The organism is Corynebacterium liangguodongii (assembly GCF_003070865.1).
GTDB lineage: Bacteria > Actinomycetota > Actinomycetes > Mycobacteriales > Mycobacteriaceae > Corynebacterium > Corynebacterium liangguodongii.
This window is the reverse complement of sequence record NZ_CP026948.1, coordinates 1,016,317-1,072,584: the sequence shown is the minus strand read 5'-3', so window position 1 is coordinate 1,072,584 and position 56,268 is coordinate 1,016,317. Positions and strand designations below refer to the sequence as shown.

Annotated in this window: 51 protein-coding genes, 1 tRNA gene and 1 pseudogene (2 of these 53 cut by a window edge); 24 read left to right on the top strand and 29 right to left on the bottom strand. The window is 67.5% G+C overall.

Annotated features, from left to right (window positions below):
• Both C3E79_RS05125 and C3E79_RS05120 read left to right on the top strand, forming a co-directional pair.
• A protein-coding gene (locus C3E79_RS05125) for a DoxX family membrane protein (RefSeq protein ID WP_108403945.1) crosses the window boundary here: on the top strand, nucleotides 1-206 show its end. 802 nt of this gene lie to the left of the window's left edge; the window shows 206 of its 1,008 coding nt (coding positions 803-1,008); the start codon falls outside the window, past its left edge; its stop codon occupies nucleotides 204-206.
• A gap of 135 nt (nucleotides 207-341) precedes the next feature.
• Nucleotides 342-2,564: a HelD family protein gene (locus C3E79_RS05120; protein ID WP_108403944.1), complete on the top strand. Its 2,223-nt coding sequence runs from the start codon at nucleotides 342-344 to the stop codon at nucleotides 2,562-2,564.
• On the opposite strand, the gene C3E79_RS05115 is transcribed toward C3E79_RS05120, so the two are convergent.
• From C3E79_RS05115 to rpsA, 6 genes are all read right to left on the bottom strand, one after another.
• Nucleotides 2,561-3,004 carry a universal stress protein gene (locus C3E79_RS05115; protein WP_108403943.1) on the bottom strand — a complete coding sequence of 148 codons (444 nt, stop codon included), beginning with the start codon at nucleotides 3,002-3,004 and terminating at the stop codon, nucleotides 2,561-2,563. The genes C3E79_RS05120 and C3E79_RS05115 overlap by 4 nt on opposite strands.
• A gap of 4 nt (nucleotides 3,005-3,008) precedes the next feature.
• On the bottom strand, nucleotides 3,009-3,467 hold the full coding sequence (locus tag C3E79_RS05110; protein ID WP_108403942.1) for a universal stress protein: 459 nt from the start codon (nucleotides 3,465-3,467) through the stop codon (nucleotides 3,009-3,011).
• A gap of 34 nt (nucleotides 3,468-3,501) precedes the next feature.
• Nucleotides 3,502-5,601 carry an excinuclease ABC subunit UvrB gene (uvrB, locus tag C3E79_RS05105; protein ID WP_108403941.1) on the bottom strand — a complete coding sequence of 700 codons (2,100 nt, stop codon included), beginning with the start codon at nucleotides 5,599-5,601 and terminating at the stop codon, nucleotides 3,502-3,504.
• 36 nt (nucleotides 5,602-5,637) lie between these two features.
• Entirely contained in the window at nucleotides 5,638-5,985 is a 348-nt protein-coding gene (locus C3E79_RS05100) for a DUF4259 domain-containing protein (protein ID WP_108403940.1), read from the bottom strand.
• 55 nt (nucleotides 5,986-6,040) lie between these two features.
• Complete coding sequence (gene coaE / locus C3E79_RS05095) at nucleotides 6,041-6,640, bottom strand: dephospho-CoA kinase (RefSeq protein ID WP_108403939.1); 600 nt, start codon at nucleotides 6,638-6,640, stop codon at nucleotides 6,041-6,043.
• A gap of 364 nt (nucleotides 6,641-7,004) precedes the next feature.
• A complete protein-coding gene (gene rpsA, locus C3E79_RS05090; RefSeq protein ID WP_108403938.1) occupies nucleotides 7,005-8,471 on the bottom strand; it encodes a 30S ribosomal protein S1 in 1,467 nt (488 codons plus the stop codon).
• A gap of 187 nt (nucleotides 8,472-8,658) precedes the next feature.
• Here rpsA and C3E79_RS05085 point away from each other — a divergent pair, with 187 nt between their 5' ends.
• On the top strand, nucleotides 8,659-9,399 hold the full coding sequence (locus C3E79_RS05085) for a class I SAM-dependent methyltransferase (RefSeq protein ID WP_108403937.1): 741 nt from the start codon (nucleotides 8,659-8,661) through the stop codon (nucleotides 9,397-9,399).
• 4 nt (nucleotides 9,400-9,403) lie between these two features.
• Here the strand turns inward: C3E79_RS05085 and polA are convergent, their stop codons facing one another.
• Entirely contained in the window at nucleotides 9,404-12,007 is a 2,604-nt protein-coding gene (gene polA, locus C3E79_RS05080) for a DNA polymerase I (RefSeq protein WP_108405067.1), read from the bottom strand.
• Nucleotides 12,008-12,220: 213 nt separating this feature from the next.
• Entirely contained in the window at nucleotides 12,221-13,768 is a 1,548-nt protein-coding gene (locus C3E79_RS05075) for a peptide MFS transporter (RefSeq protein WP_108403936.1), read from the bottom strand.
• 207 nt (nucleotides 13,769-13,975) lie between these two features.
• Between C3E79_RS05075 and C3E79_RS05070 the strand changes: the two genes are divergently transcribed.
• Genes C3E79_RS05070 through fdhD form a run of 4 tightly spaced genes read left to right on the top strand, consistent with a single transcriptional unit; the run spans nucleotide 13,976 to nucleotide 18,877 of the window.
• Nucleotides 13,976-15,247: a dicarboxylate/amino acid:cation symporter gene (locus C3E79_RS05070; RefSeq protein ID WP_108405066.1), complete on the top strand. Its 1,272-nt coding sequence runs from the start codon at nucleotides 13,976-13,978 to the stop codon at nucleotides 15,245-15,247.
• 45 nt (nucleotides 15,248-15,292) lie between these two features.
• Nucleotides 15,293-15,640: a DUF6457 domain-containing protein gene (locus C3E79_RS05065; protein ID WP_199219511.1), complete on the top strand. Its 348-nt coding sequence runs from the start codon at nucleotides 15,293-15,295 to the stop codon at nucleotides 15,638-15,640.
• Between the two features lie 42 nt (nucleotides 15,641-15,682).
• Entirely contained in the window at nucleotides 15,683-18,049 is a 2,367-nt protein-coding gene (locus C3E79_RS05060; RefSeq protein WP_108403935.1) for an FdhF/YdeP family oxidoreductase, read from the top strand.
• A gap of 3 nt (nucleotides 18,050-18,052) precedes the next feature.
• The gene (fdhD, locus tag C3E79_RS05055; protein WP_108403934.1) at nucleotides 18,053-18,877 is read left to right on the top strand and encodes a formate dehydrogenase accessory sulfurtransferase FdhD; all 825 of its coding nucleotides are present in this window, start codon (nucleotides 18,053-18,055) and stop codon (nucleotides 18,875-18,877) included.
• Here the strand turns inward: fdhD and C3E79_RS05050 are convergent.
• Genes C3E79_RS05050 through moaC form a run of 3 tightly spaced genes read right to left on the bottom strand, consistent with a single transcriptional unit; the run spans nucleotide 18,856 to nucleotide 21,329 of the window.
• Complete coding sequence (locus C3E79_RS05050) at nucleotides 18,856-19,890, bottom strand: ThiF family adenylyltransferase (protein WP_108403933.1); 1,035 nt, start codon at nucleotides 19,888-19,890, stop codon at nucleotides 18,856-18,858. The two genes, fdhD and C3E79_RS05050, sit on opposite strands and share 22 nt — an antisense overlap.
• Nucleotides 19,891-19,893: 3 nt before the next feature.
• Nucleotides 19,894-20,841 (bottom strand): molybdenum cofactor biosynthesis protein MoaE, encoded by a 948-nt coding sequence (locus tag C3E79_RS11765; RefSeq protein WP_108403932.1) that lies wholly within the window; start codon nucleotides 20,839-20,841, stop codon nucleotides 19,894-19,896.
• 2 nt (nucleotides 20,842-20,843) lie between these two features.
• Nucleotides 20,844-21,329, bottom strand: a complete 486-nt coding sequence (gene moaC / locus C3E79_RS05040; RefSeq protein WP_108403931.1) for a cyclic pyranopterin monophosphate synthase MoaC — start codon at nucleotides 21,327-21,329, stop codon at nucleotides 20,844-20,846.
• A 74-nt stretch (nucleotides 21,330-21,403) separates the two neighbouring features.
• Between moaC and C3E79_RS05035 the strand changes: the two genes are divergently transcribed.
• The gene (locus tag C3E79_RS05035) at nucleotides 21,404-21,661 is read left to right on the top strand and encodes a MoaD/ThiS family protein (protein ID WP_108403930.1); all 258 of its coding nucleotides are present in this window, start codon (nucleotides 21,404-21,406) and stop codon (nucleotides 21,659-21,661) included.
• Between the two features lies 1 nt (nucleotide 21,662).
• Complete coding sequence (locus C3E79_RS05030) at nucleotides 21,663-23,450, top strand: molybdopterin-binding protein (protein ID WP_108403929.1); 1,788 nt, start codon at nucleotides 21,663-21,665, stop codon at nucleotides 23,448-23,450.
• Nucleotides 23,451-23,549: 99 nt separating this feature from the next.
• Here the strand turns inward: C3E79_RS05030 and C3E79_RS05025 are convergent, their stop codons facing one another.
• From C3E79_RS05025 to modA, 4 genes are read right to left on the bottom strand one after another with little or no spacing between them, the layout of a single operon-like run.
• Entirely contained in the window at nucleotides 23,550-24,212 is a 663-nt protein-coding gene (locus C3E79_RS05025; protein WP_108403928.1) for a pyridoxamine 5'-phosphate oxidase family protein, read from the bottom strand.
• A gap of 17 nt (nucleotides 24,213-24,229) precedes the next feature.
• Nucleotides 24,230-25,426 carry a molybdopterin molybdotransferase MoeA gene (locus tag C3E79_RS05020; protein ID WP_108403927.1) on the bottom strand — a complete coding sequence of 399 codons (1,197 nt, stop codon included), beginning with the start codon at nucleotides 25,424-25,426 and terminating at the stop codon, nucleotides 24,230-24,232.
• Between the two features lie 10 nt (nucleotides 25,427-25,436).
• On the bottom strand, nucleotides 25,437-26,270 hold the full coding sequence (locus C3E79_RS05015) for an ABC transporter permease (RefSeq protein ID WP_235840691.1): 834 nt from the start codon (nucleotides 26,268-26,270) through the stop codon (nucleotides 25,437-25,439).
• Nucleotides 26,254-27,015, bottom strand: a complete 762-nt coding sequence (gene modA, locus C3E79_RS05010; RefSeq protein ID WP_108403926.1) for a molybdate ABC transporter substrate-binding protein — start codon at nucleotides 27,013-27,015, stop codon at nucleotides 26,254-26,256. The genes C3E79_RS05015 and modA overlap by 17 nt, the downstream gene beginning before the upstream one ends.
• Nucleotides 27,016-27,188: 173 nt before the next feature.
• Here modA and moaA point away from each other — a divergent pair, with 173 nt between their 5' ends.
• The gene (gene moaA / locus C3E79_RS05005) at nucleotides 27,189-28,220 is read left to right on the top strand and encodes a GTP 3',8-cyclase MoaA (RefSeq protein WP_235840690.1); all 1,032 of its coding nucleotides are present in this window, start codon (nucleotides 27,189-27,191) and stop codon (nucleotides 28,218-28,220) included.
• A 295-nt stretch (nucleotides 28,221-28,515) separates the two neighbouring features.
• Nucleotides 28,516-28,617 (top strand): annotated as a pseudogene (locus C3E79_RS11835) (DedA family protein); the annotation flags it as partial.
• Between the two features lie 80 nt (nucleotides 28,618-28,697).
• On the opposite strand, the gene C3E79_RS04995 reads toward C3E79_RS11835, so the two are convergent.
• Together C3E79_RS04995 and C3E79_RS04990 are read right to left on the bottom strand one after the other, a co-directional pair.
• Nucleotides 28,698-29,312, bottom strand: coding sequence for a YdcF family protein (locus C3E79_RS04995; RefSeq protein WP_108403924.1), 615 nt, complete (start codon nucleotides 29,310-29,312; stop codon nucleotides 28,698-28,700).
• A gap of 1,113 nt (nucleotides 29,313-30,425) precedes the next feature.
• Entirely contained in the window at nucleotides 30,426-30,896 is a 471-nt protein-coding gene (locus C3E79_RS04990; RefSeq protein WP_146183413.1) for a hypothetical protein, read from the bottom strand.
• Between the two features lie 1,156 nt (nucleotides 30,897-32,052).
• Between C3E79_RS04990 and C3E79_RS11320 the strand changes: the two genes are divergently transcribed.
• Nucleotides 32,053-32,193 (top strand): hypothetical protein, encoded by a 141-nt coding sequence (locus C3E79_RS11320; protein WP_158268507.1) that lies wholly within the window; start codon nucleotides 32,053-32,055, stop codon nucleotides 32,191-32,193.
• A gap of 233 nt (nucleotides 32,194-32,426) precedes the next feature.
• Here C3E79_RS11320 and C3E79_RS04980 read toward each other — a convergent pair.
• A tRNA-Leu gene (locus tag C3E79_RS04980) sits at nucleotides 32,427-32,500 on the bottom strand.
• 132 nt (nucleotides 32,501-32,632) lie between these two features.
• On the opposite strand from C3E79_RS04980, the gene trhA reads away from it, so the two are divergent.
• The 5 genes from trhA to C3E79_RS04955 all read left to right on the top strand — a co-directional run bounded on the left by trhA (nucleotide 32,633) and on the right by C3E79_RS04955 (nucleotide 36,396).
• A complete protein-coding gene (gene trhA / locus C3E79_RS04975; RefSeq protein ID WP_108403921.1) occupies nucleotides 32,633-33,292 on the top strand; it encodes a PAQR family membrane homeostasis protein TrhA in 660 nt (219 codons plus the stop codon).
• Between the two features lie 61 nt (nucleotides 33,293-33,353).
• Nucleotides 33,354-33,797, top strand: coding sequence for a hypothetical protein (locus C3E79_RS04970; RefSeq protein WP_108403920.1), 444 nt, complete (start codon nucleotides 33,354-33,356; stop codon nucleotides 33,795-33,797).
• A complete protein-coding gene (locus C3E79_RS04965; protein WP_108403919.1) occupies nucleotides 33,794-34,705 on the top strand; it encodes an ABC transporter substrate-binding protein in 912 nt (303 codons plus the stop codon). Before C3E79_RS04970 ends, C3E79_RS04965 begins: the two co-directional genes overlap by 4 nt.
• Nucleotides 34,702-35,625 carry an amino acid ABC transporter permease gene (locus C3E79_RS04960; protein ID WP_108403918.1) on the top strand — a complete coding sequence of 308 codons (924 nt, stop codon included), beginning with the start codon at nucleotides 34,702-34,704 and terminating at the stop codon, nucleotides 35,623-35,625. Before C3E79_RS04965 ends, C3E79_RS04960 begins: the two co-directional genes overlap by 4 nt.
• 6 nt (nucleotides 35,626-35,631) lie before the next feature.
• Complete coding sequence (locus tag C3E79_RS04955; protein WP_108403917.1) at nucleotides 35,632-36,396, top strand: amino acid ABC transporter ATP-binding protein; 765 nt, start codon at nucleotides 35,632-35,634, stop codon at nucleotides 36,394-36,396.
• Between the two features lie 97 nt (nucleotides 36,397-36,493).
• On the opposite strand, the gene coaD is transcribed toward C3E79_RS04955, so the two are convergent.
• Genes coaD through C3E79_RS04925 form a run of 6 tightly spaced genes read right to left on the bottom strand, consistent with a single transcriptional unit; the run spans nucleotide 36,494 to nucleotide 42,796 of the window.
• Nucleotides 36,494-36,970: a pantetheine-phosphate adenylyltransferase gene (coaD, locus tag C3E79_RS04950; RefSeq protein ID WP_108403916.1), complete on the bottom strand. Its 477-nt coding sequence runs from the start codon at nucleotides 36,968-36,970 to the stop codon at nucleotides 36,494-36,496.
• A complete protein-coding gene (locus C3E79_RS04945) occupies nucleotides 36,967-37,542 on the bottom strand; it encodes an RsmD family RNA methyltransferase (RefSeq protein WP_108403915.1) in 576 nt (191 codons plus the stop codon). Before C3E79_RS04945 ends, coaD begins: the two co-directional genes overlap by 4 nt.
• 20 nt (nucleotides 37,543-37,562) lie before the next feature.
• Nucleotides 37,563-39,665: an ATP-dependent DNA helicase RecG gene (locus tag C3E79_RS04940; protein WP_108403914.1), complete on the bottom strand. Its 2,103-nt coding sequence runs from the start codon at nucleotides 39,663-39,665 to the stop codon at nucleotides 37,563-37,565.
• A 4-nt stretch (nucleotides 39,666-39,669) separates the two neighbouring features.
• Entirely contained in the window at nucleotides 39,670-41,178 is a 1,509-nt protein-coding gene (locus C3E79_RS04935) for a DAK2 domain-containing protein (RefSeq protein WP_108403913.1), read from the bottom strand.
• Between the two features lie 11 nt (nucleotides 41,179-41,189).
• The gene (locus C3E79_RS04930; protein WP_108403912.1) at nucleotides 41,190-41,834 is read right to left on the bottom strand and encodes a uracil-DNA glycosylase; all 645 of its coding nucleotides are present in this window, start codon (nucleotides 41,832-41,834) and stop codon (nucleotides 41,190-41,192) included.
• Nucleotides 41,831-42,796, bottom strand: a complete 966-nt coding sequence (locus C3E79_RS04925) for a thiamine-phosphate kinase (RefSeq protein WP_108403911.1) — start codon at nucleotides 42,794-42,796, stop codon at nucleotides 41,831-41,833. Before C3E79_RS04925 ends, C3E79_RS04930 begins: the two co-directional genes overlap by 4 nt.
• Nucleotides 42,797-42,831: 35 nt before the next feature.
• On the opposite strand from C3E79_RS04925, the gene C3E79_RS04920 reads away from it, so the two are divergent.
• Complete coding sequence (locus C3E79_RS04920; RefSeq protein WP_108403910.1) at nucleotides 42,832-43,770, top strand: DUF3515 domain-containing protein; 939 nt, start codon at nucleotides 42,832-42,834, stop codon at nucleotides 43,768-43,770.
• Here the strand turns inward: C3E79_RS04920 and C3E79_RS04915 are convergent.
• On the bottom strand, nucleotides 43,739-44,794 hold the full coding sequence (locus C3E79_RS04915) for a D-alanine--D-alanine ligase family protein (RefSeq protein ID WP_108403909.1): 1,056 nt from the start codon (nucleotides 44,792-44,794) through the stop codon (nucleotides 43,739-43,741). The two genes, C3E79_RS04920 and C3E79_RS04915, sit on opposite strands and share 32 nt — an antisense overlap.
• A 20-nt stretch (nucleotides 44,795-44,814) precedes the next feature.
• Entirely contained in the window at nucleotides 44,815-45,813 is a 999-nt protein-coding gene (locus C3E79_RS04910) for an NAD(P)H-dependent glycerol-3-phosphate dehydrogenase (RefSeq protein ID WP_108403908.1), read from the bottom strand.
• 139 nt (nucleotides 45,814-45,952) lie between these two features.
• Between C3E79_RS04910 and C3E79_RS04905 the strand changes: the two genes are divergently transcribed.
• On the top strand, nucleotides 45,953-46,951 hold the full coding sequence (locus C3E79_RS04905; RefSeq protein ID WP_108403907.1) for an NUDIX hydrolase: 999 nt from the start codon (nucleotides 45,953-45,955) through the stop codon (nucleotides 46,949-46,951).
• A 22-nt stretch (nucleotides 46,952-46,973) separates the two neighbouring features.
• On the opposite strand, the gene leuD is transcribed toward C3E79_RS04905, so the two are convergent.
• Together leuD and leuC are read right to left on the bottom strand one after the other, a co-directional pair.
• Entirely contained in the window at nucleotides 46,974-47,561 is a 588-nt protein-coding gene (gene leuD, locus C3E79_RS04900; RefSeq protein WP_108403906.1) for a 3-isopropylmalate dehydratase small subunit, read from the bottom strand.
• A gap of 12 nt (nucleotides 47,562-47,573) precedes the next feature.
• Nucleotides 47,574-48,998: a 3-isopropylmalate dehydratase large subunit gene (leuC, locus tag C3E79_RS04895; protein ID WP_108403905.1), complete on the bottom strand. Its 1,425-nt coding sequence runs from the start codon at nucleotides 48,996-48,998 to the stop codon at nucleotides 47,574-47,576.
• Nucleotides 48,999-49,060: 62 nt separating this feature from the next.
• Between leuC and C3E79_RS04890 the strand changes: the two genes are divergently transcribed.
• From C3E79_RS04890 to cydC, 5 genes are all read left to right on the top strand, one after another.
• A complete protein-coding gene (locus C3E79_RS04890) occupies nucleotides 49,061-49,750 on the top strand; it encodes an IclR family transcriptional regulator (protein ID WP_412778873.1) in 690 nt (229 codons plus the stop codon).
• A 148-nt stretch (nucleotides 49,751-49,898) separates the two neighbouring features.
• Nucleotides 49,899-51,458, top strand: coding sequence for a cytochrome ubiquinol oxidase subunit I (locus C3E79_RS04885; RefSeq protein ID WP_108403903.1), 1,560 nt, complete (start codon nucleotides 49,899-49,901; stop codon nucleotides 51,456-51,458).
• A complete protein-coding gene (cydB, locus tag C3E79_RS04880; protein ID WP_108403902.1) occupies nucleotides 51,458-52,462 on the top strand; it encodes a cytochrome d ubiquinol oxidase subunit II in 1,005 nt (334 codons plus the stop codon). Before C3E79_RS04885 ends, cydB begins: the two co-directional genes overlap by 1 nt.
• A 4-nt stretch (nucleotides 52,463-52,466) precedes the next feature.
• A complete protein-coding gene (locus tag C3E79_RS04875) occupies nucleotides 52,467-54,011 on the top strand; it encodes an ABC transporter ATP-binding protein/permease (protein WP_108403901.1) in 1,545 nt (514 codons plus the stop codon).
• The gene (gene cydC / locus C3E79_RS04870) at nucleotides 54,008-55,513 is read left to right on the top strand and encodes a thiol reductant ABC exporter subunit CydC (RefSeq protein WP_108403900.1); all 1,506 of its coding nucleotides are present in this window, start codon (nucleotides 54,008-54,010) and stop codon (nucleotides 55,511-55,513) included. The genes C3E79_RS04875 and cydC overlap by 4 nt, the downstream gene beginning before the upstream one ends.
• Here cydC and C3E79_RS04865 read toward each other — a convergent pair.
• A protein-coding gene (locus tag C3E79_RS04865; RefSeq protein ID WP_108403899.1) for an FAD/NAD(P)-binding protein crosses the window boundary here: on the bottom strand, nucleotides 55,510-56,268 show its final stretch. Its footprint extends 1,950 nt past the window's final position; 759 of the gene's 2,709 nt are visible here — the last part of the coding sequence; the start codon falls outside the window, past its right edge — the gene reads right to left on this strand; it ends in the stop codon at nucleotides 55,510-55,512. The two genes, cydC and C3E79_RS04865, sit on opposite strands and share 4 nt — an antisense overlap.

The window sequence follows — 56,268 nt, the reverse complement described above, 5'->3', positions numbered from 1 at the left end:
CGACCCTGGACAAGGTCAAGGCCAAGCGCAAGGCAAGCAAGCTTCAGGGCCGCGCGCAAGACGCCGTCTCCGGACTGAAGGACGCCTTCGACAACCTCGATGCGGCCCCGTCGCGCCGCCAGAAGCGGAAGGCGGAGAAGACCGTCAAACAGCTGCGCAAGCGCGCCGAGAAGGCCGTCAAGCAGGCCCAGAAGAAGCTCGGCTAACCCCGGCCGTTCCACGCCGCTAGAACCCCGCGTCGCCCCCCGGCGGCCGCGGGGTTTCGCTGTTTTGGCTGGTATAATGAGCCCTTTACGGCCGCAGGTCGCGCGGCGCGGGAATCGCCTGACGGAGGTGCATGGGTGAGCGGTTCGGACGAGATCGAACGCGAGCAAGGGTACGTCGATACGCTTTTTGCGCGCCTCGATGACGCAGTGGCCGCCGCGCGCGCGGAGCTTGAGGCCGTCCAAGCCGACGTCGACCCCGATAACCCGGACCCGGACGCGCTCGTGCGCCGAGAGACGCGCTACCACGCGCTGAACTCCAAGCTCGACACCCTCGCCATCGCCGAGGTCGGCCTCGTTTTCGGTCGCCTCGACATCGCCGATGATGACCCCGACAACCCGATCGAGGGCCGCGAGGGGATGGACCGCCGCTACATCGGGCGCATCGGGATGGAAGACCGGGCGCAGGGCTACCGCAGCCTCTTGCTGGACTGGCGCGCTCCCCTCGCCCGGCCCTACTACCTGGCAACGACAGCGCACCCGGAGGGCGTGGAGCGCAGGAGAACTATCCGGATGAAGGGCCGCGAGGTCCTCGCCGTGGACGACGAGGTCCTCTCCGGCGCGGACGCCGAGCTCGGGCGGGAGTCCGACGTGGGCTCCGAGGCCGCCCTGCGGCGCGCGATGAACTCCGCGCGCACCGGGCGGATGCGCTCGATTGTGGAGACGATCCAGCGCGAGCAGGACGAGATTATCCGCGACCCGACGCGCGGCGCGCTCGTCGTCCAGGGCGGCCCGGGCACGGGGAAGACGGCGGTGGCGCTCCACCGGGTCGCCTACCTTCTCTACACCTGGCGCGAGCAGCTCGCGCGCACCGGTGTGCTCATCGTGGGGCCGAACCGCACCTTCCTCGACTACATCTCCCGGGTGCTGCCCGAACTCGGCGAAACCGGCGTCGTGCTCGGCACCATCGACTCCCTTGTGCCAGGATTTCACCCCCAGACCGAGCGAGAGGAGCTGGCAGCCCGCGAGGTGAAGGGCTCAGAAGAGATGGTCACCATACTCAAGCGGGCCGTCCAAGCACTCGAAACCGTCCCCGCCGCTCCCGTCGAGCTCACCATCGGCTCGATCCCGCTGAGCGCGACGCCGGGGATGGTCAAGGCGGCGCGGACGCGGGCGCGCCGCTCGCGCAAGCCGCACAACGAGGCCCGCGCCGTTTTCGCCGAACACCTCACCCAGTCCCTCGCGGAGGCGCTCGCCGAGCGCATCGGGGCGGACCCGCTCGGCGGGGAGAACCTGCTGGGCACCGCGGATATCGACGAGCTCCACGACGAGCTCGCCGATGAACCGCAGGTCGCGCAGCTCATCGATACCTACTTTCCCGCACTCGAGCCCGCCTCCGTGCTCGAGGGGCTGTTGACCTCGCGGGAGGCGATCGAAGCCGCCGCCGGCGACTACGACGACTACACCCGGCAGGCGCTCTACCGCGCTCCCGGCTCCCCCACCACGCCCTCCGACGCCGCGCTCATCGACGAGCTGTCCATCCTCATCGGCGTCGTTGACCCGGAGCAGCGCCGCAAGGCCGAGGAGGAGCAGTGGCGCCAGCTCGTCGCGGAGGCGGAGGACGCGCTCGAGATTCTCTCCTCCTCGGAGTCCACCGACAACGACGATGACCAGTTCGAGGCGGAGATCCTCTCCGCCCACGACGTCATCGACGCCGAGACGCTGGCGAACCGCCAGCGGGTCTCCGCCCACCGCAGCACGGCGGAGCGCGCGCGGGAGGACCACACGTGGGCCTACGGTCACGTCATCGTCGACGAGGCCCAGGAGCTCACCGCGATGGAGTGGAGGATGATCTTCCGGCGCTGCCCCTCGCGGTGGATGACGCTGGTGGGCGATACCGCGCAGACCTCGGCGCCGGCGGGGACCGACGACTGGCGCGCGGCGCTGGGGCCCTTTGTGGGCACGCGCTACCGCCTCCACGAGCTCACCGTGAACTACCGCACGCCGGTGGAGATCATGGAACTGGCAAACCGGATCCTCGAGCGCATCGATCCTGAGGCCACCCCCGCCTCCGCCATCCGCTCCACCGGAGTGCCGGTGCGCTTCTTTCCGCCCGGGACGGACCCGGATCGCATCGCCGCGGGGCTGAAGGGCGATGACGAGCGCTCGGTGGGCGTGATCAGCCGCGGCAACGTCGCCGCCGTCAAGGGCCTCGAGTTCGACCACGTCGTGGTGGTCTCGCCCGCCGAGATCGTCGGCTCCTCGCCGCAGGGGTGGCAGGACCTCTACGTCGCCGTGACCAGGGCGACCCAAACGCTCAGCGTGATCGGCGACGGGCTGGGGTGGGACCCGGCGAGCTAGCTCACCGTGTGGACGATCATGACGTCGCAGTCCGATTGGCGGGCGACGTCGGCGGGCACGGAACCGAGTAGCCGGCCCGTCAGCGTGTTGATGCCGCGGTTGCCCACGACGAGGAGGTCCGCCTCGACGTCGCTGACGATGCCGACGAGCGCCTCAACCGGGGTGCCCTCCCTCGCCGCGACGGAGACGTCGTGTGCCCCCGCGCCGAGGGCGTGCTCGCGCGCTTGGGCGAGGTTGGCGCGCGCCTGGGCGTCGCCAAGAATGGTCGCGGATCCGCTCCGGTTGGCGCTCGCCGCGTCCTCGGGCGAGAGGTAGTAGGCGGTGGCGATGACGAGCTTGGCGCCCAGCGCAGCCGCGAGGCGCGCCGCCTTAGCTACTGCCAGCAGCGACGACTCAGAGCCGTCGGTGCCGACGACGATGGTTGAGTAGTCGTCGGACATGGTCTCAGTCGTGCCCTTCCGCCCGGGTGTCCACCAAAAGGACGTCGACCGGGGCCTTCTTGGCCACGTTGCCGGGGATGTTGCCGAAGACGCGGCCCGCCAGGGAGCGCATCCCCTTGTTCCCGACGACGATGAGGTCGACGCCGAACTCCTGCGCTGCGTCAATCATCACCTGCGCGGGCTGGCCCGACTTGATCTGCAGGTTCACCCTCGGCGCCTGCTCCTCTTTCGCGATGCGCTCCGCAACCTCGAGCACCCGCTTCGCATCGTCGACCGAGACGATGTCGACCTTGGCCTGCTCGCCGTTCGCCGTGTTGAGCAGAGAGGTGTTGGCGCTATAGTGCGCGCAGATCACGGTGAGGTCGGCGTCGAACGCGCGGGCCAGGCTCGCGGCGGAGCGAACCGCCACCAGCGAGGTCGGTGATCCATCGGTGCCCACCGCGATCGAGGTGTAGCCGTGCATTATCTCTTCACTGTCCTTTCCTTTTGAGGGTGTCCTAGACCCCAACGTCTTTCATACCACGCAGCTCCTTGCGCAAATCCGCGATCTCGTCACGCAGCCGGCCGGCGAGCTCGAACTTGAGCTCGCGCGCCGCGGCTCCCATTTGCCCGGTGAGGTCGTCGATAAGCTTCTGCACGTCGCCCGACGTCATCTCGGACACGTCCGGCTTATCGACGACCGCAGTCTCGCCCCCGGACACAGCGCCCTCGCTCTCGCTGTCGTTGTCGTAGACCTGGTCGAGGATGTCGGCGATCTTCTTGCGCAGAGGCTGCGGGTCAATGCCGTGCTCCTTGTTGTAGGCGAGCTGCTTCTCCCTGCGGCGCTCCGTCTCTTCGATCGCATCCCGCATGGAATCGGTGACCGAATCGGCGTACATGATCACCGCACCCGAGACGTTTCGCGCCGCGCGGCCGATGGTCTGGATCAGCGACTTCGTCGAGCGCAGGAAGCCTTCCTTGTCCGCGTCGAGGATGGCCACGAGAGAGACCTCGGGCAAGTCGAGGCCCTCGCGCAGCAGGTTGATGCCCACGAGGACGTCGTACTCGCCGAGGCGGAGCTGGCGCAAGAGCTCCACGCGCTGCAGCGTGTCGATATCGGAGTGGAGGTAGCGCACCCTGATGCCGTTATCGAGCAGGTAGTCCGTTAAATCCTCCGCCATCCGCTTGGTCAAGGTGGTCACCAGGACGCGCTCATCCTTGGACACCCGCTGGCGGATCTCCTCGATGAGGTCATCGATCTGCCCCTTTGTCGGGCGCACCTCGACGCTCGGATCCACCAGGCCGGTCGGCCTAATGACCTGCTCGACAAACTCGCCCCCGCTCGCCTCGAGCTCGTAGTCGCCCGGGGTAGCCGACATGTAGACGACCTGGCCCATGCGCGAGGCAAACTCGTCGAACGTCAGCGGGCGGTTGTCCACCGCGCTGGGCAGGCGGAAGCCGAACTCCACGAGGTTGCGCTTGCGCGACATGTCGCCTTCAAACATGCCGCCGATCTGCGGAACGGTGACGTGGGACTCGTCGATAATGGTGAGGAAGTCCTCCGGGAAGTAATCAATCAGCGTCGCCGGCGCCGAGCCCGCCGGCCTGCCATCGATGTGGCGGGAGTAATTTTCAATCCCGGAGCAAAAACCCACCTGCTGGATCATCTCCAGGTCGTACTCCGTGCGCATCCGCAGCCGCTGCGCCTCGAGCAACTTGCCCTTGCCCTCGAGCTCCTCGAGGCGATCCGCCAGCTCAAGCTTGATCGCCTCCACGGCCTTTTCCATGCGCTCGTCGGTGGCAACGTAGTGCGTCGCCGGGAAGATGCGCAGCTCGTCTTCCTTGCTCAGCGCCTCGCCGGTGAGCGGATGGATGTAATAGAGGGAGTCAATTTCGTCCCCGAAAAACTCCACGCGCACCGCGACCTCTTCGTAGGCCGGGATGATGTCGACCGTATCGCCCTTCACGCGGAAGGTCCCGCGGGTGAAGGAGACATCGTTGCGCTCGTACTGGATGTCCACGAGCAGGCGCAAAAAGCGATCGCGCTCGACCTCCTCCCCCACGCGCAAGACAACGGAGCGATCGAGGTAGGACTGCGGGGTGCCCAGGCCGTAGATGCACGAGACCGAGGCGACCACCACGACGTCGCGACGAGAAAGCAGAGCCGAGGTTGCGGAGTGGCGCAGGCGCTCGACGTCGTCGTTAATCGACGAGTCCTTCTCAATATAGGTATCCGTCTGCGCGACGTACGCCTCCGGCTGGTAGTAGTCGTAGTAGGAGACGAAGTACTCCACCGCGTTGTTAGGTAAGAGCTGGCGCAGCTCGTTGGCCAGCTGGGCCGCCAACGTCTTATTCGGGGCCATGACCAGGGTGGGCCGCTGCTGCTTCTCGATGAGCCACGCCGCCGTGGCCGACTTACCTGTACCGGTCGCTCCGAGGAGCACCACATCCTTCTCCCCGCGGTTGAGGCGCTCGTCGAGTTCCTTGATCGCGGCGGGCTGATCACCGGAGGGCTCGTACTCGGAGACGACCTCGAAGGGCTTCTCGCGGCGCTCAATTTCGCCGACCGGGCGGAACTCAGAGTGCGCGAGGACCGGGTGCTCTGCAGCAAATGCCATGCGCTCCAGTGTATCGCCAGTGCTGGCAGCGCGCCCTTAGTGGACCGCCTTCGCCGTCGCCTCCAGCCATTGGTGCAGCTCGCCGGCATCGCTCCACATGCCGTAGAGCTCGGAGCCCTCCGGGCTCATCGCCTCGCGCAGCTTGGCTTCGACCCAGCGGCGATCCTCGAAGCTCAAGCGCGGCGCCAGAGGCACGCTGCCGGCCGGGCCATGGCCGTTCATCACCGCGGCCAGCGCGATGAGCGCCTGGACCTGCTCCGTATCCAGGTGCGCATCGGAGCAATCGAACCGAAACTGATCCATGCGGAAGGACCCGTCGGCCAGCCGCCTCACGGTGTCCTCGGCCACGTCATTGTCGAATGGCCCCCAGTTCCACGTTCCCATGAGGGGTGATAATAAACAACCGTTGTTAATGGGACTTGTCCAATAGTTTAACTGTTCATAACATTTTTTCAATCTTATCGACGACCCCCTCAACCCGCGCCCGAAGCTCCTCGAGCGAGCCGTTGTTATCGATCACGATATCGGCCCTCGCCCGCCTCTCCTCGTCCCCGGCTTGCCGAGCGATCCTGTTTCGCGCATCCCCCTCGTCCAACCCGCGGTGCTCCACGAGGCGCCGAACCCGCTCCTCCGCAGCGACATCCACCACGACCGTTAGGTCCATCTCCTCATTGAGGCCGAGCTCGACGAGCAGCGGCATATCGTAGACCGCCGCTTTAACCCCCCGTTGCTCTAGCTGAGCGAAGCGGCGATCCGACTCCCTCCGAATCGCCGGGTGCGTAATCTCGTTGAGCTTGCGCGTCTGCTCCTCGCTCGCGAACGCTCGCCGTGCTAGCTCCGCGCGATCGAGCTCCCCGCCTGCGCCGATGAGATCCTCGCCGAAGACCCTGGCCACCTCCGCCAACACTGGCGAGCCTGGCGCCATGTTGTCGCGGGCCACCTGGTCAGCGTCGACGACCGGGAACCCAGCATCAGCGAACATCTTGGCCACCGTAGACTTTCCGCTGCCGATGCCGCCCGTAAGACCGATTGTGAACATGCCTGCCATGCTAGCGCAGCGGGTTTAAGCGAGACCGGCTCTTAGTGCCTTCTCCCGAGGCGCCGGAACACTTCCTAAAAACCTCGCTCACTGGCACACCTTCGGAAGCAGCCCAGTATGGACATGACTCGACTCTGCAGCTGCAGAGTGAGGCGGGTTCGGTCTGGGTGTGGACACCGCATTGCGGACTTTTCCGGGTGGGCTACTATTCGGCCGTCGCTCGCAGTGCCGGGGCCTTCCCGTCTAGGACACACCAGATACTGCTCCCCACCCCAGCCCTGACGCACGAAAAAAGCCCCACCCGGGTAAGACCGGGTGGGGCTTTCGCGCAGGTGCCCTTCAGGGAGCGCCCTAGTGCACGGACCTAGTTGCCGGCGAGCTTGTCGCGCAGGGCCGCGAGCTGCTCGTCGGAAGCCAGGGAGCCGATGGACTCCTCGGGCGCGGACGCTGCCGGAGCTGCGGCGTCAGCGGACTCGGAGGAGTAGTTCGACTGGCCTGCGCCCTGCTCGGCGGCCTCGGCGGCGGCAGCGCGCTGGCGCTCGATCTGGGCGGTGTGCGCCTGGAAGCGGCGCTCGGCCTCGGCGTAGCGGGCCTCCCACTCCTGGCGTGCCTCGTCGTAGCCTTCCATCCACTCGTTGGTCTCCGGGTCGAAGCCCTCCGGGAAGATGTAGTTGCCCTGCTCGTCGTAGGAGTCGGCCATGCCGTAGCGGGACGGATCAAACTCTTCGGAGTAGTCCTCGTCTGCCTGCTTGAGCGAGAGCGAGATGCGGCGGCGGTCCAGGTCGATGTCGATGACCTTGACCATGACCTCTTCACCGACGGTGACAACCTGGTCCGGGACCTCGACGTGGCGCTGGGCCAGCTCGGAGATGTGGACGAGGCCCTCGATGCCCTCCTGGACGCGGACGAACGCGCCGAACGGCACAAGCTTGGTCACCTTGCCCGGGACGATCTGGCCCACGGCGTGGGTGCGGGCGAAGACGCGCCACGGATCTTCCTGGGTTGCCTTGAGCGAGAGGGAAACGCGCTCGCGGTCTAGATCGACGTCGAGCACCTCGACGGTAACCTCGTCGCCCACGGTGACAACCTCGGACGGGTGGTCGATGTGCTTCCAGGACAGTTCGGAGACGTGGACGAGGCCGTCAACGCCGCCGAGGTCGACGAAGGCACCGAAGTTGACGATGGAGGAGACGACACCCTTGCGAACCTGGCCCTTCTGCAGCTGGTGCAGGAAGTCGGAGCGGACTGCGGACTGGGTCTCTTCAAGGTATGCGCGGCGGGAGAGCACGACGTTGTTGCGGTGCTTGTCCAGCTCGATGATCTTCGCCTCGAGCTCCTGGCCGATGTAGGGGTCGAGGTCGCGCACGCGGCGCATCTCGACGAGGGAGGCCGGCAGGAAGCCGCGAAGGCCGATGTCGAGGATAAGGCCGCCCTTGACAACCTCGATGACCGTGCCGGTGACGGGCTGGTCGTTGTTCTGCAGCTCCTCGATGGTGCCCCAGGCACGCTCGTACTGCGCGCGCTTCTTGGACAGGATGAGGCGGCCTTCCTTGTCCTCCTTGGTCAGGACAAGCGCGTCGACCTCGTCGCCGACCTCGACGACCTCATCGGGGTCGATGTCGTGCTTGATGGAGAGCTCGCGGGTCGGGATGACGCCTTCGGTCTTGTACCCGATGTCGAGGAGAACCTCGTCGTGGTCGACCTTGACGACGGTGCCGGTGACGATGTCGCCATCATTGAAGTACTTGATGGTGGCGTCGACGGCGGCAAGAAAGTCCTCAGCGCTGCCAATGTCGTTGATGGCAACCTGGGGTGCGTTGGAAGTGGGCATGTTTGTAAAGTGCTCCGAAAAGATAGGAGATCGAAAGTGGACAGGAGCGCGTCTCTCACGGTTGTGATCTCATCGCGGGCGCGATTTTGGCCCTCCTATACAGCCAAAATTGCCCCGTAACGCAGACACGCCCTTGACAGGGTAGTCAAAATAACCTAGTAGAGCAAATACGCGAAAGGTGCACCCGATGGACGTCTCCCCCGCCCCCGAAGTAGCGGCCAACCGCCTCTTTTGGGACGCCGATGCGCGGCGCTACCACGCAGAGCACCCGGAGTATCTGGACGGTTTCTACTGGTGCCCCGAGATGCTCTCGGAGAAGGACGCGCGTTTGCTTGGCGACGTCTCACAAGCCCGCGTCCTCGAGATCGGCTGCGGTTCAGCTCCGTGCGCGTCCTGGCTCGCCGACGACGGGGTCGGCTTCGTCACGGGTTTCGACATCTCGGCGGGGATGCTAGCGCGGGCGCGCCACAACGTTTCCCTCGCCCAGGCCGACGTGCTCGCGCTTCCCTACCGGGACGCGTCGTTCGACGTCGCATTCTCCGCCTTCGGCGCGCTGCCGTTCGTGCGCGATGTCGCTGCAGCGCTCGCCGAGATCCGCCGCGTCCTCGTCCCGGGCGGTCGCTTCGTGTTCTCCGTGACACACCCCATGCGCTGGGTGTTCCCCGACGATCCTGGCTCGCTGACCGCGGAGATCAGCTATTTCGCGCGCGCCTACGAAGAGTACGACGATACCGGCACGCTTACCTACGCCGAATACCACCGGACATTCGGCGATTGGGTGCGCGCCCTTCGCGGCTCGGGCCTCGAGCTACTCGACGTCCTCGAGCCCGAATGGCCCGAAGGAGTATCCATTCCCTGGGGCCAGTGGTCCCCGGAGCGAGGGCGCATTTTTCCGGGTACGGCGATCTTTGTTACACGGGGGCAATGAGGCCCTAGTGCGCTGCTTCGTCCCAATTCGCGCCAGTGCCGGCCGAGACCTCCAGCGGCACGTGTAGTTCGATCGCGCTATCCATCTCGCGCTCGACGATCTCGCGCACCTCGTCGAGCTCGCCCGGTGCGACCTCCACGACGAGCTCGTCGTGGACCTGCAGCAGCACGCGGGAGTCAAACGAGGCAAGCGCCCGGTCGACGCGGATCATCGCCACCTTGATGATGTCGGCGGCGGTGCCCTGGATCGGCGCGTTGAGAGCGGCGCGCTCGGCGTTCTCGCGGGCGACGCGGTTGTCGCTGGTCAGCTCCGGCAGGTAGCGGCGCCGGCCGAAGACGGTCGAGGTGTAGCCCACCTCCCGCGCCTTCTCCACGACCTCGTCAAGGTAGCGCTTGACCCCGCCGAAGCGCTCGAAGTAGCTCTCCATGATGGACTTCGCCTCGCCGGCGGAGATGGAGAGCTGGTTGGACAGGCCGTAGGCGGATAACCCGTAGACAAGACCGTAGGACATTGCCTTAACGCGGCGTCGCAGCTCGGGGGTGACCTGGTCGATGGGCACGTCGAAAACGCGGGAGCCGACGAAGTTGTGCAGGTCCTCCCCCGCCCGGTAGGCCTCAATGAGGCCTTCGTCGCCGGAGAGGTGGGCCATAACGCGCATCTCAATCTGCGAGTAGTCCGCGGTGAGCAGGCACTCGTATCCCTTGCCTACGGTAAACGCGGAGCGGATCTTGCGCCCAGCCTCCGTGCGGACGGGAATGTTCTGCAGGTTTGGATCGGTCGAGGAGAGCCTGCCGGTCGAGGCCACGGTTTGTTTGAAGGTGGTGTGGATGCGGCCGTCGTCAAGCACTGCCTTGATGAGGCCTTCGATGGTGGACTTCATCTTCTGGTACTCGCGGTGCGCGAGCAGCGCGTCGAGGAACGGGTGCGGGTTCTTCTCTGCCAGGGCTTCGATCTCGCCGGCCGCGGTGGAGTAGCCGGTCTTGGTCTTCTTCGTCTTCGGCAGACCCAGCTTGTCAAAGAGCACGACCTGGAGCTGCTTCGGGCTCGAGAGGTTGAGCGAGGGCTCATCCACAAGCTGGCGCGCGTGCTGCTCGACTTCGTCGACCTTGGCGCGGAAGTCGTTGAGCTGGTCCTCGAGCACGTCGACGTCGACGGCGATGCCGGCGTTCTCCATCTCGGCGAGGATTGCCACCAGCGGCAGTTCCAGGTCAGCGTAGAGCTCGTAGGAATCGATTCCGCGCAGCTGCCGCGCCAGCTCGGCGGCGAGCTCGAGGATCGCGGCCGCGGAATCGATCAGCGTCGAATCGCCAAGCAGGCTGAGCTGGTCGCCCCCCTGGTCGAGCTGGCGCTGCAGGTGCCGCTGGTAGACGTCAGCGAGCTCGTAGGTGCGCTGGCCGGGGCGCAGCAGGTACGCGGCGATCGCGGTGTCGTGCGCGATGCCTCCGAGAGTGATCCCGCGGCCCTTGAGCATGTGGTAGGCGGCCTTGGCGTCGTGGAAGAACTTCGGGTCAGCCGATTCCGCCCAGCGCGCGAGCGCCTCATCTTCCGCGGGGCTCAGCTCGGCGGCCTCCTTCTGGATCCCGCGGCGCTGCTTATCGACGATCGCCAGCGCCGAGACGTCCCCCATGCCCGGGGCGCCGGATCCCGTGAGGTAGACGGCGAGGCCTTGGCCCTCGCGCGCGGAGAGCCACTGATCAAGCGGCGCCGACTCGACGGTGATCTCCGCGAGCTCCGCCTCCTCGCCCGCGGGTACCTCGCCAAGCGTCGGCACGGCGGCGAGGACGCGCTCGCGCAGGTTCACGCCGAACTCGAGGTCGTCGAACGCCGCGGCCACGGCGGCGACGTCGGCGGGCTTGAGCGCCAGATCCGCGGGGCCGACGGGCAGCTCGACGTCCGTGACCATCTGGGTGAGCTCGCGGTTGAGGCGCACCTGGTCAATGCGTTCGCGGAAGTTCGCACCGGCCACGCCCTTGATATCGTCCGCGTGCGCGATCAGGCTCTCGAGGTCGCCGTGTTCGACGATCCATTTGGTCGCGGTCTTCTCCCCCACCTTCGGCACCGAGGGCAGGTTGTCCGAGGGGTCGCCGCGCAGCGCCGCGAAATCCGGGTACTGCACCGGGGTGAGCCCGTATTTCTCCTCGACCTTCTCCGGGGTAAAGCGCGTCATAGTGGACACGCCGCGGGTTGGGTAAAGGAGGGTCGTTTTGGCGTCAACAAGCTGGATGTAGTCGCGGTCGCCGGAGACGAGCACGATATCGAACCCGCCTTCCGCGCGCGCCTCGGTCACCAGGGTGGCCACGATGTCGTCGGCCTCGAAGTGTTCCTTGGATAAGGTCACCACACCGAGGGTGTCTAAGACCTCCTCGATGATCGGGACCTGGCCCTTGAACTCCGGCGGGGAGGCCTCGCGCTGGGCCTTGTACTCGGGGAACTTCTCGGTCCGAAACGTTGTCCGCCCGACGTCGAAGGCAACAGCCACGTGCGTGGGCTGCTCCTCGGCGAGGATGTTGGAAAACATCGAGAGGAACCCGTAGACCGCGTTCGTGTGCTGCCCACCGGACGTGGAGAAATTCTCCGCCGGGAGCGCGTAGAAGGCACGGAATGCCATGGAGTGGCCGTCGATAAGCAAGAGGCGTTGAGTCACGCGACCAGTCTAGCGAGGCGCTATATCGATCCCCCAGGAGTGAGTGGGAACGCGACCCCAGATTGATTCTTACCTCTCACAGCATTCGCAAGTGAGACTATAGGGACAGCCCGGCGGGCGCGCTCGCCCGCCGCAATCGCCCACCGCGCGGAAGGAGGTAAATAAGCAGCCGCTGGCCTACGCGGACCCGCGGTGTCTGCTGTCGTGGCCTTCCGCTTGAGCCTTGTGGGGCTTCTCAGCCGTCTCCCCTAGCTTGCGCGTGATCCAGCCGCGCGAGGTGAAGACGACGACGGCGAGGATGAAGCAGACCGCCGCGGTGGCCACAAAGTAGGTCCGCTCGCCGGAGGCGCTCGACGGGTCGTAGAACCCGGCAAGCGTGCCGGAGAGCGTGGTGCCCAGCGCGACCGAGAGCAACCACAGCGCAAAGGTGCGCGTGGGGTAGGCCTGGGGCGCCACAAGCGTTGCCATCGAGTTGCCGACGGGACTGAGCATGAGCTCTCCCATCGTGAAGAGGAACAAGATGGCGACGATGGCGAAAAACGGCGTCGAGTTCACGCCGCCTCCGGCGAACGGGAGGAAGAGCAAGATGGCCACGCCGATGATCGCGAGCGCGAGGGAGAACTTCCCGGCATACGACGGCTGACGCTTCCCGAGCCGGGTCCACATCGCCGCGAAGACGCCGGCGAAGATGATGACGAAAAGCGGGTTGAGCGACTGCACGACACCCGGCGGCAGCTCGTGGCCGAGCACAGTGCGGTTGAGCCGCTCATCGGAGTAGAGCGCGATCACAGTGAACTGCTGCTGGAAGACTGACCAGAACACCACCGAGGCGGCGAACATGGGGATAAAACCAACCAGGCGGGCGCGCTCGCCGTCGGTGACGAGCCTGGAGCGGTACATCTGCACCCACAGCGCCACGGCAGCGAGCACGGTAAGTGCAGCCACGACGGTCGAGAGGTGGCCGAGCTGGAGCACGCCGGTGGCGAAGAGCACGACGACGGCGACGATGACCGCGAGGCACCCCAGCGCCACCGGGAGGTAGCGCGAGCGCGGTAGCGGGTTGGCCACCTCGTGCCCGGCAACCTCAACCGTGTGGGAACGCATGACCGTGTACTGAATCAAGCCGATGGCCATGAGCACGGCCGCGGTACCGAAGCCCCAGTGGAAGCCCTTCCACCCCCAAAACGCGTTGGTGAGGATCGGGCCCAAGAATCCGCCGATGTTCACGCCCATGTAGTAGATGGAGAACCCGCCGTCGCGACGCTGGTCCTCACGATCATAGAGGCTGCCCAGCAACACCTGGGACGTGGTCTTGAGCGCGCCCGAGCCGACAGCGACGCACACCAGGCCCACGCCGACCCCGGCGAGACCGGGCAAAAGCGCCAGGGAGATGTGGCCGATCATGATGAGGATCGCCGAGTAGAACAGCGTGCGCTCGGCGGAGAGGATCCTATCTGCCACCCAGGCGCCCGCGACGCTGGTGAGGTAGACCAGTCCGCCGTAGGCGCCGACGATGGATAGGGCGGCTTCCTTGTTCAGGCCGAGCCCTCCTTGGTCGACCGTGTAGTAGAGGTAGTACGCCAAAAGCGCCTGGAGGCCGTAGAAGCTAAATCGCTCCCACATCTCCACGCCCGACAGGTTCGCCAGCGCCCAGGGATGCCCGAAGAACGTGCGCTCTTTCGGGGCGTCCGCCGCGCCGGCTACAAAGTGAGAATCTGTTGCCATAGGTAGAAGTTCATCACACCGCCGCCCGGGTTGTGCGCTCGGGCACGCCATTGCGCGGAAATGACCCGCGCCTCCCCCAGTAACGGTCCCGAATAGACAGAGCGGTGCATTATTGGCAAGGGGAATAAGCCTGGTAAAAATTACGTAACAACTAGGTGGAATCGTTCACCTACTAGACTGACTGGTTCATAGAAAGTGGAGAACATCATGAAAAAGTTTGGCTTCGGCGCCCAGGTCTTCACCGGCCTGGTGGTCGGCCTCATCCTCGGGTTCGTCGCCCGGGCCGGCGGGTTCGAGTGGCTCGCCAACTTCCTCACCTGGGTCGGCTCGACCTACGTACAGCTGCTCAAGCTCCTGATCCCGCCGCTCGTCTTTACGGCAGTGGTGACCTCCGTGGCCAACCTGCGCAAGGTGACCAACGCCGCGCGGCTCGCTGGACAGACGTTGATCTGGTTCGCCATCACCGCCTTCGTCTCCGTCCTCATCGGTATCGCGGTGGCCCTCTCGCTGCGCCCGGGTGAGACCTCAACCGTGGATCCCGCCGCGGCGGGCGACCCATCGACCACCGGGTCCTGGCTCGGGTTTATCGAATCCGTCGTCCCGGCCAACTTCCTGGGGCTTACCGCCAAGGCGTCGGAAGACGGCGCGATCTCGATCGGCTTTAACGTTTTGCAGATCCTCGTGATCTCCCTCGTCGTCGGCGTCGCCGCGGTGAAGGCCGGGCGCAAGGCGCAGCCGTTTATCGAGTTCTCCGCATCGCTGCTCGAGATCATCCAGGTGGCGCTGTGGTGGGTCATCCGGCTCGCACCGATCGGCTCCGCGGCGCTCATCGGCAAGGCCATCGCCACCTATGGGTGGGAAGCGCTCGGCTCGCTGGGCATGTTCGTTCTCGCCATCTACATCGGGCTTGCGCTAGTGATCTTCGCCCTCTACCCCGCCGTGCTCGCGCTCAACCGCATTCCGGTCCGCGAGTTCTACCGTCATGTCTGGCCCGTGACCACCCTCGGGTTTGTCACGCGATCCTCGCTCGGCGTGCTTCCCGTCACGCAGCGCACCGTGGAGAAGTCGATGGGCGTGCCCACGGAGTACGCCTCCTTCGCCATGCCGTTGGCGGCCACGACGAAGATGGACGGCTGCGCCTCGATCTACCCCGCCGTCGCCGCGATCTTCGTCGCACAGTTCTACGGCATCCCGCTCGGCGTGGCGGATTATTTCCTCATCATCGTCGTCTCTGTCCTCGGCTCCGCCGCCACCGCCGGCACCACTGGGGCGACGGTCATGCTCACCCTCACGCTCTCGGCGCTCGGACTGCCGCTGTCTGGCGTGGGCCTGCTCCTAGCCGTCGAGCCGATCGTTGACATGGGCCGCACCGCCGTCAACGTCACCGGCCAGGCCGTGGTTGCCGCCGTCGTGTCCAAGCGGGAGGGCATCATCGATGAGCAAGCCTGGGAGCGCGAGCCGGAGACCGTGCGGGCCTAAATCTGCTTGCAGCGTGGTGTCTGCTCCGGTTGTTACCCTGGCGGTATGAGCATCGATCAGCACAACCACAGCCACGAGCACACCACAGACAAGAAAAGCAAGAAGGACGACCCGGCGGAGATGCGCAGCGCCCACGAGTGGCTCTCCCGCGTCGTCGAGCTCCTCAAGCTGCCCGCGGGCGTGGAGCGCTCCAGCGTGGGGCCCATCCTCGATCTCACGAAGGATGTCGCCCACAATCGCTCGCGCCCCGCTGCCCCGGTCACTGCGTTCCTCGTCGGCCTCGCCGCCGGGCGGGCCGCATCGGGGTCCGACGACGAGCTCAACGCGGCGATCTCACGGGCGGTCGAAGCCGTGCGCGCAGCGGCCTCGACAAGGCAGAACGCATCCTATTAAGCACCGCTTGGTTCGGTCGCGGGAAGGTATAAGGTAGCGAATATGGGACAACAGGGCAACAATCGGCAACACACCCCGCAGTCGGGCACATCTGACAACGTTGGCAACACAGGTAACGCCGTCAACGCCGTGGCCAACCGCTTCGACCACCCGCGCGTTTCCGCAAAGAAGCACGTCGCCGCAGGCATCCCGGCGGTCCTCCACGCCATGGCGCACGCGGTGCCCAACCGTGGCCTTTTGCCGCTGATCACCATCAACAAACACAAAGGCATCGACTGCCCCGGGTGCGCCTGGCCGGAGCCCGAGCAGAACGACCTCAACATCGTCGAGTTCTGCGAAAACGGTGCGAAGGCTGTTGCTGAGGAGACCACGCGCGCCCGCGCCACCCGAGATTTCTGGGCAAAATACTCAGTGACCGAGCTGCGGGAGAAAACCGACCACTGGTTGGGCAAGCGCGGGCGGATTACTGAGCCGATGCTCTACGACCGCTCGAGCGGCGACGACCACTACCGCCCCGTCTCCTGGGACAAGGCGATGAGCATCATCGCGGAGCAGCTGCACCACACAACCCCCGAGGAAGCGGTGTTCTACACCTCGGGCCGCGCGAGCAACGAGGCCGCCTACGTCTTCCAGCTCCTCGCGAGGCGATTCGGTTCCAACAACCTGCCGGACTGCGGCAACATGTGCCACGAGTCGACGGGCGTGGCCTTATCCTCCACCCTCGGGCTGGGCAAGGGCTCAGTGACCATCAACGATTTCCACACCACCGACTTGCTCATCTCTGTGGGCCAAAACCCGGGCACGAACCACCCGCGCTCGCTCACCGCGTTTACCCGGTGCAAGCACAACGGCGGCAAGATCATCGCGATCAACCCCATGCCTGAGGCCGGGTTGCTCAACTTCCGCGAGCCGCAGGACCCCACGATGGTCCTCGGCCACACGAACAAGCTGGCCGACCGCTACCTGCAGGTGCGCCTCGACGGCGACCGCGCGCTGTTCCAGGCCATCAACAAGAGGCTCGTTGAGCGCGACGCGATTGACAAGGAGTTCATCGCGGAATACACCACCGGGTTCGACGCGCTCAAAGAGCACCTCCTCTCGCTTGACGACGCCTCTCTGCAGCACTTCAGCGGCATCTCCGCCGCCGAGATCGATGCGGTGGTCGATGAGATCGTCGCGGCGAAGTCTGTGCTCATCACCTGGACGCTCGGGGTGACCCAGCACGAAAACGCGGTGGCCACCATCCAAGAGATGGTCAACACCCTGCTTCTCACCGGCAATATTGGCAAGCCCGGTGCAGGCACCGGCCCGCTGCGCGGCCACTCCAACGTGCAGGGCAACCGCACCGTCGGCATCTGGGAGAAGATGCCGGATCACTTCCTGCGCGCTCTCGAGTCGCGCTTCGGATTCCCCGTCCCGAGCGAGCACGGCTTCGACACCGTCGCCGCGCTCCAGGCCATGCGCGCGGGCAAGACCAAGTTCTTCATCTCGCTCGGCGGCAACCTCGTGCGCGTCGCCTCCGATACGGGGGTGGTGGAAAACGCGATGGCCTCCAACAAGCTCACCGTGCACCTGTCGACCAAGCCCAACGGGTCCCACGCCTGGCCGGGTGAGAAGTCCCTCATTCTGCCGGTGCGGGCGCGCACGGACGTCGATATGCAGAAATCTGGCCCCCAAAAGATCACCGTGGAAGACTCCGTGGGCAAGGTCCACGCCTCCGAGGGCCACCGCACCGCGAACAAGGACCTCGATCTGCGCAGCGAGGTCGACATCATCTGCTCGATCGGCCGCGAGACCTTCGGCGACGACTTCTGGCAGCCGATGATCGACGATTACGCAGTGATCCGGGACCACATCGAAGCCACCATCGACGGCTTCGACTTCTACAACGAGCGCATCGAGATCCCCGGCGGGTTCTACCTTCCCAACGGCCCCCGCGAGCGGCGGTTTACCACCGACGACGGCAGGGCGCACCTTACCGTCAACGAGACCGCGGGAATCGAACTCGCCCCCGGCGAATTCATGATGAACACCGTGCGTTCCCACGACCAATACAACTCCACGATCTACGGGCTCAACGACCGCTACCGCGGGATCCACGACGGGCGGCGCGTCGTCTTTGTCAACCAGAAAGACCTCGACGACATCGGGCTGGCCGACGGCGACATCGTCGACCTCGTCGCGGAGTACCAGGGAGAGACACGCCGCGCGCCGAGCTTCCGCGTCATCGCCTACGACCACGCACGCGGCTGCGTGAGCACCTACTTCCCCGAAGCCAACCAGCTCATCGCGCTCGACCACACGGCAAAGGGCTCGAACACCCCTGTATCGAAGTCCACAATCATCCGGCTCGAGCCCACCGGCAAGCGGGCCGAGGACATGCCGGCGTTCGCGCGGGCGGAGAAGTAGCACATGGCGCGGCGACTCACGCGCAACCTCCGGGTGACCAAGGTCCGCTACCTCGGACAGGACCACCCGGAGGCAGACACACGCGCCGATACGCTCGCGGTGGAAGAGCCGCTGCAGATCCGCGTCGACGGCGAGGACTTCTCCACGACAATGCGCACCCCCGGCCACGACTTCGAGCTCGTCCACGGCCTGCTCCATGCCGAAGGAGTCATCACGACTCGCGAGGACCTCTCGACCCTGCGCTACTGCGCAGGCGCGACGGGACCTGGGGGAAGCAACACCTACAACACCGTCGATGTCGCGCTGTCCCGCCCCGCCGCCGGGCGCCTGCCGGTGCGCGCGCTGACCACCACGTCGGCGTGCGGGGTGTGCGGCACCACATCCATCGATGACGTCACGCGCACCGCACGCTACCCCCTCGCCCCGGTCGCGCCCACTCCGGACTTCGTCGTCTCACTGCCCGAGAAGCTCAAGGAGGGCCAGCGGGCGTTTCGCCGCACCGGGGGCATCCACGCAGCAGCCGCGGTCACCGCGCACGGGGAGGTCGTGGCGGTGCGCGAGGACGTGGGCCGGCACAACGCCGCCGACAAGGTCATCGGCTGGATGCTCATGGAAGACCTCGTGCCGGCTACCGGCATGTACCTGGCGATGAGCTCGCGGGCGAGCTTCGAGCTCGTGCAAAAGGCCGTGCTCGCCGGATTCTCCGGACTCGTCGCCGTCTCTGCGGCGACCTCGCTGGCGGTGGAGACGGCGCGAGAGGCCGGGCTCTTCCTCGCCGGGTTCACCCGCCCCGATCGCTTCAACCTCTACTCCGGCGTGCTCTCCTGAGCATCCAGCCAGGCGTTAAGCCCGCCTTCGAGCTGGGCAAGCCCCCTCGCCCCAGCGCCCTCGAGGAGCCCGATGGCCTCAGCGGAGCGAACCCCGGCCGTGCAGTAGACGGTGGCGGAGCCTTCCCGGTTGATCTCTTCGATGAGGTCCGGGGGGACCGCTGCGCGCAAGAGGCTCAGCGGCACGTTTCTCGCTCCGGGGAGATGGAAGGTGCGGTATTCCTCGGGCTCTCGGACGTCGATAAGCGAGCTGCCCGTAGACTCTGCGGCCGTATTGTCCTCGCGCGCGGCGGGTGAGCTGCCCTCGAGCTCGATGTATTCCCACTCGCCGCGCAGGCCATCGAAGTAGCCGATGCGCCCGATGAGCGGCTGCCCGACGCCGGCGAGCACCTTGACCGCCTCGAGCGCCATCGTCGTGCCCACGACGCCGACGACTGGGCCGAGCACCCCGTTGTCGGCGCAGCTCGGCACCGCGCCGGGAGGCGGCGGGGTGGGAAAGATGTCCTCGTAGCAGGGCCCGTGCCCGGCCCAGTACACGGAGACCTGAGCGTCGAACCCCAGGATAGAGGCCCACACGTGGGGGATACCCTCCCGCGCGCACGCCCGCGAGATGGCGTAGCGTGCGGCGAAGTTATCGGTCCCGTCGAGCACGAGGTCTGCTCCCCCGATCAGCTCGGCGGCGTTGTCCGCTGTGACATCACGGGCGATCGCGCGCACCTCGATGGCGGAGTTGCGCCGGCGGACCTCCGCGGCGGCGGAGGACGCCTTCGGGGTGCCAATCCCACCCTCGGTGTGGATGACCTGTCGGTGGAGGTTAGACAGCTCGACGGAATCTGCGTCCACGATTGTCAACCTGCCCACCCCGGCACCGGCGAGGTAGAGCAGCGCCGGGGCGCCGAGACCGCCGGCGCCGACCACGACGACGTGGGCCCGACCGAGGCGCTCCTGCGCGCGCTGGCCGAAGCCCTGCAGCGTGATCTGCCGACGGTAACGGGCAATCCACTGCGCGTCCATGGCTTACAGCCCCACCCACTGCGTCGTTCCGTCCGCCATCACCTGCTCCTTCCAGATCGGCACCTCCGCCTTGACCCGGTCGGCGATCTCCTCTGCCGCAGCAAACGCGGGCCCGCGGTGTGCCGCCGCGGTGACGACGAGGAACGCGATCTCGCCGATGGCGAGCTCCCCGACGCGGTGCGCAACCCACGCTCGCACGGCCGGGTGCTCGGTGACGACCCCGCCAACCACCTCGGCCAACACCCGGGGCGCGTCCGGGTGCGCGCTGTACGTCAGCCCCAATACGCCCTGGCCGCCGTCGTGGTCTCGAACTACGCCGTCGAAGGACACGAGCGCCCCCATGGCCCGCGTCGAGGTCTCCCGCCGCGCCTGCGCCACGAGGTCTTCCAGCGGAGCCTCGGTGATCGCGGTGTGGATCACCTTTCCCGTCTGCTCGGCGACGTAGCCGGGGTCGGCCGGCGGGTGGCCCGCTCGGCGTCCGCGCACCTGGTCGACGATGTGGTCGATCACGGGCTCGAGCACGGCCAGGCCGTCGGATACTCCCCCGCGCGAGCCCGGCAGCGCCATGACGAAGGTGCGCCCCGCGACCCCCGCCACCGCGCCCGAGAGGACTGCGGTGGGGACGTTGTGCGCGCCGCGGCGGAAAAACTCGGCGACAAGGCCGGGGAGCTCTTTATCCAGGTGGGGTGTAATGGCCTCCACCGTGTTGTCATCCGGGGTTAATCCGGTTCCTCCTGACGTGAGCAGGACGTCGGGAAGCGATGCGGGCGCCCGAAAGAGGCCGTCGAGGTATCCGGGAATGTCCGCGTCTGCCACAATGACCGGCTCCGGGCAGGCGAATCCTCGCCCGCGCAGCCATTCGACGGCGAGCGCACCGGAGGTGTCTTCCAGTGCGCCGGCCGCGGCCCTCGTCGAGGCGACGACCACGAGCGCATCTCTCGTCTGGCTCATTGCTACCCCTCCCGCAGGGACCAATCGCCGGATTTCCCGCCGGATTTCTCCACCACCTTCACGTCCGTGATCTCGGCGTGCTTGTCCACCGCCTTGATCATGTCGTAGACGGTAAGCGCTGCCGTGGTTGCGGCGGTGAGCGCCTCCATCTCCACACCGGTCACCCCGCGCGTTTTCACGGTTGCGGTGATGCCCACGGCGGAGTCATGGCGGGTGAAGTCCACCGTGATCGCACCAAGCGGCAGCGGGTGGCACAGGGGAACCAGCTCCGGGGTCTTCTTCGCTGCCATGATGCCCGCGACGCGCGCGACGGGCAGGGCATCGCCCTTGGGCAGGTCCGCGCGAAAGATCATCTCCACCACCTCCGGCCGCGTGCGTACAGTGGCGGTCGCGGTGGCAGCCCGCGAGGTCTCGGCCTTGCCGGTGACGTCGACCATGTGGGCGGACCCGTCCTCCCGCACGTGGCTTAGCGTGGCCCTAGGCTCCATCTTTCCCTCCGCTCGTCTCGTGCACAAACACCCACCACGCTACACCTCGGGGCCGGACGTATAATCTGGGGCGTATGCTCACCATCAGGTACTTCGCCGCCGCGCGCGCCGCCCGCGGCCAATCCTCGGAGCAGGTGGACTACGCCGGGAGCTTGGGCGGGCTCGTCGCTGCGCTGGGCACCACATACACCGATCGCACCGCTGGCGGGATGACGCTCGCGCAGGTCTTCGAGCGCTGCAGCTTTCTGCTCAACGGCGCGCGCGTGGACCTTGATGCGCAGCTAGGGCCGGGCGATCGCCTCGACGTGCTCCCGCCGTTCGCGGGGGGCTAGCGTGCTCGCCGCCATCATCGTCGCCGGCGGGCGCTCGCAGCGCATGAGCGAGACCGCGCCCACCTCAGCGCCGCCGAAGCCGCTTCTCCAGCATGGAGGGTTGCCGGGGCAACCGCGGCTTGTCGACGCCTCCATCGCCGCCGCCGATGCTGCCGAGCGCATCGTCGTTGTCGGCCCCCCGATCGATCTTCCCGCGCACGTGGCACGAGTGCGCGAAGACCCTCCCTTCTCCGGCCCGGCCGCGGCGATCGCCGCAGGCATCCGCTACCTCGAGAGCTTCTCCCCCACCCGGGTGCTCGTGCTCGCCGCCGACCTCATCGCCCCCGCAGGCGCGGTCAACGCGCTGCTCGCCGCGGCCCGCCGCCACCCGGGCGCGCAGGCGTGGGTGGGCAGCCACGACGGCGTGGACCAGCCTCTTGCGAGCCTGCTGGATTTCGCGGCGGCGCGGGAGGCCTTCACCGATGCCGACGTCACCGGGGGCTCCGTGCGCCGGGCGCTCGCGCCTTTAGAGACCTACCGCGTCGAGGTGGACGCCGCCGACGCGGACACGTGGGAAGACGCCTCGGCGCGGCGCATCGGCCTCCCAGACGGCCCGGCAACCTGGGTGTCCGCCCGCGACAGGGTGGCCGCGGCGGCGGCGAGCATGATCGGCGAGCCGGTCGCTTCCGCACCGCTTATCGGGACCGTGCTCGCCGAGGACGTCGTGGCACCCACCGACGTTCCCCACTACGATTCCTCAGCAATGGACGGCTTCGCCATAGCCGGCCCGAGCCCGTGGCGCCTCCTCGCCCATCCCCAGGCAGGCGCGCAGGGCCGCAATGTCCACCGCGCCGGCGGCGAACTGCGCCCTGGCGAGGCGCTGCCCATCTTGACCGGCTCTCTGCTGCCGAGGGGTGCCACGGCCATCGTGCGCTCGGAGCGATGCCGCGTGGACTCGAGCTCGGGCTCGCATTGTGTCGTGGCGGACGCGGACCCGGCCCCCGGCGCGGATATCCGCCGCGCGGGCGAGGAGCTGCGGCGCGGCGAGGTGCTGTTGCGCGCGGGCACCCGCCTTGGCCCGCGCCACGCGGCTCTGCTCGATGCCTGCGCGGTCGACCGCATAAGCGCGTACCCGCGCGTGTCGGTGGATGTGGCGCTCACCGGCAACGAGGTGATCACCGCGGGCGTGCCCGCGCCCGGCGAGGTGCGCGACGCGTTTTCACGCTCGTTCCCCGCCCTCATCGAGGCCCTGGGTGCGAAGGTGGGGCGGCTCGATCGGCTTGCAGACGACCCCTTAGACCTCTCCGCCTGGCTCGAGCGGGCGACGGCCGACATCGTCGTGGTCACCGGCGGGACGGGGCACAGCGGGCAAGACTTTGCGCGCCGAGCGATCACCGAGCGGGCGGATCACATCCTCGCAGAATCCGTGCGCTGCGCACCGGGCCACCCAACCCTCGTGGCCGCGCGCGACCGCGGCGATGGGCGCCCGCAGCTCTTCGTCGGCGCGCCCGGCAACCCGCTGGCCGCCCACGTCGCGCTGCATTCGTTCGTCTCGCCCGCCATCGCGGTCGCTTCCGGCCGCGAGTTCCCCGCCGCCGAGACCTGCCGGGCCGGGGAGGACATCGAACCGATGACGAAGCGGCGCGTGAGGCTGATTCCGGCGTGGCTGAATCGCTCGACCGACGAGGCGTTCGTGCTGACCAAGACGCGCTCGCACATGCTCAGCGGGTACGCGGCGGCCGACGCTCTCCTCGTGGTGGGCGAAGGCGGCGCAGCGCGTCACGCGCCGGTTTGCTACCTGCCCCTCTAGCGCCGCCTACTTTTCTTCCCGCGGCGCAAAGACAGCCGCGAGGAGCGCAATCCCCAGCGCCACGGTCACCCAGGTAGGCCAACCGGCGTATTGGTATGCTCATGCGTTTCTCCCGTCGTCGGTACGCATGCTCCCCAGCTCCTCCTCGAGCTGCGCGACTCGCTCTTTGAGCGCGCGGATGTCAGCGCGGTAGAGGTCAATGCGCTCGTTGACCTGTTCTGCGTCCCAGCGCGGCTTGATGCGCTTGGTGCAGTTCTTATCCGTGGCGGTGACATCGACGACGAATGCGTGGGTGGCCAGGGAGTTTATTCGGGTCTCACCACCATCGCGCAGCCGCTCGATGAGCTGCGGGTCCTCGTCGAGCTCCACGACCCTCGCGCGGCCAAAGACCTTCAGGCGCATCCTCGTGGGAAAATCGACGAAGAACATCGCCACCCGCCCGTCTCGATCGATGTTGCCCGTGGTGACGTACTGGTGGTTTCCCACGAACTCGAGCCACCCCAGGGTCGTGGGGCCGAGTTGCTTGACAAAGCCCTTCGGGCCCCCGCGGTGCTGCACGTAGGGCCAGCCCGAGCCCGTCACCGTGGCGAGGAAAAAGAAATCCGCGCGCCGGATGAGGCTCAGGTGCGCGGGGTCGAACTCGAAGGGGCCATCCCTTTCGGGCAGGTTGATCGCCTCCGAGCCCTGGCGGCGGCGGACCCATTTGTCGTAGGCGATCTGCTCGTAGGTCTGGCTGTGGCTCGGGCTGTGGGTCAGGTCCATGCCCACGCATCATAGCGCTAGAGGGAATACGCCTTCACCGTATCGCCCGCCTTGACGGTGCGCCCAGCGGGCACGCGCAGCAGGGCGTTAGCGTCAACCGCCTGCGCGAGGAGGTGCGAGCCGCGCCCGCCCGTAGCGGTTGCGACGAGCCTTCCTTCTCGCTTCTCGACGACCCCTCGCACGAAGTTCTCCCGCCCGGCGATCCCCACCAGATCCTCTCCCGCGACGGCCTCGAAGGCCTCCTCCGCCTCGCCGAGCAGGGGCGCAACGAAAAGCCTGAAGCTCACCATCGTCGAGACCGGGTTGCCCGGCAGGCAGATCACGGGGGTGGATCCTGCTTCGGTCGGCAGCTCGGCGAGCCCCTGCGGGCCGCCGGGCTGCTGGGCGACGTGGCCGAACCAGCCCCCCAGCGGCTCGAGCACCTGGCGCACGACCTCGAACCTGCCGTGGCTAATCCCGCCGCTCGTCACCACCACGTCGGGGGCGAGGTCCGCCACAGCGCTGACGAGCGCTCGGCCTAGCCGCGCCGGGTCGTCGGCAGTGCTGATGTGACCGGCAACGTCGATGCCGTGCCGGGCGCACAGGGCGCGCAGCATGGGAGCGTTCGCGTCCGGGATCTGAGCCGGGCCGGCGCCCCCGATCTCCTCTCCCCCGGTGCACAGGAGCACCCGCGCCTGGCGGCGCACCGGCAGGTGCTCGATCCCTGCGAGCGCCGCCGCTCCCACGGTGCGCGCGTTAACCCGGTGGCCTTTAGGAAAAAGCAGGTCACCGGGTCCGATGTCGCTGCCGCGGCGGCGGATAAACTGCCCGCGGGGTGCTGCCGGCACGATCGCGGCGGTCGCGCCGTCGTCAAAGTACCCCGGCTCGCACGCCTCGACCGGCACGACGGCGGCCGCACCGCGAGGCAGCGCCGCGCCGGTCATAATCGGCGCGATGGCTCCGGAGAGACCCTCGGGGTAGAGCGCAGCGGGATCTGCGCCCGCGGCGATGACCGGGCCGAGGGGGAACGCTCCCCCGCCGAGGTGTTCCTTGCCGAGGGCGTAGCCATCCATCTGCGAATTATCGAACGCGGGAAGCGGGCCCGGTGCCGGGACATCTCGGGCGAGGCGGCGCCCGATCGCCCCTGCCGCGGGCACCTGCTCCACGGGGATGGGCGGGATCATCGCGGCGGCGGCGCGGGCGTGGTCTTCCGGGCTGCGGACGGGATCGTTCATGGCTTCTTTCCTACCCCCGCATGCCCCCGCGCGGGAGCATGCGGGCCGCAGCGAGCATCCCAAGGGCAATGCCGTAGACCCCGAGCAGGAGGATGCACGCACCGAGTGCCTGGTCCATGTCCCCCGAGCTAAGCCCCAAGGAGATAAGTAGCGGGATTGTGCGCGATTGGCCCTCGACGTTTCCCGCAAACGTGATTGTCGCCCCGAACTCGCTCACCGCGCGGGCGAAACTAATCACCGCGCCCGTGCCCACGCCGGGGGCGGCGAGCGGCAACACGATGTGGCGCAGCGTTTGCGCCCTCGTTGCGCCCTCGGTCGCGGCGGCCTCCTCGAGGCTGCGGGGAATGGCGCGCAGGGCGGTAACGGCGGTGGCGACGAAGAAGGGAAGCGAGACGAACACCTGCACGACGATGACTCCCCACGGCGTGTAGGCGAGAGGGATGCCGGCGGCATCGAGCCACTCTCCCAGCACTCCGCGCCGCCCCCACACGAAGGTCAGTGCGAGGCCCGAGACAACCGGGGAGAGGACTAAGGGGGCGTAGATAAGCACCTGTGCGAGCCCGACGAGCGTTGGTCGGCCGATCTCCAACCAGCGCCGCATCCACAGCGCCATGGGTACGCCGATCGTGGCGCACGCCGCGGTGGATGCGCTCGCAGTGAGGAGGGTAAGCGCGAAAGCGGATTGGGCCTCCCGCGTGGCCACGAGCTCCGGCACCCGCGCCCAAGGAATCGCGGCGAGCAGCGCGATAAGCGGGCCCGCCACAAAGGCGACCCCGAGCCCGACGAGCGGCAGCAGTGCTCGCGGGGCGGCGAGGTTGCGCGCCGATCTAGAGAGCCTGCGCAAACCCGTGCTCCCTCAGGATGCGCTGCGCCGTGGGCCCAGACATCCAGTCTGCGAAGTGGGCCGCGGCCTCCTTGTCCCGCCCGCGGCGCGTCAGCGCGAGCGGGTAGGCGTTGGGCTCAACGTCGCCGATCCCTATGGTGGTGACGCCTTTGTCGGCCTGCGCCGCCGCATCGGTGGAGTAAATAAAGGCGGCGTCGACGCCGCCGGTGGCCACCTTTGTGGCGGCCGCGGCGACATCTGGTTCCTCGGTGGGATGCGCGAGTTCGATTCCGTGACGCGCGAGCACCTCAGCCGCGATCTTGCCGCAGGGAACCTCGGGGGCGCACACGGCTACGCGCGCGCCCCCGAGGTCGGCCAGGGAGCGGATCCCCGCAGGGTTGTCCTTCGCCAGCGCGAGGACAAGTGTGTTGCTCGCGATAACCCTGGGCTGGGACCCGGCGAAGTCTTCTCCAGCGAGGGCGCGCTCCATTGTGTCTTCGTCAGCGCTGATGAAGACGTCCGCGGGCGCGCCCTGTGCGATGTGACGCTCAAGGTCGGATGAGCCTGCGTAGTTCCACGAGACCGAGGCTCCGGCGTGCTCCTGGGCGAAAGCGCGGGCGAGATCCACGCCCGCGGGGCGCAGCGAGGCCGCCGCGAAGACCGAAACCTCGTTCCTTCCCGCAGGTGCCGAGCAGCCGATAAGGAAAACCAGACCCACCACGCCGGCGAGCGCGAGGGCGGCAAGGCGCGATGCGGTGGCTGTCATGGTGGGATTAAGGCTAGCAGCTGGCTCCCTCTCCGGTGCAGCGTGGCGTATGGCCGCCGCACCGGACGCCCTCCATAATCACCTATCAGCCGGATAGGACTACCATGGGGCGCTTAGAGCCGAACCGGGTCTGTACCGGGTCTGTCAAATGTGTAGAGGAGGCGGGGGAGATCGTGAGTGGAACGCGCGAGCTCGCGGATCGCTTCGGGCGGATCGCCGACGATCTGCGCATCTCGCTCATCGACAAATGCAACCTGCGCTGCACCTATTGCATGCCGGCCGAGGGAATGACGTGGCTCCCCAAAGAGCACCTCATGTCGGCGTCCGAGGCGGTGCGCATCGCCGATATCGGCGTGCGCATCTTCGGGGTCAAGGATATCCGCTTCACCGGCGGCGAACCGCTCGTGCGCAAGGACTTAGAAGACATCATCGCCGGGGTGCGAAGCGCCCACCCGGCGGTACCCATTTCGCTGACGACGAACGCAATAGGGCTGGACAAGCGTATCGACGCCCTCGTTAACGCCGGCTTGACCCGCATCAACGTGAGCCTGGATACGGTGCGGCGCGAGACCTTCCGCGCGATGACCCGCAGGGACCGACTCGAGGCAGTCATCGACGGCATAGACGCCGCGCGCCGCGCCGGACTTCACCCGATCAAGGTCAACGCCGTCATGATGCGCGGGCTGAACGACACTCAAGAAGCCGAGTTGCTGGCGTGGTGCCTGGGCCGCGGCCTGCAGCTGCGCTTCATCGAACAGATGCCGCTCGACGCCGACCGCCTCTGGGCACGCGCCAACCTCGTGAGCGCCCGCGAGATCCGCGGTCGGCTCCGTGAGAGCTACGATCTCACACCCCACCCCGAGCCGCGCGGATCAGCCCCGGCCCAGCTGTGGGACGTGCGCCACCTCGGCGGATCTGATGTACTCGGCCAGGTCGGCATCATTGCCTCGGTCACAGAGTCTTTTTGCGCCGCCTGCTCGCGCACCCGGCTCACCGCCGACGGTCACGTGCGTAGCTGCCTGTTTTCGAACGAGGAGACCGACCTACTCGGCCCCATGCGCGCGGGCGCCAGCGACGAGGAGATCGCCGAGATCTGGGCCGGCGCGATGTGGGCGAAGCCGCGGGCCTACGGCTCCGACACAGTCACGCTCAATACCCCCGGCTATGTCCCGCCGGAGCGTTCGATGAGCGAGATCGGAGGTTAGGCGGGATTCTTTACCGGCTTACAGGGAGGATAAGACCGCATCGGCCAGACCCGCCGCTGAGAATTCCCAGCGGGCTCGACTCCCTCACGGCAGGATCGGCGCACATGCCCTGGCTGCCAGCCGGCTGCTCCACAAACACGGTGTTGGCCGCTTGGGCGACGCTCCGCCCGACGTCGTTAAGCCCTGCTACATAGTCCTTGAGCGCTTGCCTGCCTTCCACGGACAGGCCGCCGAGCTCGACGCAGCTTTGGATCGGGTCACCAACGATGTCGTGGTAGGCAACAATGCGGATCTCGGACTCGGGGTCATCGTCTTCGTCGAGTCGCGCGATCTCTTCCCCTTCTTACCAGGCGATTCTCTCCTCATCACCGCCTTCCTCGGCGATCAGGTCGGGTTCCCACCTCGCTCCTGCCCATCGTCCTCGGCTGGGCGAGCAAGCGGCTCAATTCTGCCCGCGCCTAGCCCGCTTGGCGGCACCTAATTCACCGTCGAGGGAACAACCAGCCACAACGCGGATTTCTCCACGTCCGCGAAGGTGTCCATTGCCCGCGGCGCGTGGTTCGGCGAGGTCACCAGCACGCCTGCCTGAGCGATTCCAGCGACGCTGCCGGCGTAGCGCGCCGTGGCCTGCGCGTTGCCCACGGTCGAACCGGCGGTCGTATCAACGATGATGCGGCTGGGGTTGACCCAGCTGGAGACGAGCTTGTCGCGCATGTACTCCCCTTCCGCCTGGCAGCCCGGCTGCGTATACCCGCCCGTGACCACGACCGGGTTTGCCGGGTGTAGGTGAGCGAGGACAGTGGCGGTGGCGAGCCTGTCGTCGAGGACAGCCGGGGCGGAGCAGCCAGGATCAAGGCGAGCGCCAAGGACGATAATGGGCACGTGGGGGTCGAGCAGCGCAGCGTGCGCGGCGGCGAGGCCGAGCGGTGACATCTTCAGACCTGTCACGATCGAGCTGCTCATCTGGTTGAACGCGTCCTCGACTCCCCCTGCGTGCGCTGGGGAGGCGGGCGCGACCGCGAGCACCAGTGCTGCGCAGAGTGAAGCAATGGCCCTGCGCTTGCGGACACCGTGGAAAATGAGGGACTCCATTCGTTACGTGCAGCCGGCCGCCGTCTTGCTGAGTGAGTTTTGGGCGACAGGAAGTGACTAATGTTCCGTGCAGGATAACAGACGGTAGCGACCCGGTGGCGCCGGCACCCCGAAAAGTCACGCAATCGTATGACCACATCCCGATGGCGGCCCGGGCGGTCGGCGCGGCGAGCGGGGGCGAGGCGAACGGCCACGGGATTCGACGTGCGGATTTGTCCTTGCTTGCGCGTGAGCATACGTCGACGCAACAACACCTCCGTTGCGATGCGGGGGCGTTGTTACCGTGTGCGGGTGTTGTGACGCGCTCCGTGAACACCTCCGTTGCGATGCGGGGGCGTTGTAGTTGTTTGGCCAGTCCTTGGCGCAGAAATCACGCGGGCCCCGCCGGCAGCTGGGTTTGCGTCGCACTGGAGCCGCCGCCCCACCTAATCCAGCGGTGGCGTCGGGCGCTGGCGGGTGCGAGAGTTTCCCGCACACTGGCCCCGCTGGCATTTCCGTGATACCGCCCAATTCTTCGCTTGGGCCGTCACCTGCGCGGACGCCGTCGAGACCCTGCCCGCGTCCCCACCTGCGAGCAACTCCCGCAGGATTTTCGCACGCCGACTACTGATGCGCACGCGCACCTGGACTCTGGGCCAAAGCACATGTCCGCTCTACCGGAGCAAAAACTCGAGAATGAACTCGAACCACTCGAGCGCAAAGGCGGTCAGGCACCGCCACGCTATAGCTACATCGCCGCATATACCCCGGCCTTAACCTTGATCCTGGCCCACTTCACCCCATCCGAAGTCTGATGATTGTGCACCGCAGTGCCCAGATCGACTCCACTGTTTGACCGCAATGACCTTGCAAGCGTTTGACTAGCGTCGTTCGGGTAATCGCATGCGCATGGAGAACCCCGCCCACGGTGTCTTATCTGGGCGGGGTTCTTCCCTCAGTCTGCATCCCGAGCAGCGTCAAATCGTATCTGTTAGCTGTACGCAACTGACCGTGTTGACGCCATTACAAAAGAGCTAAGCCCCTGGCGGGTACCAAAATTACCGGGGGTAGCACTGATGATATCTCGAGCACAATCGAGACCCATCGCCTTTTTGTGCAGCTGCCTCTCTTTAGTTACCCGCCGATTCCGCAAGCAGCGGCTACCGCGCCGACCGCAAAGAAATCCAACAGAGCTTGCTGGACCTCTGGCCAAGCTTGCCCACCAGAAACCCTCGCCGCCACACCTACTGCGTCTGCATAAGACAGTCCAGATTTACGTGCATCATCGAACGCAGACTTGAACTTTTGGAAGAACTTAACGGCTCCACCGGCCGCTTTGAAAGTCTCTTTCAATTTCAAGATTTTAGCTGGGGGAAGACTCCCGATCAGCGCGGCACCGACAGCAGTCCCACATTCGAGCCAATTCACTCGTAAGGACGTCGTCCACTCCGCGGGGATGTTCTCCTGAAGCCACTGTTGATAGACTTCGTCATCTTTCAATACCTCGTCCGGAATCGATTCGATGAAGACGAAGGCTTTTTCCATTTCCGGGTCGAGTTCTTTTTGCTGAAGCGCTCCCGGAGACGACGGAACAGGTGCGCTCATGGCGGCGGGAGCCGCTCCCATTGTGACGGATATGCTCAGCATTACGGACGTTGCAATCGTCGCCCAGCGGCTCCTAGTATTACGGGGTATTACGGGTAAACATGCAGATCTCCTTGAAAGGCTCCCAGAATGAATAAGGCTCGGATGCTCGCGATGGTTTTGTTCGCTGCAATCGCCGTACTCTCTTTTTCCGGACATGCAAAAGCCGCGGGCATCGTGGCCATAATCACCCTGATCACGATGGTTATCATACAAGCCATCGCTCTATCGAATAAACACAAGTGAGCGCTAGAGCACTCAGGTCAGAACTCTAGCAGTTCTTGCCCAGGTTTGCAGGGCACAAGCTGCCAACGTCACCCTTTCGCTAATTTCATCTGGGCCTCGAAGCACAAGTAGGAGGCGAGCTACACACCGTAAGCCCTCACGGTGTTGTCGCAGGAGACCACTTTTACACTTCGCACGGCAGCCAACCCCCTCCTGCACCACCGCCTCATCCCCCGTCACCGTGCCGAGCGCCGAGACCCTTCGCGTCGCCACTGGCGCACACGCGCTCTGGCCATCGTCTGGCGGGGCGACGAACTCCGCCCCCTCCGCCGCGGCTGCCCGGCCATCGCCCAGGCCTAGCGCAGGGCAGGCCACGCCACCGCGCGGGGCCAGCAGGAGATAACCGACCAACAACACCTTCGCCTGCGGTGCCCGTGCCTTCACATCGGCGACGATCGCGCGCAACTGCGCAGTGGTCGCCGCGGTGTCCACTCCCGCCACCGCGGCCTCGCACAGCTGCGCGGGCGCGCCCAGTGCCGCGGGCACACACGCGGGCGCCACCGGCCAGATCACGTGTGGATTACCCCCGAATTGCAGCGTGACCAGGGTGGTGTCGGGTGTCACCACCTCCCGCTGCGGCGGTCTTGGTCTTGGTGTCCAGTTTCATACCTTGACTGTAAACGTAGTTTACGGCTCCGCGCTAGCCTCCGCGTACTACACACACCAGTTCGACGCCACAGCCCCCGCCCACGCTGTGCGCCGGGGATTTAATGGGCACATCACCCTTGCACTCAACTACACGTTCTACGGATAATAGGGACATGGCGCAAAATACGGATTCCACCCAGATGCCCACCTAGCCACGCTCACCCTGCCCCGCGAGACCCGCGCCGTGTGGCATGCCACCGCTCTGCGCCTGGGCTTGCGGCCGGGACAGCTGGCCACGGCCACGCTCATGGCCCTCGCCGCGTCACCCGCCGCGGTGGCAGCCCTCGCCGACGCCGCGGAGGAGGCGCGCAATGACAACGCCTAGCCCCCGTGATCCCCCCGCCCAGGTCGCCGCCGAGCTCGACGGCTCCACTGCGGTGACTCACCCCGAGACCACCCCCGCAGTGTCGTCAACCCGTTTTACACCGCCCCGGTCGCAGCGTCGATCCGGGCACTCTTTCATCTCGCGCTGACCTGGACTTTTGCGCAGTGGTGAAATCAAACGGGCGCCGAGCGGGTGCCGCAGCATTGCCGAAGACTTCCTGACCAGCTATTTTGTGCCCCAGGTGAGACTCGAACTCACACTGGACGGGTTTTGAATCCGTTGCCTCTGCCAATTGGGCTACTGGGGCGCAACACAACAAGCTTAGCGCAGCGCCCCGCACCCAGGAAATCCGCCTCTACCCCACGGTCTTTCCCATGCACGGAACAACCTACGCAGGCGTAGCATTGGTAAGGTGAGCACTATCGAGCGGACCTACACGATGGCGGACCGCGGCCATCGCCCGATCACGCGCGGCTGGGCCCACCTCGTCGCCGCATTTATCTCAGCGATCGCTTCGGCGGTGCTGATGACGTATGCGTGGATGACCCTTCCCACGGCCGGGGCAGCAAGCGTGAGCATCTACTGCGCGGGCCTGTTCCAGCTTTTCGCCATCTCCGGGCTCTACCACCGCTGGCCGTGGAAGACCCACGAGACCGTGCAGTGGTGGCGCCGCGCTGACCACGCCACCATTGCCATTTTTATCGCCGCAACCTACACGCCCATGTGCGTCCTTCTCATCCCCTCCCCGTACTCGACGTGGATGCTCATCGCCGCATGGGCGGGAGGAATCGGCAGCGCCATCCTCAACCTGGTGTGGATCAACCACCCGCGCTGGCTCGACGTGGTTGTCTATATCACCCTCGGCTGGCTCATCGTTCCGCTCTTGCCCGTACTACGAGACGAGGTCGATCCGGGCGTGATCTGGCTGCTCTTCCTTGGCGGCCTGGCCTACACCATCGGGGCGATCCTCTACGGGTTCAAGTGGCCCGGACGGCGGGCGCGCGTCTACGGCTACCACGAGCACTTTCACACGCTCACCATCGTGGCCGCGATCCTGCACTTCGTTGCAATCTGGGTCATCGTGGCCCAAGCGTCGTAGCGCGGGAGCCCGCGGGGCGCATAATTGGGCGAACCCATACCCTGGTGGCTATTATGCTGCTATGCGCAAACGATTCATTGCGGCCGTGACGGCGGCCACCCTCCTCGCCCCCGCCACCGCTGGAGCGCAGGAAGAAAAGAGCTCGGTCGAAGGCTTCGGTACCGACGCCTACGTCAACCTCTCCTCCGAAAGCGACGGCGCGCGGGACGCGCGCGAGACCGTCCAGTCCTCCACCTGGATGGGCAAGGCGCTCGCCTCTTCCGACAACGACACCCCCGTGCTCGACGCGTGGGTGGCCGGGTCCTCTCTGCCGGACACCCTCCACCCGGTCGATATGGCCAGCCGAGAGATCAACGCGTCGTCGAAGTTGTTCTCCGGCGACGTCGAAATGAGCGCGCAGGGCTCCAGCCAACTCACCACCTCGTGGATCATCGTCGGGCTCGCCACGATCATCTTCGGCCAGCTCGCCGAGCTGGTCATGCGCGGCATCCGCACACTGCGATGACGCGCCGCGCACTCACGCGCCGCGGTGCCGCCGCCCTGGCCATCGCGAGCGCGAGTTTGTCTGCTGCGTGCGTGACCAACACTGAGGGCGGCAACCCCGAGGGATGGGAGCCGATCGTGCCGGCCGAGGTTCCCGAGATCGCCGCGCTCGTGCCCGCCCCCGTCGCCGCCGATGGAACACTCTCCGTGGGCACCAACCCGCCGTTCGCGCCCTTCGAGTTCAAGGATTCCCAGGGCACCCTCATCGGCGTGGAGCTCGACCTCGGCAGAGCTCTCGCCGCCGTCATGGGCCTCGATTTCGACCCGCAGGAGATGGACTTCTCCTTGATCCTGCCCGCCGTGCAGGCAGGCAGCCTCGATGCGGGCATGTCGGGCTTTACCGACAACGAGGAGCGCAGGCAGAGCTACGACTTCGTTGACTTCCTCTACGCCGGGATCCAGTGGGCCCAGCAGCCCGGCTCGGACGTCGACCCGGCCAACCCGTGCGGGCTCACCGTGGCGGTGCAGCGCACCACCGTCTCTGAGACCGACGACGTGCGGCCGAAGAGCGACGACTGCCTCGCGCGCGGAGAAGACCCGATCACGGTGCTGTCCTTCGACACCTCGGATAACGCCGCTCTCGCTGCGCTCACCGGACGGGCAGATGCGTTAAGCGCCGATTCCCCCGTCACGGCGTGGGCGGTGGAGCGCTCCCGCGGTGACCTCGAGCTCGTCGGCGAAATGTTTGACGCGGCCCCCTACGGCATCGCAGTGCCGAAGGACTCCCCGCTCGCCCCCGCCATGGCCGCCGCCTTGCAGCACCTCATCGATACCGGCGACTACGCCCGCATCCTGCGGCAGTGGAACATCGATAGCGGCCTGCTCGATCAGGCACTCATCAACGAGCAACCCCTGGAAGGACAGCCATGAGCACACGCCCCGAGCGCATCAACGCCAAGCCGTTGCGCCACCCCGGCCGCTGGATCCTCGCGGCCATCCTCCTCGCCCTCGCCGTGTGGTTCGCCATCGGTGCGGCCCGCAACGAGGCCTACGGCTGGCCCACCTACTTCCGCTACCTCTTCGACACCCGCATCGTCACCGCCGCCGGCCACACACTCGTGATCACGATCCTGGCGATGCTCGCCGGCGTGATCGGCGGGGTCGCGCTCGCCGTGATGCGCATGTCACCCAACCCGATCTTCCGCGCCACCTCCTGGGTCTACCTGTGGGTCTTCCGCGGCACCCCGGTCTACGTCCAGCTCATCTTCTGGGGGTTGTTGGGCTCCATCTACGACACGATCAACCTCGGGTTCACCCAGGTCCCACTCGAGCCGCTGACCTCCTCTGCGTTCGCCCTCGCCGTGCTCGGCCTCGCCCTCAACGAGGCCGCGTATATGGCCGAAATCGTGCGCTCCGGGGTCTCCTCCGTCCCCGAGGGCCAGGTCGAGGCCTCCAAGGCGCTGGGCATGAGCTGGGCGCAGACCATGCGGCGCACCGTGCTGCCGCAGGCGATGCGCATCATCATCCCGCCGACGGGCAACGAGTTCATCTCGTTGCTCAAGACGTCGTCACTCGTCGTCGCCGTGCCCTACTCCCTCGAGCTCTACGGCCGCTCGATGGACATCGCCGCGGCCCTCTTCGAGCCCGTGCCGATGCTGCTCGTTGCTGCGACCTGGTACCTCGCCATCACCTCCGTGCTCATGGTGGGCCAGCACTTCCTGGAGAAGCGCTTCGACCGCGGCGCCACCCGCCAGCTCACGGCGCGCCAGCTCGCCTCGCTTGCCGACGCCGAGGGCACCATCCCCCATAACGTGCGCGTCATCGACGCCACCGAGACGAAGGGACGCTAGATACCCATGACCACACCCATGATTAAGGCCGTCGACGTGTGGAAGTCCTACGGCAGCCTCGACGTGCTCAAGGGCATCGACCTCGAGGTCGCCCCCGGCTCCGTGACCTGCCTCATCGGCCCCTCCGGCTCCGGCAAGTCGACGTTCCTGCGCTGCGTCAACCACCTGGAGAAGGTCACCGCGGGCCGCCTCTTCGTCGACGGCGAGCTCATCGGCTACCGCGAGCGCGACGGCGTGCTCCACGAGATGTCCGAGCGCGACGCTGCGCGGCAGCGCCGCGGCATCGGCATGGTGTTCCAGCAGTTCAACCTCTTCGGCCACCGCACGGTGCTCGAGAACATCATCGAGGCCCCAGTCCACGTCAAGGGCGAGTCCGTCGCCTCCGCCACCGAGCGGGCGCGGGAGCTGCTCGCCATGGTCGGCCTCGAATCCAAGGCGTCGGCCTACCCCATCCAGCTCTCCGGCGGCCAGCAGCAGCGCGTGGCCATCGCCCGCGCCGTCGCGATGGACCCCAAGCTCATGCTTTTCGATGAACCCACCTCCGCCCTCGACCCGGAGCTCGTCGGCGAGGTGCTCAGCGTGATGCAGAAGCTTGCCGAACAGGGAATGACCATGCTCGTGGTCACCCACGAGATGAACTTCGCCCGCGAGGTCGCCGACCGCGTAGCGTTCATGGCTGAAGGCCGCATCGTCGAATACGGCACCCCTGCCGAGGTGCTGGACAATCCGCGCGAGGAGCGCACGCAGGCGTTCTTGTCCACGCTTTTTTAGGACAAGGAGGGGCTCTGCGTCGCCTCGTTGCTCCACAACCGAGGCTTCAGCAGCGAGTATTGCACGAAAGGACGGCGGGCTGCCGCCGGGGACGCCGTCAGCGGAACTTCGCCTTCATCGCCTCCACCACGATATCGGGCACGAGCCCGGTGACGTCACCGCCGTACTTGGCCACCTCCTTGCACAGCGAGGAGGAGGTAAAGCCGTACTTCTCGTCCGTGAGCAGGAAGTAGGTGTCCACGCCGGAGAGCCTGCGGTTCATCTGCGCCATCGGCAGCTCGTATTCGTAGTCGAGCGAGGAGCGCAGGCCCTTGACCAGGGCGGTGATGTTGTGCTTCGATGTGTAGTCCACGAGAAGGCCGCCCCAGAAATCGACGCGGATGTTGGGGGCGCCGGCAAGCACGCGCTCGATGAGGGCGACCCGCTCCTCGACGCTGAAGAGACCGGAGGACTTCGTGGGGTTGCCGGTAACGAGGACCACGACCTCGTCGAAGTGGCGCGCGGCGCGCGTGAAAATGTCGACGTGGCCGTTGGTCACCGGGTCGAAGGAGCCGGGGCAGACTGCGGTTGTCATGCGTTTTTTCCTTTCGAGTAGACGGCCATGTCCATGCGGGCGATGCCGTAGAGGCGCTTCTTTAGCTTCTGCGTCGTCGGCGTGAAGGACTCCGGCCACGCGGTCTCCGGGCTCTCCCGGTGGCGCTCGACGACGACGACGGCGTCGTCGACAAGCGCGGGCTCAAGCGCGACGAGCATCTCGGCGACGGATTCGTCCGCCAGCGCGTAGGGGGGATCGGCCAGCACCATCGAGAAGTGCTCGCGCGGGGCGCGCGCGAGGTAGGTGGAGACCTTCACCGGCTCCACCCGGACGTTCGGGTGGCCGACGACGCCGGCGTTAAACCTGATCACCTCGACGGCGAGCGGGTCGTTTTCCACGCAGACGACCTCAGCGGCGCCCCGTGAGGCCGCCTCCAGCCCCAGCGCACCCGAGCCGGCGAACAGGTCGAGCACCGTCTGGTCGAGGAACCCGAAGCGCACCTGCAGGGAGGAAAACAGGCCCTCGCGGGCGCGGTCGGAGGTCGGGCGGGTGCCCTCGGGCGGAACCTTGATCCTGCGCCCCCGCGCCTCGCCGGAAATGATGCGATTCATGCACACCACATTAACCGGTCTCAGGTTTTATCCAGGTATTCCCACTCCTCCGGCACCGTCGTGACGAGCTCCCGCGCCGCATCAGCCGCCTGCGCGGGGAAGCGGGCCACGAACTCCTCGGCGTCGTCGTAGGCGCGGCGCACGATGTCGTAGTCCGCAACCAGGTTGATCAGCCGCAGGGTGCGCCTGTTGCCGGATTGCGCCGCGCCCAAAATGTCGCCTTCCTGGCGGGCCTTGAGGTCGAGCTCGGCGAGCTCGAAGCCGTCGGACGTCGCCGCGACCTGGCTGACGCGCTCGAAGGCCGGCGTGCCCGGCTCTGCGCGCGTGTGAAACAGGCACAACGAGGCGTTGCCGCCGCGGCCGACGCGACCGCGCAGCTGGTGGAGCTGGCTCACCCCGAAGTGCTCCGATTCGCGCACCATCATCACGGTCGCGTTGGGCACATCCACCCCCACCTCGATGACTGTGGTGGAGACGAGCACGTCGATCCCGCCGGCGGAGAAGTCTGCCATGACGGCGTCCTTCTCCTCCGCCGGGAGGCGGCCGTGGAGCACCCCGACGCTTAGGTCCTCAAACTCGGTGTCCGCCAGCGCCTCTGCGGTCTCGGTCACCCCGCCGGGGCCGTCGATACGCGGGCAAACAATGTAGGCCTGGCGCCCCGCCGCGGCTTCCTCGCGGATCTTCTCCCACGCCCGCGCCACCCACCGCGGCTTGAACTCGGGCACCAGCGAGGACTGGATTGGCTTGCGTCCGCCCGGCAGCTCCTTGAGGGTGGAGATTTCCAGATCGCCAAAGACCGTGATCGCCATGGTGCGCGGGATCGGCGTCGCCGTCATCACCAGCATGTGCGGCGGGGCATCCGGGGACTTCGCGCGCAGGGCATCCCTCTGTTCCACGCCGAAGCGGTGCTGCTCATCGACGATGACGAGGCCGAGGCGGAAAAACTCCACGGCCTCTTGCAGCAGGGCGTGGGTGCCCACGACGATATCCGCCTCGCCCGAGACGATGGAGAGCAGCGCTTCCTGGCGACGCCCCGCTGACATCGAACCCGTCAGCGCCACGATGCGGGTGGGAAGGCCCGCCCGCATCGTCGTCTCCTGGAGCGAGCGCGCGTGCTGGGCGACGAGCACCTCGGTGGGCGCGAGCAGCGCGCACTGGGCGCCGTTATCGATGGCCTGGAGCATCGCCACAAGGCTCACGATGGTTTTTCCGGAACCGACCTCGCCCTGGAGCAGGCGGCTCATCGGCCGCGGGCGCGAGAGGTCCGCGCTAATCTCCCCGAGCACGAGACTCTGCCCGTCAGTGAGCGTGTAGGGCAGGCGGTTGAGCAGCGTGTCCATGTCGCCGCCGCGCACGTGCGGCAGCGCCGTGGTCACGCGCTGGGCCTGCTCGGCACGGCGCACGGCCATAACAAGCGCGACCCCGCTGGCCTCTTCGTACTTCAGCCTCGCCAGCGCCCGGCCGGGCCCCTCGGGCGGCGGCGCGTGGACGCCGCGGATGGCCAGGTCGAGGGAGCAGAACCCGATCGGGGTCGCGCCGAGCGGCTCTTCAATGCGCGGCAGGGTCGAGAGCACGGCGTGGACCGCCCCCATGATCGTCCACGTGCTCACCTTCGACGTCGCTGGGTACATGGGCAGCCATTCGCGCCCGGCGAGGATGTCGTCGATCTTTCCGAAGTGAGCGAGCTGGCGCAGCGCGCCGGTGGCCTCCGCGGAGCCGTCGAGAAGCACGAAGTCGGGGTGCTTGAGCTGCGGCGCCCCGCGGTAGTAGCCGAGCTTTCCGGTAAGCATGACCCGCCGGCCCTCGGTAAGCACGCCAGCGGCGTACCGCGAACCGAAAAACGTCGCCTCGATCGTGGCCGTTCCGTCGAAGACGGTGATAATGTGCATCGGCTTCGCCGCCTTGGGGTTCGACCTGGCGGAGACGATATCGCCAATCACGCTGATGGTATCGCCTTCGCTGGTGCCCTCGAGCGCACCGCCCGAGCCGTAGTGCAGGTACTTGCGCGGGTAATGGCGCAGCAGGTCCCCGCAGGTTTCCATGCCGAGGTGTCGGTGGAGCGCACGGGCCTGCTTGAGCGGTACGACGAGGTTGAGCGGGCGCGTGTCGACGTTACCTAGCACCTGCCTACTCCACCCCGATCTCCGCGATCACTCCGAGCCCATCAGCCGGGTGGGCACGCAGCTCCGCCGCCGGCTGGCCGAGCGCGGCGATCTCCGCCGCGGCGACCTGATCCGGGTCGAAGAGGATGGAGACGAGCTCACCGCCCTGGCCGAGGAGGCGCTCGCACGCGAGCGCGATCACCTCGGCCGCCGACCCGCCCTCGACGCTCACGCCCGCCGCCGTGGCCACGGAAATGCCGCCGTTGGTGCGCTGGACCACGGCCGTGCGCATCGCCCCAGCCGCCTCCGCCATGGTGTAGGCGGCGCTGGCGAGCGGCTGCTCGGGCTCGTAGACAGACAAGGCCGCGATGCCGTTGACCAAACGCACCGTCGGGGCGACGCTGAGCGCCCCGGGCTCGACGCCGGCGCGCCTTTCCACCTCCGCGATCTCCTCGGCCCCCATCAGGCCGTTGGGCAAGACGATGACCTCCCGCGCCCGGGACCCCGCGATCGCCTCCAGCACAGCCCCGGCCGGGTCCTCCCCGGCGTCCACCGCAAGCGCTCCGGCCTCGCGGAAGATCTCGGCGACCGATCCGGGCGGCGCCAGCGCGACGATGATCCGCCGGGGCGCGGCCTCCCCCGCCCCTGCTGCCGGGTCATCATCGGGCAACACCTCGAGACGCAGGCCGCTGACCTGTCCGGCCGCGAAGGCGGCCTCGATGACGGCACCGGCCCGGCGCGAGTGGACGTGCACCCTGCCGCTGGTCTCGCTCGCCCGGGCCACCGCGATGCTATCGCCGCCAAGCTCGCGCAGCGTCGCCTCGAGCGCATCTAAGTGCCCGTCGAAGAAAAACATGACCTCGAGGTAGGGCGCGGGCTGGCCATCCTCATCTGGTAGGGGGACCGGTACCGCGCCGCCGCGCCCGGCGATCTCGTTGACGAGCTGCTCGAGCAGGATGGCAAGTCCGGTCCCCCCGGCATCGACCACCCCGGCCTCGCGCAGTGCCGGCAGCTGGGAGGGGGTGCGGGCGAGCGCCTCGCGCGCGGCATCGCTCGCCGCGGCTGCGACCGCCTCGAGGCCCAAGGAGCGCGCGGCACCGGCCGCTTCCGCCGCGGCGCGCAAGACGGTGACCACCGTGCCCTCGACGGGCTCCGCGATCGCGCGGTCGACGAAATCCACCGCGCTTGTCAGCGCCTCGGCCACCGCCTCGCCGCCGAGGGGTGCCTCACCCACCGACTGCGCTACCCCCCGGATGACCTGGGAGAGCACCACGCCCGAGTTTCCGCGGGCGCCGCGCATGCTGCCTACGGCCAGTGCCTCCGCCACCTCGGCGGCGCTGGCACCGGGGGCGAGCTCGGCGGCCTGCCGCACCGCCGCCGCCATGGTATGGGCCATGTTGGAACCGGTATCCGAATCGGGCACAGGGAAGACGTTGAGCTGGTTGATCTCCACCCTGCGGCGCTCGAGCTCGGCGGCCGAGCGTTGTGCCCAAGACAGCAGGCGGGGGCCGTCGAACGCGGGTGGGTTAGCCATGGACACACAGTCTACAACGACCAGTCGACACCGCTGACCCCCTGCGCCTCGAGCAGCTCGTTGGCGCGCGAGAAGGGCCTCGAGCCGAAAAACCCACGGTTGGCCGACAGCGGCGAAGGGTGGGGCGATTCGATGCGGGGGATATCGCCCAAAAAGGCCGCCGCGCCCTGCGCGTCGCGCCCCCACAGGATGGCCACGAGGGGCAGATCGCGCCGCGCCAGCGCGCGGATCGCCTCCTCGGTCACCGCCTCCCATCCCTTGCCACGGTGCGAGGCGGGTTTGCCCGGGCGCACGGTGAGGACCCTGTTGAGCAGCATGATCCCTTGGCCTGCCCAGCTGCTCAAGTCGCCGTCTGCGCGCGGCGGGATGCCGAGATCAGCCTCGAGCTCTCGGTAGATGTTGACCAGGGAGCGCGGCGCGGCGACGCCGGGCTGGGTGGAAAACGCCAGTCCCATCGGGTGCCCGGGGCTCGGGTAGGGATCCTGGCCGACGATAAGCACGCGGACTGCGTCGAAAGGGTCGGCAAACGCGCGCAGGATGTCGTTGCCGCGCGGCAGGTAGGCACCTTCCGCGCGCAAAAACTGCCCCATCGCGTGGATGCGCTCCTCTACGGGTGCGAGCGGGGACTGCCAAGACTCGTGGACAGGAAGCGTCATAAGAAGCTCTCCCAACCGTCCGTGTAGGCGGGCTCTAAGGCGTCGACAAGCACGCCAGATCCCTTGCGCACGCTGCCTATCGTGCGGAAGCCGACCGGCGCATCGCCCTCGGTCGTGCCCACAAGCGTGTGATCCTCCCCGCCCGTGAGCACCCACGCCCACGGGTCCTCACCGAGCAGCTCGCCCGCTGCGCAGAGGAGCTCGTCCGGGGCCAATGCTGCGGAGTAGAGGTCGATGAGCACGTTCGACTGCGACGCCAGCGCGGAGACGTCTCGCACGAGGCCATCTGAGTTGTCCGTCATCGCGGTCGCCCCGGCGGCGCGCGCGATGAGCCCGCGGCCGGGGGTGAGCTGGGGGCACTGGTAGGCGTGGACCAGCGGGTAGAGAGCTGTGGGGATCTGCGCGCCGGATTGCAGCAGCGCCAGGCCGGCGGCGGAGTAGCCGATGTTGCCGTGCGCCACGACGCGCTGGCCGGCACGCGCTCCCGCAAGGCGCAGCGGCGGCAGACTGCCGCCGAGCGAGCCGATCGCGCTGAGCGACAGCACGAGCTGCTCTCCGCTGGTCACGTCGCCGCCGACGAGCTCGCAGGAGTATTCGCCGACCTTCGATTGGATCCCGGCGGCGAGCTCGCGCACCACCTCCAGCGGCGTCGAGCCCGGCGCGGAGAGGGCGAGCACCGCCGCGATCGGGCGCGCCCCCATCGCCTCGACATCGGCGAAGTTCTGCACCACGGCCTTGCGCCCGAGGTCAAAAGGCGTGGTGAACTCAGGGGTGAAGTGGCGCCCCTCCACGAGCATGTCCGTGGTGGCCACGACCCGCGAGTTCGGCACGGAAGGGGTAAAGACCGCGGCGTCGTCGCCGTTGAGCGCCGAGGGCGCGGCTTGCCTAATCGCGCGGATGACCTCGTATTCGCCCACCTCTGCAAGGGTGGGCCCGGCAGCGCTAAAGCCTGTGCGAATCAACGGTGAGGTGGGCCTTTCGATAGGATGTGACGCTTATGAGCCAAAGCAACAAGCTCCAGGCTAGCCCGATCGCGAAACCGTTCATCGCAATCAGCTTGGTCCTCGCGCTCGCGCTCGTGGTGGGCGTGCTCGCCGGTGCCAAAGTCTACTTCAACCGCGTTGCGCTCCAGCCAGTGTCCATGCCGCAGCTGCCTTCGCCGCAGGCCGACTCGCCGGAATGCGCGCAGTTCATCGCCGCGATGCCCAAGCGGTTAGCCGGGTTGACCCGCGCTGAGCTCGCCGAACCGGCACCCGCCGGGGCGGCGGCGTGGCAGGCGTCGACACGCGAACGCGTCACCCTGCGCTGCGGGGTCGACATGCCGCTGCAATACACCGCATACACCCCCATCGAGATGGTCGGGGGCGCGAGCTGGATGCGTATCGACGACCCCGTGCCCGGCTCCACTCTCACCACCTTCTACACCACCGACCGCGCCCCGGCCGTCGCCGTGACGGTTGACCGGGACGCTGCGCGGATAGACCCGAGAGCTGGCGTGCTGGCGGATAGCCTGCCCGCCGCTGATCCCTCCCCTGCACCCGCGCCGCTAAGCCAGCTGGCCGCCGCGCCTGAGGCGGACGGAGAGGCGTGTCGCGCGCTCATCGAGACCCTCCCCGCCCGCCTCGCGGAGACCTACGAGCGCATCGATGTGCCCGAGCGGCTCACGGCGGCGTGGCAGGCCCCCGGCAAAGAGCCCATCGTCGTGCGCTGCGGCGTGGCCCACCCGGAGAACTACGCCCCCGGCGCGCAGCTCTACCAAATCAACTCCGTGCCGTGGTTTGTCGACGAGACGCTGAGCGCCGGCGGCGGTTCCTCGACGTGGTTCGCTCTCGGCCGGGAGGCAGTCGTGGCGGCCTACCTGCCCGGCGAGGAGGGCAACGCCGTGGTCACCGAGCTGACCGAGGCTATCGAGGAGACCGTGCCTGAGCGGTCCTGACCAGGATTGACACTAGCTCCGGGTAGCTCAGACCGCTGGCTTGGAACATCTGGGGGTACATCGAAATCGAGGTGAAGCCGGGCATGGTGTTGACCTCGTTGAGCACCGGGCCGCGGGAGGTGAGGAAGAAATCCACCCGGGTCAGCCCGCGGCAGCCGAGCGCACGGAACGCCCTCACCGCCAGGTTCTGGACCTCGGCGATCGTCGCGTCGTCGTAAGGCGCCGGGATGGTCGCCGTGACGCCCTCGTCGAGGTATTTCGCCTCGAAGCCGTAGAAGCCCTCCTCCGCCTCCGAGGTGCCGTTGAGCTTCGCGGGCACCGAGGCCTGAACTCGGCCGTCGGGGTGCTCGATGACGCCGACCTCGACCTCGTCCCCGACGAGCTCGGCTTCGACGATGACCTTGTCGTCCGAGGCGAAGGCGAGCTCAAGCGCCTCCGGCAGCAGCGCCCAATCCTCGACCTTGGACACGCCGATGGAGGATCCACCCTCGGCGGGTTTGACGAAGACGGGCAGACCGAGGCGGTCCTTGTCCGCGTCGGTGAGCTCCTCTCCGCGGCGCAGCACCACCTCGTCGGCCACGTCGATCCCCGCCGCCTTGACCAGCTTCTTTGTGTATTCCTTATCCATCCCACACGCCGAGGCGAGCACCCCGGGTCCGACGAACGGCAGGCCGGAGAGCTCGAAGAAGCCCTGGATCGTGCCGTCCTCGCCGTACTTGCCGTGCAGGACGGGGAAGGCGACGTCGACGGTGGCGAGGTGCTCGCCGGTCTCGACGTCGTTGAACTGGCCGCGGCGGTCGGGGTTGAGCGACAACGCGATCTCGCGGCCGGGGCCGACGACGGGCAGCGTCTCCCCGCGGACCGGGTCGAGCTGCCCTTCCACCCAGGCGCCTTCTCGCGTGATGCCGACGGGGTAGACCTCGAAGGTGTCCGAGGGCAGCTCTGCCATAATCGCCCCCGCCGAGATGCAGGAAATGGAGTGCTCGGTGGAGCGTCCACCGTAAATTACTGCTACGCGAATCACCCCTTGGACACTACAGCGCCCTATTCGGATTTCTTGGAGCGACCCATCAACGCGACGATGGCGTCTTTGACCACCGCGCCTTCGTGGCAGACGGCGTGGACGGCGGCGGTGATCGGCATATCCACGCCCGCCTCCTGGGCCAGCTGATGGATCGACTGGGAGGAGATGACCCCCTCGGCGACCTGCCCCTTGGTCTGCCGACGCGCCTCATCGACGCTAGCGCCCTTGCTCAAGGCGGCGCCGAAGGTGCGGTTGCGCGACAGCGGTGAGGTGCACGTGGCCACCAGGTCACCCATCCCGGCGAGCCCGGAGAAGGTGCGCGGGTCGGCGCCGAGCTCGACGCCCAGGCGCGTGATCTCCGCGAGCCCCCTGGTGATCAAGGTGGCCTGAGTGTTGCTCCCCAGCTCCAGGCCCACGGCCATGCCACTTGCGAGCGCAATGACGTTCTTGCAGGCGCCGCCGAACTCGGCGCCGATGACGTCGGTGTTGGTGTAGGGGCGCATATACAGCGTCGCGCAGGCCGCCTGCACGAGCTTGGCGCGGTTGAGGTTCGTACAGGCGATGACGGTGGCCGTGGGCTGCTCCTCGGCGACCTCGCGGGCGAGGTTTGGGCCGGTGAGCACTGCGATGCGCTCCTCGTTCGCGCCCGTGATAGCCGCGATGATCTGGCTCATCCGCAGGTGTGTGCCCTGCTCGATGCCCTTAGAGATGGACACCAGCGTCGCATCCGCGGGCAAAAGCGGCGCCCACGCGGTGAGGTTCGCGCGCATGGTCTGGCTGGGGACGGCGAAGACGACGATGTCTGCGCCCTCGAGCGCTGCCTGCGGGTCGTCGGTAGCGTGAATCGCCGCGGGCAGCTCGATGCCAGGTAGGTAGTCGGCGTTTTCGTGGCCGGCGTTGATCGCCTCCGCGAGCTCGCCGCGGCGCGCCCAGAGGGCGACCGTGTTACCCGCGTCCGCGAACACCTTAGCCAGGGCCGTGCCCCACGAGCCCGCACCCATCACCGCTACGCCTACCATTTGCTCCCCTCTCCTTCTCGAAACACTCCTCGGCCCCTTCTTCCGTGCGCCGCCACCCAACAGTAGTGGGGCGAAAACATCGGCGAGCCCGTGCCGCGCCAAGTTCGCCATCGGGGCCACCTTAGGCAACAATGTTGGCATGGCGAAGTTGCACGAGACCGATAAGGACGAGAACGGCGAGAAGTTTTTGACCGGGCGCCACCAAGAGATCCCCCGCCACCCAGAGCGCGAGTTCGACAAGACCACGCTGGCGGCGGGGGCGGTGCTGTGGCGCGGGGACCTCGAAAATGTCGAGGCGATCGAGGTCGCCTGCATCCACCGGCCGCGCTACGACGACTGGTCCCTGGCCAAGGGCAAGGTCGACCCCGGCGAGTCGTTGGTGGCCGCCGCTGTACGCGAGATCAAGGAAGAAACCGGGTTCGATGTGCGCCTGGGCAAGCTTCTGGGAAAGACGATCTACCCGGTGAAGAACACCACCAAGGTCGTCTACTACTGGACGGGCGAGGTGGTAGGCGGCGAGTTCGTTGCCAACGACGAGGTCGATGCGATCCGCTGGCTCACCATCGCTGCCGCGCGCGAGCTGTTGACCTACGATCTCGACCGCGAGGTGTTGGATAAGGCGCTCAAGCGCTTCCGCCTCCCCGCGACCGCGCGGATCCTCTACGTGCGCCACGCCCGCGCCCACGAGCGGGAGAAGTGGAGCGGCGACGATAACCTCCGTCCGCTCGATAAGAAGGGGCGGCGGCAATCGGAGATGCTCGTGCCTGAGCTCGCGCCGTTCGCCCCGCAGCGGATCTACTCCGCCGAGCCGGACCGTTGCCACACGACCGTCGCCCCGCTTGCCGACGAGCTCGGGCTCGACGTCACCGTCGACCCCCGCTTCGGCGATGCCGCCTGGGTGGATAACCAGGTCTCCTGCAAGGAGGCGTTTATGGACGTGGTGCGCCTCGGCGGGGTGAGCGTGATCTGCGCCCAGGGGCAGGTCATGCCCGACATGATCGCCTGGCTCTCGGATTCGGGCAGGCTGCCTATCGACGCCCCCATCAACGTGAAAAAGGGCGGCGTGTGGGTCCTCTCCTTCAGCGGGGAGGACCTCACCGGGGCGGACTACATGCCCTCCGCCCTGCCGGTGCGCTAGCCGCAGCGAGAAAGGTCTGCGGCTACACGCTCGGCTTGAAGGCCGGGCGCGTGGCTTCGTAGGCGTCGATCGCGGAGGCGTCGCGAAGCGTGAGCCCGATGTCGTCGAGGCCCTCCATGAGCCGCCAGCGCGTGTAGTCGTCGATGTCGAAGGTGTAGGTGTTCTCCCCCGCCGTGACCGTGCGATCGACAAGGCTCACGGTGACCTCCATGCCGGGGTTTTGCTCGAGCTGCTTCCAGATGAGCTCGATGTCGGCCTCGCTCATGATGCCCGCGAGCAGGCCCGCCTTGCCCGCGTTGCCGCGGAAGATGTCGGCGAAGCGCGGGGAGAACACGGCGCGGAAGCCGTAATCGCCCAGCGCCCACACGGCGTGCTCGCGGGAAGACCCGGTGCCGAAATCCGGACCGGCGAAGAGGACCGAGCCGTTCTTATACGGCTCCTGGTTGAGCACGAAGTCGGGCTCGTTGCTCCGCCAGTTGGAAAACAGCCCGTCTTCAAACCCCGTGCGCGTCACCCGCTTGAGGTAGCGGGCGGGGATGATCTGGTCGGTATCGACGTTCGAGCGGGTCAGCGGGACCCCGACGCCGGTGTGGGTGGAAAACTTCTCCATTGTCTGTGTTCCTTACTTCAGGTCGGCGGGGCTGGCAAGGTGGCCGGCGACGGCTGTGGCGGCGGCGACGAGCGGGGAGACGAGGTGGGTGCGCCCGCCGGGGCCCTGGCGGCCCTCGAAATTGCGGTTCGACGTCGAGGCCGAGCGCTCCCCGGGCGCGAGCTGGTCGGGGTTCATACCAAGGCACATTGAGCAGCCAGCGGTGCGCCACTCGGCACCGAACTCGGTGAAGATGGCATCGAGGCCCTCCTCCTCGGCCTGCTGCTTGACCATCGCCGAGGACGGCACGACCATCATGCGGGTGCCTTCGGCGATGCGGCGGCCCTTAATCACCTCCGCGGCGGCGCGCAGGTCCTCGATCCGGGCGTTGGTGCAGGAGCCGAGGAAGACGGTGTCGATCCTGATCTCGCGCAGCGGTGTGCCCGGGGTCAAGTCCATGTACCTGAGCGCCTTCTCGGCAGCGCGCTTGGAGGTCTCGTCCGTGAAATCCTCCGGGTCCGGCACGGACTCGGACAGCGGCAGGCCCTGGCCCGGGTTGGTGCCCCAGGTGACAAAGGGAGTCAGCGCGGAGCCGTCGATCTCCACGACGGTGTCGAAGCTCGCGCCCTCGTCCGTCGGCAGCGTCTTCCAGTATTCGACGGCGGCGTCCCAGTCGGCACCCTTGGGCGCGTACTCGCGGCCTTTGACGTAGTCGAAGGTCTTCTCGTCGGGGGCGACCATGCCTGCGCGGGCGCCGGCCTCGATGGACATGTTGCACATGGTCATGCGCGCTTCCATGGAGAGCTTCCGCACGGCCTCGCCGCGGTATTCGATGATGTGGCCCTGGCCGCCATTCGTGCCGATCTTGGCGATGATGGCCAAGATGAGGTCCTTCGCCGTCACGCCCTCGGCGAGCTCGCCGGAGACCTCGATGGCCATCGTCTTAAACGGCTTGAGAGAAAGCGTCTGGGTGGCCATGACGTGCTCGACTTCGGAGGTGCCGATGCCCATCGCGATGGAGCCGAAGGCGCCGTGGGTGGAGGTGTGCGAATCGCCGCAGACGATGGTCATGCCGGGCTGGGTGATGCCGAGCTGCGGGCCGACGGTGTGGACGATACCCTGCTTGACGTCGCCCATGGGGTGCAGCTTGACCCCGAACTCCTCGCAGTTGCGCCGCAGGGTCTCGACCTGGGTGCGCGAGGTCGGCTCGACGATTTCGAGCAGGTTTCCGGTGTGGATGCCGAGGGTGGGAACGTTGTGGTCCTCGGTAGCCAGGTGCTGTTCGGGGTGGCGAATGGTGCGCCCCGACATGCGCAGACCGTCGAAGGCCTGCGGGCTGGTGACCTCGTGGAGGAGCTGGAAGTCGATGTAGATCAGGTCGGGGTCCCCACCCTCCCCCTTGGTCACGACGTGGTCTCGCCAGACCTTTTCCGCGAGCGTCATAGGCGTATCGCCCATTGCTTTCCTCCTCTCACTCAAGCCCCCACATTCCCATTATGCGGGATGATAGAATCCGTGTTGTGAGACAGTATAGCGAAGACTCCGGGATCAAAGTCCTTGACCGCGCCATTACGATTATCCAGTCCGTGGCCACGGGCGACAAGACCCTTGCCACGCTCAGTGAGGATACCGGCCTGCCCCGCGCCACGACCCACCGCATCGCCTCCGCGCTTGAGGTCCACCGGGTGCTCACCCGCACCCCGGCGGGCGAATGGACGATCGGGCCCGCGCTAGCGGGTTTTTCCGCCAAGGCCTCCCCACGCCTCATCTCCGCGGCAGAGCCGATCATGCGCGAGCTGGTCGCCTCGACCGGGGAATCGGTGCAGCTCTACGTCCTGACCGGCGCGACCCGCACGTGCATCGCCGCGGAAGAGCCGCCGAGCGGGCTGACCTACACCGTGCCGGTGGGATCGCAGCTCCCCCTCACGGCGGGTTCCGCCGCGCGCGTGTTCGCGGCCTTCGACACAGTGCGCGACCACCCGTTTACCCCCGCCGAGCTCGACCTCGCCCGCGCGGAGCGCCTCGCCGAGTCCGTCGCCGAGCGCGAGGTAGGCCTCGCGAGCGTCTCCTCGCCGGTCTTCGACGCCCAAGGCATCCTCGTGGCGGTGCTCTCCATCTCCGGCCCGACGGAGAGGTTCGCGCCCAGCCCCGGGGCGAAGTGGGGAAAAACACTTATCGACGCCGCCACCAAGGTCAGCGCCGCGCTATAGCGCCCCGGGCGCCGCTGTGCGGCGTCGCAGCGGCGTGCGGGAACTTTACAGCCCCCGCGGCCGACTACTATGACATAGCTGTACTTATTAACACGTACAGTTCTTCCTATTATTACGCCCGTCCCTGACAAGCTAGGAGCCCCGCACCATGGAGCTAGACCTGGTCGACCTCTCACGGTGGCAGTTCGGTATCACCACCGTCTACCACTACATCTTCGTCCCGCTCACCATCGGCCTTGCCCCCATCGTGGCCATCATGCAGACGGTCTGGCAGGTCAGCGGGCGCAGCCAGTGGTACCGAGCGACCCGCTTCTTTGGCAACCTCTTCCTCATCAACTTCGCCATGGGTATCGTCACCGGGCTGGTTCAAGAGTTCCAATTCGGCATGAACTGGTCCGAATACGCCAGCTTCGTCGGCGATGTCTTCGGCGCCCCGCTCGCCTTCGAGGGCCTCGCCGCCTTCTTCTTCGAATCGGTCTTCCTCGGCGTGTGGATCTTCGGGTGGGGCCGCATCCCGCGCTGGGCCCACCTCGCCTCGATCTGGACCGTCGCCGTCGCGGTGAACGTCTCCGCCTACTTCATCATCGTCGCCAACTCGTTTATGCAGCACCCCGTGGGCGCCCGGTTTAACCCCGAGACCCGCCGCGCCGAGCTCACCGACTTGTGGGCGCTGCTGACCAACAGCACCGCGCTGCAGGCCTTCCCCCACGCCGTCTTCGCATCCTGGATGCTCGCCGGCACCTTCGTGTGCGGGATTTCCGGCTGGTGGATGGTACGCGAGAGGCGCCGCGGCAACGTGGATATCGCCACACGCACCTGGCGCACCTGCACCCGTTTCGGGGCCTGGGTGATCCTCGTTGCCACCGCCGGGGTGACCCTCACCGGCGACGCGCTGGCCAAGCTCATGTTCATCCAGCAGCCGATGAAAATGGCTTCCGCGGAGGCGCTGTGCCGCACCGAGACCGACCCGGCATTTTCCGTCCTGTCGGTCTCGACGATGAACAACTGCGAGACCGCGGTGCACTTGATCGACGTCCCCTACGTCTTGTCGTTCCTCGCCAAGGGCGAATTCTCCGGCGTCACGCTTCAGGGTGCGATGGACCTCAACGAGTACTACCAGCAGCTCTACGGCCCGGGTGACTACATCCCAAACCTCTTCGTCACCTACTGGTCGTTCCGCCTCATGATCGGGTTCATGGTGGTGCCCGTCATCATGGCCATCATCGCGCTGTGGATGACGCGCCGCCGGCGGGTGCCCTCGCAGCGGTGGATCGAGCTGGCCTGCCTCGCCGCCCTCCCGGCGCCGTGGCTATCCAACTTCTCCGGGTGGGTCTTCACCGAGATGGGCCGCCAGCCCTGGGTGGTCCACCCGAACCCGGCGTTCCAGGGCGCCCCAGCCCCGAACGGTGAGGACTCCATCAACCTCCTCGTCGACTTCGGCGTGTCCCACCACCAGCCCTGGCAGGTGCTGGTGAGCATGTCCATCTTCACGCTCCTCTACGGCGCGCTCGCCATCGTCTGGTTTCACCTGATGCGTCGCTACGCCCGCTACGGGCTCGACCAGCCCGGCATCGCGCTCGAGGACGCCCACGGCGATGCCCACTCCGCGCCGCAGGACAGCGACGAGCTCGAACCGCTCACCTTCGGACCCGCCCACGCCCACGCGTCATCGCCTGACGCGCCCACGCCCCACGGGAAGGACAACTAATGGACCTCAATACCTTTTGGTTTCTCGGCATCGCCTTCCTCTTCCTCGGCTACTTCGTGCTCGAGGGCTTCGACTTCGGGGTCGGAATGCTCCTGCCCTTCCTTGGCGGGAAGAGCGAGGAGGAGAACGATAAGCTGCGCACCGCCCAGGTAGGCACCATCGGCCCGCTCTGGGACGGCAACGAGGTGTGGCTCGTCACCGCCGGCGCAGCGATTTTCGCGGCGTTCCCGGAGTGGTACGCGACGATGTTCTCCGGGTTCTTCTTCGTGCTCGTGCTCATCCTCGTCGGTCTCATCGTGCGCGGGGTCTGCCTCGAGTGGCGCTCCAAGGGCAAGACCGTGGCTTGGCGCAAGCGTTGCGACGCGGGCACCGCCTTCGGCTCGTACCTGCCCGCCTTTTTGTGGGGGCTGGCCATGACGAACCTCGTCGTCGGGATGCCGCTCGACGAACAAGGCCGCATCAACTCCTTCGCAGACGGCTTCCTCGGGCTGTTTAACCCGCTGGGCATCGTCGGCGCGCTCGCCTTCGTCCTCGTCTTCATGCTCCACGGGGCCCTCTTCGTCGCTTTTAAGGCGGAGGAGCCGCTGCGCGGACGAGTGCGCACGCTGGCGCTGCGCTACCTCGCGGCCCCCGCGGCAATCGCCGCCGCCGTGTTTGTCGTCTGGATCCACATCGTCGCCGGCCACGGGTGGACGTTGTGGGCCGTTGCCGCAGCCATCGCCGCGCTCGCCCTCGCACTGTGGGCGGCTATCGCCGGGCGCGACGGCGCCGCGTTTTTCGCCACCGCCGCCTCCATCGCCGCCGTGAGCGTGTTGCTCTTCGGCTCTCTCTTCCCGTTCGTCGTGCCCTCGACGAGCGAGTTCGCGGGTTGGGACATCTACACCGCGGCGTCGAGCGCGTACACGCTGAAGGTCATGAGCTGGGCAGGAATCATCGTGCTGCCCGCGGTCATCATCGCCCAGGCCTGGTCGTACTGGTCGTTCCGGAAGAGGGTCGCGGTCTAAGCACGTGGCCTCCCCGATCGATCCCCGCCTGCTCCGCCTCGCTCCCCCCGTGCGCCGCTTCATCGTGCGCGCGGGGGTGGCGCAGGCGACCACGACCATCCTCGTGATCGCTCGCGGGGTGCTCCTCGGCACGACCGCGGCGGCTGCTATCGAGGGCCGCACCGAGCGCATCGGGGCCGTCCTTGTCGGCCTCGTGGCCGTTGCCCTCGCCCACGGTGCGGCGGCGGCAGCGGCGCGGCGGGGCTCGCTCCGGGCGGCGGGGTGGAGCGTCGATACGCTGCGCAGCCAAGCCCTTGCCGCGCTGGCGCGCCAGGACCCACGGGCCGTCGAGCGAGACCACGCGCTGTGGCGGCACGTGCTCACGCGCGGAATGGAGGACTTCCGGCCCTACATCACGGATTTCCTCCCCTCCCTCGTCTCCGTCGCCATCACCACCCCGATCGCCCTGGCCACGGTATTTTTCTTCGACCGCACCTCCGGGTTCTTCGCGCTGGCGACGCTGCCGCTCATCCCGGCCTTCATGGCGCTCATTGGCACCCTGACCGCGCAGCGCACCAGTAAGCGCCTGCGCGTCACAGCGGGCCTGGGCCAGCAGGTCGGCGACCTTCTACAGGGCGCGCCCACCCTGCGTGCCCTCGGCGCGACGCGGCGCCCGGGTGAGGTGATTCGCGCGGCGGGCCGGCGCCACGAGACCGCGACGATGGGCGTGCTGCGCCTGGCCTTTTTGTCGTCTTTCGCCTTGGAGTTCCTCGCCACCCTCTCCGTCGCGCTGGTCGCGGTGAGCATCGGGCTGCGCCTCGTCTACGGCGAGGTCGCTCTGCTGCCTGCGCTCGTCGTGCTCATCATCGTCCCGGAGGTCTTTAACCCCGTGAGATCCGTGGGCACGCGCTACCACGCGGCCGCCGACGGGCTCGAGGCGATCGATCGGGTGCTCACGCTTATCGACGCCCCCGCCGCAACCACCGGTTCCTACCTGCGCGCCGGATCACCGGGCGTGGAGGTGCGCGAGCTCAGCGTGAGCGGGCGGGACGGGCGGCTTCCCGCCGGGCTGTCCTTCCGCGCGCGCCCGGGCGAGATCACGGTGCTGCGCGGGGCCAACGGAACGGGGAAAACGACGACACTCTACGCCATCCTCGGCGCCCTGCCCGACGATGCGGTGACGGGCTCGATCGCCCTCGGCGGGGAGGTGTCCTACCTCTCCGCGCGCCCCGCGACCGTCCCGGGCACGGTGCGGGAGAACCTGCAGCTCTTCGGCGCCGCCGCGGGCGAATCCGTCCCTCTCGTGCCGGGCGTCGGCATGGAGCGGCGCATCGACCCCAGCGCTCGCGGGGTCTCCGCCGGCGAGCTGCAGCGCATTGGGCTGGCGAGAGCGCTTGCCAAAAGCGCCCCGATCCTCCTGCTCGACGAGCCCACCGCGCACCTCAACCCCGAGCTCGCCGGCGATGTCCTCGCCGCCCTGCGGGCGCAGGCGAACCTAGGCAAGACCGTGCTCGTGGCCAGCCACGACGCCCGCCTCGCCGCCGCGGCCGAGCAGGTGGTGGAGCTATGAGGATTCTCCCTGGTGCCATCGCCTCCCTGCTGCGCGCGGCCGAGGTGAAGGCCTCCTCCGTGGCTGCGGCGGTGGCGGCGGCCTCTGTCACCCTGATCGCGGCGCTTACGCTCACGGTGTTGTCGGGCTGGCTGATCACGCGGGCCTGGCAGATGCCGCCGGTGCTCACCTCGTCGGTGGCGATCACCGCCGTGCGCGCGCTCGGGATCTCGCGCGCGGTGTTCCGCTACCTCGACAGGCTGCTTACCCACCGCATTGCCCTGCGCGCGCTGAGTAATCTGCGCGTTCTCGTCTACGACGCCCTCGCCGCAGGTGCCAGCCTCCCGCGCGGGCGCGGGCACGTCTACCTCGTGGAGGAGACCGAGCGCGTCACCGACTACCTCGTGCGCAGCCTCATCCCGCGCGCCGTGGCCTGGGTCGTCTCCGTCATCGCGGTGGGCATCACCGCGATCTTGAGCCCGCTGTCCGCGGCCGTCCTCGCCGCGGCGCTGGCCGTGACCGGATTCGCGGTGCCGCGCCTCGCGCTGCGCTCCTACCGGCGCGAGGCGAGCGTCGAGGCAGCCAGCCAGCTCACCGTCGACATCGACCAGGTGCTGGGGCACAGGGTGGAATACGCCGCCGCCGGCGTGGCGCCCGCGCTCATCGCCCGCGCCTCGCGCTCCTCCGCCGCGGCCACCCGCGCGGCCCTTGAAGCGCAGCGCTCCTCGGTGGCCGCCGAAGCCCTGCAGACCTGGGCGGTATCGGCGGCGGCCGTCGGCGTCGCGGCCGTCGGTGCGTGGACCTACAACGGGGATCCCACGTGGCTGGGCATGCTCGTCATGGTGCCGCTCGCGGCGTTCGAATCCCACGCGCCGCTCGCCGCGGCCGCGCAGCACGAAAGCGACGCCGTGCGCAGCGCGCACCGGCTTCGCGCCCTGCTGGGTTCCGCCCCGCGCCCGGCGGGCGCGCCGGCTCCCTCTGCCACCGTCTCGGCCCGCGGCCTGCGCTGCGACCACGGGGATGTGGAGTGGAACTTCTCACTCGCCCCGGGGGAGAGGCTCGTGATTCGCGGGCCGTCCGGGTGCGGCAAGACCACCTTGCTCGAGACGCTCGCGGGCCTTCGCGCCCCCGCCGCCGGCTCGTGCACCGCTGCCCCTAACACCCGGTTTTTCGCCGAGGATGCCTGGGTGTTTGCCACCTCCGTCCGGGAGAACCTGCGCGTGTGCTCGCCCATGCTCGAAGACGACGTCGCCAACGCGGCGCTGAAGGCGGTGGGCTTTCCCTTCCCGCTCGACTTCCACCTCGCCGCCGGGGCTGATTCGCTCTCGGCCGGGCAGCGCAGGAAGCTGCTCGTCGCGCGCGCGTTGTGTAGCGAGGCCGACGTGTTGCTTATCGACGAACCCACCGCCCACCTCACCCCCGACGACGCCGGGAAGATCCTGCGCATGCTGCTCACCGCTCCCCTGCCCGGCGCGAAGGCGCACCGCAGCGTGATCGTGGCGGCGCACGTGGGCGAGCCCTAGGCGCCGGGCGCGTCGATCGGGTCGAGGGCACCGCCCGGCCACACGACGTTTTTCGCGAGCGGGATCTGGTGCGAGGCGGATTCGAGGATGTGCATGAAGTAGCCGGCGGTGTTCGGGATGGCGATGATGTCCCCTGCGCTCACTCCCGCGGGGAAGCGCACGCGGCGGCGCAGGATCACCTCGTCTTCGATGCAGTAGGCCCCCACGAGGAAGGCTTCGATCTCCTCGCTGGGGTCGGTGCGCTTGACCAGGATCGGGTCGACGAGATAGTCATCCGAGGTGGTACGGCACTGGGTGCGGTTCATGTGCAGGCCGACGAGGGGCAGGCCGTCGCTACGCTGCTTCACGAAGGCAACGGCGGCGAGGATGAGCCCGCAGCCGTCGAGAAGCGAGCGGCCCGGCTCGAGGTGGAGCCGCAGCCCGCGCCGCCGCAGGCCCGCGGCGATATCGCCTGCGAGGACCTCGTCGAGCCACCGCCCCCGGGTGGGGCGCTGGTGGTAGGGGTAGGTGTTGGTCAGCGGGTCGGCCTTCCACGTAAAGGGCTCGGCGTATCCGGCGCGCTGGGCGTCGATCGCATCGCGGTAGCCCTCCCACTGCGCGGCGCTGTCGATGTAGCTCATGGGCACCCCGCCGCCGATGTCGATGAACTCTAGCGCGTGGCCTTTCCGCGCAAGCGCGTCCACAAGCTCCATGCATTCGCGCAGCGCGTGTCTGCGGTCCCGTGCCGCGTAGCCGTGGAGATGCGCGTGCACCCC

Bases quoted from the DNA above. Each gene is read 5' to 3' on its own strand.
- C3E79_RS05100 (WP_108403940.1), bottom strand. From the start codon at position 5,985: ATGGGAACGTGGAACTGGGGGCCATTCGACAATGACGTGGCCGAGGAC.
- C3E79_RS11765 (WP_108403932.1), bottom strand. From the start codon at position 20,841: ATGAGCCAGACGAGAGATGCGCTCGTGGTCGTCGCCTCGACGAGGGCC.
- leuD (WP_108403906.1), bottom strand. From the start codon at position 47,561: ATGGAGAAGTTTTCCACCCACACCGGCGTCGGGGTCCCGCTGACCCGC.
- cydC (WP_108403900.1), top strand. From the start codon at position 54,008: ATGAGGATTCTCCCTGGTGCCATCGCCTCCCTGCTGCGCGCGGCCGAG.
- trhA (WP_108403921.1), top strand. From the start codon at position 32,633: ATGGCGGACCGCGGCCATCGCCCGATCACGCGCGGCTGGGCCCACCTC.
- C3E79_RS04970 (WP_108403920.1), top strand. From the start codon at position 33,354: ATGCGCAAACGATTCATTGCGGCCGTGACGGCGGCCACCCTCCTCGCC.
- C3E79_RS04885 (WP_108403903.1), top strand. From the start codon at position 49,899: ATGGAGCTAGACCTGGTCGACCTCTCACGGTGGCAGTTCGGTATCACC.
- fdhD (WP_108403934.1), top strand. From the start codon at position 18,053: ATGGCGCGGCGACTCACGCGCAACCTCCGGGTGACCAAGGTCCGCTAC.
- C3E79_RS05115 (WP_108403943.1), bottom strand. From the start codon at position 3,004: ATGTCCGACGACTACTCAACCATCGTCGTCGGCACCGACGGCTCTGAG.
- C3E79_RS04930 (WP_108403912.1), bottom strand. From the start codon at position 41,834: ATGACGCTTCCTGTCCACGAGTCTTGGCAGTCCCCGCTCGCACCCGTA.
- C3E79_RS04905 (WP_108403907.1), top strand. From the start codon at position 45,953: ATGGCGAAGTTGCACGAGACCGATAAGGACGAGAACGGCGAGAAGTTT.
- coaD (WP_108403916.1), bottom strand. From the start codon at position 36,970: ATGACAACCGCAGTCTGCCCCGGCTCCTTCGACCCGGTGACCAACGGC.
- C3E79_RS04920 (WP_108403910.1), top strand. From the start codon at position 42,832: ATGAGCCAAAGCAACAAGCTCCAGGCTAGCCCGATCGCGAAACCGTTC.
- C3E79_RS05060 (WP_108403935.1), top strand. From the start codon at position 15,683: ATGGGACAACAGGGCAACAATCGGCAACACACCCCGCAGTCGGGCACA.
- C3E79_RS05020 (WP_108403927.1), bottom strand. From the start codon at position 25,426: ATGAACGATCCCGTCCGCAGCCCGGAAGACCACGCCCGCGCCGCCGCC.
- C3E79_RS05025 (WP_108403928.1), bottom strand. From the start codon at position 24,212: ATGGACCTGACCCACAGCCCGAGCCACAGCCAGACCTACGAGCAGATC.
- cydB (WP_108403902.1), top strand. From the start codon at position 51,458: ATGGACCTCAATACCTTTTGGTTTCTCGGCATCGCCTTCCTCTTCCTC.
- C3E79_RS04935 (WP_108403913.1), bottom strand. From the start codon at position 41,178: ATGGCTAACCCACCCGCGTTCGACGGCCCCCGCCTGCTGTCTTGGGCA.
- C3E79_RS04990 (WP_146183413.1), bottom strand. From the start codon at position 30,896: ATGAGCGCACCTGTTCCGTCGTCTCCGGGAGCGCTTCAGCAAAAAGAA.
- polA (WP_108405067.1), bottom strand. From the start codon at position 12,007: ATGGCATTCCGTGCCTTCTACGCGCTCCCGGCGGAGAATTTCTCCACG.
- C3E79_RS04955 (WP_108403917.1), top strand. From the start codon at position 35,632: ATGACCACACCCATGATTAAGGCCGTCGACGTGTGGAAGTCCTACGGC.
- C3E79_RS05085 (WP_108403937.1), top strand. From the start codon at position 8,659: ATGGACGTCTCCCCCGCCCCCGAAGTAGCGGCCAACCGCCTCTTTTGG.
- moaC (WP_108403931.1), bottom strand. From the start codon at position 21,329: ATGGAGCCTAGGGCCACGCTAAGCCACGTGCGGGAGGACGGGTCCGCC.
- C3E79_RS05035 (WP_108403930.1), top strand. From the start codon at position 21,404: ATGCTCACCATCAGGTACTTCGCCGCCGCGCGCGCCGCCCGCGGCCAA.
- C3E79_RS05065 (WP_199219511.1), top strand. From the start codon at position 15,293: ATGAGCATCGATCAGCACAACCACAGCCACGAGCACACCACAGACAAG.
- C3E79_RS05110 (WP_108403942.1), bottom strand. From the start codon at position 3,467: ATGCACGGCTACACCTCGATCGCGGTGGGCACCGATGGATCACCGACC.
- C3E79_RS05075 (WP_108403936.1), bottom strand. From the start codon at position 13,768: ATGGCAACAGATTCTCACTTTGTAGCCGGCGCGGCGGACGCCCCGAAA.
- leuC (WP_108403905.1), bottom strand. From the start codon at position 48,998: ATGGGCGATACGCCTATGACGCTCGCGGAAAAGGTCTGGCGAGACCAC.
- modA (WP_108403926.1), bottom strand. From the start codon at position 27,015: ATGACAGCCACCGCATCGCGCCTTGCCGCCCTCGCGCTCGCCGGCGTG.
- C3E79_RS04995 (WP_108403924.1), bottom strand. From the start codon at position 29,312: ATGGAGTCCCTCATTTTCCACGGTGTCCGCAAGCGCAGGGCCATTGCT.
- rpsA (WP_108403938.1), bottom strand. From the start codon at position 8,471: ATGCCCACTTCCAACGCACCCCAGGTTGCCATCAACGACATTGGCAGC.
- uvrB (WP_108403941.1), bottom strand. From the start codon at position 5,601: ATGGCATTTGCTGCAGAGCACCCGGTCCTCGCGCACTCTGAGTTCCGC.
- C3E79_RS05050 (WP_108403933.1), bottom strand. From the start codon at position 19,890: ATGGACGCGCAGTGGATTGCCCGTTACCGTCGGCAGATCACGCTGCAG.
- C3E79_RS05070 (WP_108405066.1), top strand. From the start codon at position 13,976: ATGAAAAAGTTTGGCTTCGGCGCCCAGGTCTTCACCGGCCTGGTGGTC.
- C3E79_RS04960 (WP_108403918.1), top strand. From the start codon at position 34,702: ATGAGCACACGCCCCGAGCGCATCAACGCCAAGCCGTTGCGCCACCCC.
- C3E79_RS04965 (WP_108403919.1), top strand. From the start codon at position 33,794: ATGACGCGCCGCGCACTCACGCGCCGCGGTGCCGCCGCCCTGGCCATC.
- coaE (WP_108403939.1), bottom strand. From the start codon at position 6,640: ATGTTCACAATCGGTCTTACGGGCGGCATCGGCAGCGGAAAGTCTACG.
- C3E79_RS04945 (WP_108403915.1), bottom strand. From the start codon at position 37,542: ATGAATCGCATCATTTCCGGCGAGGCGCGGGGGCGCAGGATCAAGGTT.
- C3E79_RS04910 (WP_108403908.1), bottom strand. From the start codon at position 45,813: ATGGTAGGCGTAGCGGTGATGGGTGCGGGCTCGTGGGGCACGGCCCTG.